This window comes from Paenibacillus jilunlii, from assembly GCF_900102965.1.
Classification (GTDB): Bacteria; Bacillota; Bacilli; order Paenibacillales; family Paenibacillaceae; genus Paenibacillus_AQ; species Paenibacillus_AQ jilunlii.
The window spans coordinates 1-57,671 of record NZ_FNGM01000003.1; the positions used below are offsets into that span (position 1 = coordinate 1).

A 57,671-nucleotide genomic window follows, 5' to 3' on the forward strand; every position below is an offset into this window, starting at 1 on the left:
CGAACGCTGTAAACTTCTTTTGTTCCATAAAAATGCTCCCCATACAGTAACAGGTTTTTATTATTTCACCTGTCTACTATATGGGGAGCATATCAAAATAGGGTGCAAGGGCAACTAAATCACCCTTTTTCCACTTGGGGTTGCGGTAGGGTTTGTGGGGGCGTTCTCCAAACAACGCTAGATATGCAGAATATAAGAAGTGTGGCAAGACCATCAGGTTAGATTCTTAAGTTCACTTTATACAGATGGAAATCCAAGACGGCATACTGTCCAGGGAAAGACGGCACAGTCGGTTTTTTATGGATAAATATGGAATAACTAATTTGCTTTTGACCGCTGCAAAAGGCATAATATACTTACTTAAAGTAATTATATTGTGAAATGGAGGCTGTATATGAACACCGATAAATTGTTTGCCCCTTTTCAGGCAGGAAGCCTGACCCTTGCCAACCGTATCGTGATGGCCCCTATGACCCGTGTGTATTCGCCCAATGGTGTTCCGGGTGAGGATGTTGCTGCTTATTACCGCCGCCGGGCCGAAGGTGGAGTGGGATTGATTGTAACGGAAGGGACAGCAATCAATCATCCGTCAGCCGTCAGCCACCAGAATATCCCGAATATCCACGGTGAAGCCTCTTTGAAGGGATGGGCAAAAGTGGTGGATGAGGTTCATGCTGCAGGGGGCAAAATCGTTCCCCAGCTCTGGCATGTCGGCATGGCCCGTACTATTGGCGAGCTGCCGAATGTGGACGCGCTGCCGATCGGTCCTTCCGGGCTGAACCTGGCCGGTGAGAAGATTACGGAACCGATGACCAAGCAGGAAATCGGCGGGATTGTCTCTGCTTTTGCGCAGGCGGCCGCGGATGCGAAGGCTGTGGGCTTTGACGGCATTGAGCTGCACGGGGCGCATGGATATCTGATCGATCAATTTTTCTGGGAGAAAACCAACAAGCGCACCGATGAGTACGGCGGCGACTTGGAGGCACGGACAACGTTTGCCGTTGAGATCATCGACGCTTGCCGCCGTGCGGTAGGGCCGGATTTCCCGATTATTCTCCGTTTCTCGCAGTGGAAGGCCGGCGACTATGCGGCCAAGCTGGCGCAGACGCCGGATGAACTGGCCCGGTTCCTGACTCCGCTAAGCAATGCAGGTGTGGATATTTTCCACTGCTCCACGCGCCGTTTCTGGCTGCCGGAATTCGAAGGCTCCGAGCTGAATCTGGCCGGATGGACGAAGAAAATCACCGGCAAACCCACGATTACCGTGGGTTCGGTAGGGCTGAACAGTGAGTTCGGTTCCGCAGTAACAGAGCAAAATGAAGAAGACAATCTGGACCGGCTGATGGAGAAGCTGGAGAAGGCAGAGTTCGATCTTGTAGCTGTTGGCAGAGCACTCATTAGTGATCCAGCATGGCCAGCCAAGGTGCAGAGCGGCAGAAAAGACGAAATTATTGCGTTTACTCCCGAGTCGACGAGAACACTTAATTAATAAGCATAGTTAGGTTTACAGCATCCACTGCAATCGGTTTTTTTGGCCGTGCAGAGGATGCTTTTTATTATAAGGCGGGTAGAGAGTTCGGGAGCAGCAGCGGAGTAAAGTGGAATTAGTGAAATTCAATCAGCTCTGAAACGCTCAGCAGAAGGGATTAGTTGGAAATCGTAGAGTTATTTTAAGTGAATTCACCGTAAAGGGGACGAATGGGGCTAATTAAGTCTACTTTTTCCAATTAGCATTTCTCAGGGGAGTGGAGGGGGAGGGATAAAAGGACTTTTTCCACTTGGGTGTACTTCGGGACCATAGAAGGCTGCAAGAAATGGGGAATTATATTTCAGCATATATGAGGGTCTGCTACCCACCGATTACCGGAATGGATGATTTATGCTATAATTTTTACTTGAGTATTACAAAATTAGCCTTGCATCTGCTGCAGAGCTTCATGAATAAAGGACGTGAAACCATGACGACGGGGAATAACTCACCGGACTTAAAATCCGGCAAGGGTGGTTCGAAGGATTACTCCAAGTATTTTGATTTCTCTGATGCAAAAGTCATCAGTGAGGTAGAGGGCAAAACGACCTACCGGATCAAGGGCAGGACGGTTCAGATCAACTCCAATCCGGACTACAAGGAAGGCAAGCGCCGGGGCAAGCAGGATATAGAGGTTATTGATTTCGACAATGCGGAAACGAATAAGATTATGGAAGAGTTCAGAGAGATCAACCGCCACAAGCAGCATTATTACTCGATTGCCACCTACGGCTGCCAGATGAATGAGCATGATACCGAGACCATGAAGGGGCTTCTGGAGCAGATGGGCTACCAGGGGACCGAGGACCGCAACATGGCGGATATTATTCTGCTGAACACCTGTGCCATCCGCGAGAATGCCGAAGACAAGGTGTTCGGGGAGCTTGGCCACCTCAAAAATCTGAAGCTGGAGAAGCCGGGCCTGTTGCTTGGGGTCTGCGGCTGCATGTCCCAGGAGGAAGGCGTGGTCAACCGGATTATGTCCAAGCACGGCTTCGTGGATATGATCTTCGGCACCCACAATATTCACCGCCTGCCGCAGCTGGTCAAGGAAGCGTATTTCAGCAAAGAGCTGGTCGTGGAAGTCTGGTCCAAGGAAGGCGACATTATTGAGAACCTGCCGAAGAAACGGGAGGGGATGCGTGCCTGGGTGAACATCATGTACGGCTGCGATAAGTTCTGCACGTACTGCATTGTGCCGTTCACACGGGGCAAGGAGCGCAGCCGCCGGCCTGAAGACGTCATTGCCGAGATGCGGGAGCTGGCCCGCCAGGGCTTCAAGGAGGTCACCCTGCTGGGGCAGAATGTAAATGCCTACGGCAAGGATTTTACGGATATTGACTATACATTTGGGGACCTGATGGACGATATGCGGAAGATCGATATTCCCCGTATCCGCTTCATGACCTCGCACCCCCGTGATTTTGATGATAGATTGATTGAAGTGCTCGGCAAAGGCGGCAACCTGACAGAGCATATCCACCTGCCGGTGCAGTCGGGAAGCACAGCCGTGCTGAAGAAAATGAGCCGTAAGTACAGCCGCGAGACGTATCTGGAGCTTGTCCGGAAGATCAAGGCCAATGTCCCGGACGCCGTGCTGACTACCGATATTATTGTCGGGTTCCCTGGCGAAACCGAAGAGCAGTTCGAAGAGACATTGTCGCTGGTGCGCGAAGTGGGCTATGATATGGCATATACCTTCATTTATTCACCGCGCGAAGGGACGCCCGCAGCCTCGATGGAGGATAATGTGCCGCCAGAGGTGAAGAGTGAACGCCTGCAGCGCTTGAATGATCTGATTAAAGAGCAGAGCCGGGTAAGCAATGACCGGATGCTTGGCGAGATCGTCGAGGTGCTCGTGGAAGGCGAGAGCAAAAACAATTCAAATGTGCTGTCCGGCCGCAGCCGGGCCAACAAGCTGGTGCATTTTGAAGGGCCGAAGGAACTGATCGGTACCTTTGTGCAGGTTAGAATTACGGATACGAAAACATGGTACATCAAGGGGGATTGCGTGGCGGAGGCCGTGTCAATTCTATAATCATAGAGGAATGGGGCGATAGCAGTGAGCCAGGAAGAACCGCGTCTGAACAATTACGGCATGCAGACCTACAATACCCGTGACCTGATTGTGCGGGAGGATATTATGGGCAAAGCCAAGGAGCTTGCTTCACTCATTTCCACCAGCGAGGAAGTGAAACACTTCCAGCAGGCTGAACTTAAGATACAGAATCATGAGCGGGTGCAGAGCCTCATTGCAGCCATCAAGAAGAAGCAGAAAGAGATTGTGGCGTTCGAAAGCTTCAAGAACAAGGAAATGGTCGCCAAAATCGAACGTGAAATTGAAGTGCTGCAGGATGAAATCGACGGGATACCGGTCGTGAATGAGTTCCAGCAGAGTCAGAGCGATATCAACTATCTGCTGCAGCTGGTGATCTCTGTGATCCGGGACACCGTCTCCGAGAAAATCAATGTAGAAGCGGGTACGGAAGCTCCTCCTTCAACCTGTGGCGATTAAATCAAGGATGCAATCACTTATTAAATAAGCAGCGGCAAAGGATGATTCATTGTGAGCGAGAACGGAGAACAAACCTATAACGTCAAAAAATACCGCACACCGGATGGGGTTCCGGCCGATATAGTCATGTTTACGCTGACCAAACGCGAGCGGAAGACCGTCACCAAGACACTTCCGCTGCGCGAACTGAAGGTGATGCTGGTCAAACGCAAAAAATGGCCGTGTGCCGGGATGTGGGCGCTGCCGGGGGGCTTTTGCCAGGAAGATGAATCCATCTACGATGCCGCAACCCGTGAGCTGAAGGAAGAAACAGGTGTGGACGGCGGTCATCTGGAATACCTCGGTGTCTACAGTACGCCCGGACGCGATCCGCGCGGGTGGATTATCAGCCATGCATTCTTTGCGCTGGTGGAGGAGTGGATGCTCGAACACAGACAAGCGTCCGATGATGCGGGTGAGGTGGGGCTGTTCACGCTGCAAGAAGCGCTTGAGGAGCTTGAGCTCGCTTTTGACCACCATGACATTATTACCGATGCCTACTTGCGGATTCAGCAGCAGATGCTGCAGACGACGATTGCCCGGCAGTTTCTGCCGCACCACTTCACGCTCAGCGAGCTGTATCAGGTGATCCAGACTGTCGTGCCTGAATTTAAGGAGCCTAATTTTATCCGCAAAATCACTTCAACCCGCAGCCGGCAGGGTATATTAAAAGAAGTACGTGATGAAGCCGGCAATCCGGTCAGCTCCAACCAGTACTCACAGCGTCCGGCACAGCTCTATATGTTCACGGATCATGAGCCATTGTTATCCATCTATACTTAGGAGGTAACCGGAATGAGAGCCTTGATCGTAATTGACTTCACCAATGATTTTGTGGACGGCAGCCTGCCGGTGGGACAGCCCGGTATTGATATCGCACCACGGATCAGTGAACTGACACAGGCGTTCGTTGACAGCGGCGACTATGTTGTGATGGCGGTGGATCTGCATGAGGAGAATGATCCTTACCATCCGGAGGCCAAGCTGTTTCCGCCCCATAATCTGCGGGGCACTGCAGGCCGCGAGCTATACGGCAGCCTCAAAGACATTTACGAACAGAACCGTAAATCCATCTGTTGGATGGACAAAACGCGCTACAGTGCCTTCTGCGGCACAGATCTGGAACTTAAGCTGCGTGAACGGGGCATTACTGAACTGCACCTGACCGGAGTCTGCACGGATATCTGTGTCCTGCATACGGCAGTGGATGCCTATAACAAGGGCTTCAGCATTGTCGTTCACAAGGATGCCGTAGCCAGCTTCAATCCGGAAGGGCATCTCTGGGCGCTGGGACATTTCAGCGGAAGTCTCGGAGCGACGGTAGTGAGAGAAGAATAGCTAGGAGATGAGGATTTGAGGAGAGAACTTGCTCTACATACAGACAAATATCAGATCAATATGATGTACGCCCACTGGATGAATGGAAGCCATAAGCGGAGAGCGGTGTTCGAAGCCTATTTCCGCAAGCTTCCGTTCGGCAACGGCTTTGCCGTATTCGCCGGGCTGGAGCGTATCACCCAATATATCTCTGAGCTGCGGTTTACAGAAGAGGATATCCGCTACCTGTCGGAGCAGGAAGAGAACTATGCGCCTGCTTTTCTGGAAGAACTGCTGCAGTTCCATTTCCAGGGCAGTATCTATTCCATGAAAGAGGGGGCGCTGGTTTTCCCGGATGAACCGCTGGTCCGGGTCGAGGGCACCATCATGGAGGCGCAGCTGGTGGAGACAGCAATCCTGAACTTCATGAACTACCAGACCCTGATCGCCACCAAGGCATCCCGGATTAAGCAGGTGGCTCCGAAGGATACGCTGCTTGAGTTCGGCACCCGGCGCGCGCAGGAAGCAGATGCGGCTGTCTGGGGCGCCCGCGCGGCTTATGTCGGCGGCTTTCATGCCACCTCGAACATGCTGGCCGGTAAGAAATTCGGCATTCCCACCAAGGGAACCCATGCCCATTCCTGGGTGCAGAGCTTTGCCAGCGAGCAGGAGGCCTTCGATGCGTATGCCAAGGTGATGCCGGATGGCGTTACCCTGCTGGTGGATACCTTCGATACTCTCCGCAGCGGTGTGCCGCATGCGATTAATACTGCGAAGAAGCTGGAAGCGGCGGGCAAGCGGATGAACGGAATCCGGCTGGACAGCGGCGACTTGGCTTATTTATCCATTCAGGCGCGCAAAATGCTGGATGAGGCAGGTTTGGACTATGTGAAGATCGTAGCCTCCAATGATCTGGATGAAAATACAATCATGAACCTGAAGTCACAAGGAGCGGCAATTGACACATGGGGTGTGGGTACACAGCTCATCACTGCCTCAGACCAGCCTTCCTTGGGCGGTGTGTACAAGCTTGTCGAAATAGAATCGCCTACCGGTGAAATGGTGCCGACAATCAAGATATCCTCCAACCCGGAGAAGGTATCTACACCCGGCAAAAAGGAAGTCTTCCGGATCGTCGGTCCCAAAGGCAAGGCCTTGGCCGACTATATCAGCTTCCCTGATGAGCAGGAACCGCGCAGCGGCGCCCGTTTGAAGCTGTTCAATCCACTGCATCCGTATCTGCAGAAATATGTGGAGAAATACGAGGCGGTATCCATGCTGGAGCCGATTTTTGTGAACGGGTTCCAGGTCTACAAGCTGCCGGTTCTCGATGAAATCCGCCGTTATCATCAGGAGCAGATTGATTTGTTCTGGCCGGAGTATTTGCGCAAGCTGAATCCCGAAGTGTACCGTGTTAATCTGAGCGAGCTGGTTTGGACCCGGAAGCAGCAGCTGATTGCCGAGCATATGATGCCGGATCTGAACGATGAGCTGAACTCTGAAATCTAATCTAAGCTAGCTGGGACATGAGGGCTGTCACTGTAGTAGAATTTCTATATAGGGACAGCCTTTTTGCAACGTAAACACACGGTTACCGGCAGCGCCGCTATCTATAGAATGAACCGGGAATTTCTCTCGTAGGACAATAAAGTTATTGACACTGATAGATTGGAATAATATATTAATTATGTACTTATTTACAATTTCATTGCCGTGAGGGACTATTTGTTTTTTTACCACAAAAGTTAAAGCGCTTTAACTTTTGTGGGCCGTAAGCCGCCAAGCTGATGCTGCCGGGGAGGTGAGGAACCAGACTGCATTACCGATTATCCGAAATGTTACTAACAAGGGTATGCTTCCAAGGCGAGTTTTGCACAAAGCTTTTTGAAGCCGATGTCTACAAAACTTTGAGGAGTGATTGATGATGAAAAATCAAGGGAAGCGTATGTGGCACTGGAAATCTTTCGTATTGTTATGTCTGGCTATCTTTATCCTCCCTGCGGGCTCAGCTTTTGCAGCGGTGAACAAACCTTTTCCCCAGCATACCACGTATACCAGCGGGACGATCAAACCGAATAATGTGTCTCAAACGGCGATGGACAATGCCGTGAAGACCAAATGGGATGCATGGAAAGCGGCATATCTCAAGCCTGCCGGCACCGGCAAATATTATGTCAAATATAACTCGGCCGGGGAAACGGTATCGGAAGCTCATGGCTATGGCATGCTGTTCACGGTGCTGATGGCCGGCTACGACAGCAACGCCCAGACGTATTACAACGGTTTATATAACTATTACATTGCGCATCCCAGCTCCATTAACCCTTATCTAATGTCCTGGAAGCAAAACAGCAGCTTTCAGAACATTGAAGGCGAGGATTCCGCGACCGACGGAGACATGGACATCGCTTTCTCGCTCCTTCTGGCCGACAAACAATGGGGAAGCAGCGGTACGGTCAACTATCTGCAGGCAGCCAATAATATCATTAACGCCATTATGGATAACGAAATTAACCAGAGCCAGTGGACGATCCGGCTCGGGGATTGGGCTAACAGCGGCGCGTATAATACGGCTACACGCCCTTCGGACTTCATGCTGAATCATCTCAAAGCCTTCCAGGCGGCGACGGGAGATTCCCGCTGGCAGAACGTAACGGACAAAACCTACACCCTTATTAACAGCCTCTACAGCGGATACAGCTCCAGCACCGGACTGCTGCCTGACTTTGTCGTGTATTCGGGGGGCGTCTACAAACCGGCGGCAGCTAACTTCCTGGAAGACCCAAATGACGGAAATTACAACTATAACTCCTGCCGGACGCCTTGGCGCATTACAACGGATTACCTGCTAACCGGAGATAACAGAGCCTTGAACCAGTTGAACCAGATGAACAGCTGGATCCAATCGAAAGTCAACAGCGCTCCGGGCAGTATCAAGGACGGCTACAAGCTGAATGGCTCAACATTCGGAAGCTACAACAGCGGCGCTTTTTACGCTCCTTTTGGCGTCAGTGCAATGACTTCCGCATCCAATCAGGCTTGGCTGAATTCACTCTGGAGCCATACCTCCGGCAGTGCAGCGGAAGACTATTATGAAGACAGCATCAAGCTGTTCTCGATGATCGTAATGTCCGGTAACTGGTGGACTTACTAATTCGATGAAGAGTTGGCGATGAATCACAGGCCCATCCAGCGGATGGGCTTTTTTGAAGTTGGGCGGACATGTTTCAAGCCTGTGATATTTATCATGTTTTATGTGACAAATTTAACATCTTAATTTTTAATTTTATTGCTAAATTAAGGGTGACATTTGTTCCACCTTTGACTTGGGAAATTCCAGATCGACACACAATGTTCACTCTTTGTCGTTTTTATGGAAGATTATCTTCTATTAAAGTAACGCAGCGCTGTCGCGTATAAAGAAATCGATTGAAATCCATAAATTATTGTGATTCCCCAAGCGTGGAAAATGCAAGATTTGTCACTTCGCGGCCTGCGAAATCAAGTTACAATCGTTGAAAAAGTCATAAGGATGTTATTCTACTTGACACTTAGAAAGGGGATATGTCGGTGGTACAATTACCAATCGTTAACGATCTTGGATTTTTCGAGATTCGTCTGGAATCTATTGGAGGCTTGGGTGCGAACCTGGCGGGCAAGATGCTCGCGGAAGCGGGAGTGGTCGGTGCAGGGCTGAACGGTGTCAGTTTCTCGTCTTACGGCTCGGAGAAGAAGGGGTCTGCGGTTAAGGCGCATATCCGTTTCTGTGATCTGAACACGCATATCCGCGATACCTCGCCGGTAGAACGTCCCCATGTTGTGGGCGTGTTCCATGAAGCGTTGGCTAAGACAGTCAACGTGACCAGCGGTATCCTTGAGCACAGCACTGTGCTGGTGAATTCGGCCAAGTCGCCCGGGGAGCTGAAAGAGCTGCTGAAGATGAAGGCCGGAACCATTGCCGTGATCGATGCAACCAGCATTGCCCTGAAAGAGAAGAATCGTGTAAATATGGCGATGCTGGGCGCATTGTTCCGGCTCTGTCCATTTCTTGATACCGAAATCATGAAGGGCGTTATTGAGAAGTCCCTCGGCAAAAAATATCCGCAGGCCGTCCAGTCGGCCATTTCGACGTTTGAGCGCGGCTATAATGAAGTGGAATTTATGCAGTTTGAGCTGGCTGCCGGTGACAGCATGCCTGAATATGTCCGTTCCGATATTGGCATTCTGGGTTATGAGACTCAGCCGATCGGCGGCTCGATTATTAATCCGGGCAGCACCTTCCTGAAGAATCTCAGCATTTCTCGCTCCGGTATGCTCCCGGCGTATGATAACGAAGCTTGCATTCACTGCGCCCAGTGCGATACTGTATGTCCGGATCAGTGCTTTGTATGGGAAGAACGGATTGACCGCAAGGGCCGTTCGCAAATGTTCCTGACAGGCATCGATTATCAATATTGCAAGGGCTGCCTGAAATGTGTGGGCGCATGCCCAACCTCGGCGCTGTCAAGCCAGCGTGAGAAGGAAGGATATGCGGACAGCCACACGGTGCACCATCAATTTAATCTGGTAACCCAGGCTTAATATTCGGAAGAAAGGTGGAATGAATAATGGCTATCGATTATGAAAAAGAAGTAGGCTCTGCCAAAGTGGAGCAGAAATTCCTATATGAATCCGGCAACGAAATGGCTGCTTATGCCGCCCATCAGATCAACTATCATGTGATGGGTTATTTCCCCATCTCGCCATCCACTGAGGTTGCCCAGTTCCTGGACACCATGAAAGCCAGCGGACAGCATGACATCATGCTTGTTCCTTCGGATGGTGAGCATAGCTCCGCGGGAATCTGTTACGGCGCATCGACTGCGGGCGGACGTGTGTTCAACGCAACCAGCGCCCAGGGCTATATGTTCATGCTGGAGCAAATGCCTGTACAAGCAGGTACGCGTATGCCTATGGTCATGAACCTGATCTGCCGCTCGATCTCAGGTCCGCTCAACATACACGGCGACCACTCTGACTTATATTTTGCCCTGAATACCGGCTGGCCGATTCTGATGTGCCGGGACCCGCAGTCTGTCTACGACATGAACCTGATGGCCCTGAAGCTGGCTGAGCACGCGAAGGTCCGCCTTCCGGTCATGGTCGCTTCCGACGGCTACTTCACGTCCCACCAAAAACGCCGTGTCCAGGCTTTTGCCCACCGTGAAGATGTTCATAAGTTCGTAGGCGAGCAGCCCCCTGCAGGCTTTACAGATACACTGGACCGCAATAATCCGGTAACCGTTGGCCCGTACATGAACGAACCTGATTATATCAATAACCGTTACCAGCAATCCGTTGCCATGTACAATGCCGGGGAAGTATTCGAAGAGATTGCCCAAGAGTTTGCCGAGCTGACCGGACGCCACTATCCGATGATCGAGCAGTACCGGATGGAGGACGCCGATGTTGCCGTGTTCCTGATGAACTCCGCATCGGAGATCATCAAGGATGTGGTCGACCAGCTCCGCCTGCAAGGAATCAAAGCCGGTGCCATCTCCCCGAACATGATCCGTCCATTCCCGCAGAAGCAAATTGCTGAAGCGCTGAAGAATGTGAAGGCTATTACGGTTGGGGACCGTGCGGATTCGGTCGGCGGACACGGCGGCAATATGGTCAACGAAATCAAGGCAGCGCTGTTCACATATGGCAATACCACTACTAAGGTAATCAGCCGTATTTATGGCCTGGGCGGCAAAGACTTCTACGCCGAAGACGGACATCATTTCTTCCAATTGGCAATGGATGCTGTAGCTGCTGACCGGGTGGACATTCCGTTTGATTACTACGGCCACAATCCGGGAACGCCGGAGAATGCGCCTAAGCGTCTGCTGAAGCCGATGGATTTTGAATCCCTCAAGACAGGTCTCATCACCGTGAAGCAGAATGAAGAGACCGGCAAGCTTAGTGTGAAGGTTCCGCCCGTCCGCAGCCTGATGAAGAAACCGAGACGCTTGTCCCCGGGACATGGCGCATGTCCTGGCTGCGGTATTTTTTCCGGCCTGGAGCTCTTCTTCAAGGGTATCGAAGGGGATATTGTGGCCCTGTACCACACTGGCTGCGCGATGGTTACGACTACCGGCTACCCTTATTCGGCACATAAATCGACGTTCATCCATAACCTGTTCCAGAACGGTGCAGCTACGCTGTCCGGTGTCGTGGAAATGTTCTGGGAACGCAAACGCCGCGGTGAACTGGATGGACTTGGCCTGAAGGAAGACTTTACCTTTGTCATGGTTACTGGTGACGGCGGAATGGATATTGGTATGGGCCCGGCCATCGGCGCAGCACTGCGCGGCCACAAGATGATTATTGTAGAGTACGACAACGAAGGATATATGAATACAGGGGCTCAGCAGTCATACTCCACACCGCTCGGCCACCGTACTTCAACCTCAAGCATCGGCAAAACACAGCAGGGTAAGGTCACCCAGCATAAGGATACGGCGCAGATCATGGCCGCGACCAATATCCCTTACGTGTTCACCGGCTGTGAGGCTTATCCGCAGGATTTGCTCAAAAAGGCCGCCAAAGCCCAGTGGTATGCCCAAAATGAAGGACTGGTCTACGGCAAGATTCTCATTGCATGCCCGCTTAACTGGATGAGCGAAGACAAAGACGGTACGGATATTGTATCGCTGGCGGTAGAATCCTGTTTCTTCCCGCTGTATGAAGTAGAGCAGGGGACGACAACGATTACGTACAACCCTGAAGACAAGGACAAACGTGTAGAAGTTTCTGCATGGCTGAAAACGATGGGCAAAACCCGCCATCTGCTCAAGCCGGAGAACGAACCTGCACTGCGTGCTTTCGAAAGTGAAGTACAGCGCCGCTGGACCCGTCTCAAAGCCAAACACGAGCATCCGGATTTGTAGGACTTATAATATCTGCACTTATTTATAAATATGATGCCTGGCAGGATTCACCTGCCGGGCTTATTTATATCCTCAGGGAATAAAAAAACCATTTATTAAAATGCTTTTATAAAGTAATATAATAAATGAGGTGAGAGCAGATGAAGAACATCGGAGGCAATGCTCTGGTGATCAAGGAAGTGAATATCAACCTGGTGCGGCGCATCCTGAAGGAACGCAAACAGGCTACCAAACGGCAGATCGCCGAGGACACGGGACTCAGCGTTGTTACCGCCGGCTCGGTGCTTGAGGTGCTGGTCCGGCAGAATGAGGTGCTGGCGGCGGGGCAGATTTCATCCAGCGGGGGAAGACCTGCCCAGCAATACATATACAATGATGAGCATGCTTTGGCGCTGATCCTGTTCCCTTTTGAAGAGGGCGGGGGCATCTGTATCCACTGTACGGTGGTTACCCTATTTGGGCGCTGTCTGTATGAAGCTAACCGGCCTGTAGAGCAGGTGGATTTGGTCTGCTTCGAAGTCATTATTGATGAATTGCTTAACCGGTATCCTGCTATACAGGCGATCGGCTTCGGATTGCCCGGCGCAGAAGCGGGGGGGAGGCTGGTGTTATCTGATTATGAGGCCCTGCGCGGTATTCCTGTGGCGGAGCATTTCAGGGAACGCTGCCGGAAGCGGGTCATTATCGAAAATGATGTGAATGCGGCAGCGATTGGCTACTATAGCCGAACGGGGAGGGCAGCGGCGGCTTCGGCGGTGTATTTATATTTTCCTGACCGTTTTCCTCCAGGGGCCGGGATTATTATTAACGGCAAGCTTCATAGAGGGAGAAGCGGTTTTGCCGGTGAGGTAGCCAATATCCCTTTGGGTATTTCCTGGAGCGGCAGCGAGTGGCAGTCTTCACCAGCGGGGATGATGGAAGCAATCGCCAGACTGACGGCTACAGTCAGCAGCGTGCTGAACCCGGACGCTGTTGTGCTGTACGGCAGCTTTTTGCAAGTGGACCATCTTAGCGGCATTAAGGAGCAATGTGCGGGGCTGCTGCCGCCCGGTGCGGCTCCGCAGATTGTGCTAAGCACGGATTTTGCCGCGGATTATTTGGATGGCATGATTGTTTCAACGCTCGCAACCCTGGAAACGGGGCTGCAATTGACCAAATTTGAAGCATAGGTGGTAGACATTTATGGCTACGGTTTTTCTGATTATTATTTATTTGGCTTTTATCAGCCTTGGGTTGCCGGATTCCATGATTGGAGCGGCCTGGCCGATGATGCGCCCTGATTTCGGGGCACCGGTGGATGCGGCGGGGCTGCTCTCCATGATTGTGGTTGCAGGTACAATCGTCTCCAGCCTGGCTAGCAGTGCGGTGCTGAATAAGCTGGGGACGGGGAAGGTTACTTTTATCAGCGTTGCCGTTACGGCAGTTGCTTTGCTGGGCTTTTCATATTCGCCTTCGATTCTCTGGCTGGCCGTGCTCAGCTTTCCGCTCGGACTCGGTGCAGGCTCTATTGATGCCGGGTTGAACAACTATGTGGCTACTCACTACAAAGCCCACCATATGAGCTGGCTTCACTGCTTCTGGGGGGTAGGCGCTATGCTGGGCCCGATAATTATGTCACGTTATATTGCTGCAGGTGAATCCTGGCGGCACGGTTTTTTGACAGTCAGTCTGATTCAGTTCGCTCTGGTTGTACTGTTGTTCATTGCGCTGCCGCTCTGGAAGCGGGCCGAACCTGCAGATCAGGCGCCGGACGGGCAAATTCAGCAGGAGATTATTTCGCCGCAGGTTCCGGGGACAGGGGTGCTGCGTATGAAGGGCGTGAAGCTGGCCTTGACTACCTTTCTTTTTTATTGCGGGGTAGAGGCAACGCTTGGGCTCTGGGGCAGCAGCTTTCTGGTCAATGTAAAAGAGCTGTCTGCGGCAACCGCTGCCGGCTGGGTATCGCTCTATTACGGGGGGATTACCTTAGGGCGATTTGTCACCGGTTTTGTCACCTTCCGTTTTAATAACCGCCAGCTGATCCGTACCGGCATATTAGTCTCTCTATTGGGGGCGCTGCTGCTGGTCCTGCCGCTGCCGGCTATATTCTCTTTATTCGGGTTTATTCTTGTAGGCCTTGGCTCTGCCCCCATCTTTCCGTGTATGCTGCATGAGACGCCCGCCCGCTTCGGCAAAGAGCATTCCCAGAAAATCATGGGCTATCAGATGGCTATGGCCTATACCGGAGGTGCTTTTCTGCCTCCTATGCTAGGATGGATTGCTGCGCGCAGCTCGTTTATGATTCTTCCGTATATGCTGGTGGGATATATAATTGTAATGCTGATAAGCTCTGAGAAAATTAACGCGGTAATGAAGAAGCGGAAAGAAGAGGTGTCCATGTGATGAAAACTGTGGATTGGCAAAGTGGAGTCTGGAGCAATGAGCCGGTCTCCGCAAAGGTTCGGGATGGAGCCTTCATTGTAGAAGCGGCGGAAGGCAGCGATTATTGGGAACAAACGATGTACGGCTTCCAGCATGACAACGGGCACGCACTGCTGGCATCCTGGGAGGACAGTGACGCAGTGGAGGTTAGCTTTTCGCTGCAGGGGTTCACAGAGCTGTATGACCAGGCGGGGATTATGCTGTGGCATAGCAGCACGGAATGGATCAAAGCCGGTATTGAGCTGAATGACGGTGTACCGCATATCGGTGCAGTGGTAACAGACGGATATTCCGACTGGTCGCTGTCACCTGTACCGGAATGGTCGGGCGGGGTGGTCACCATCCGGGCTTCCCGGTTGAATGATGCAGTGGTGATCAGAGCCAGAACGGAGAATCATCCATGGCGTACGATCCGGGTGGCGCGGTTTCCGTATGAGACAGGGAAAAAGGCAGGTCCGTTCGTCTGCGCACCTACCCGTGCCGGACTGCAGGTCACGTTCACACGCTGGGTAAATACGGCACCTGATAAGGACATCCATGTTGATCCTCCAATGGTCTGAGCTTGTCCGGCGTATACATCCCTGACCTGGTCACCCGGCTGATCACAAAACCTTAGCCAGCTCAAGGATTGATCTTTGCGCCTTCCTTAGGTATATTTTTGTTAATTTAGCCAAGCGGTTAACCGCAGGCCGGTATCAGCATCCGCAGGAAGGGAGCTGTTCCGGCCTTTTTTTAAAATAAAGTCCAATTTCCTTTTTTTCGGGCGTGTTTTTCAGCACGTGAGAGCAGATAACGTGTGCAGAAGACAAGCAAGATACTGCCTGCCAGCAGGATAAGGAATGCCCGCCACCAGCCGGCGCCGATATGGCCGTATAAGGCTCCGCGCACCAGAATCAGGCTGTAGGTGACCGGAAACAGCGCGGACAGCCCGGTCGCCCAGACCGGGAATACGGCAGGAGGAATGCGAACCCCGCCGAACAGCTCCATGGGTGTCTGGAATATGTAGTATAGAAACGAAGACTCCCGCGAGAACAGCGAAACTGCGCACAGCAGCGCGCCCCAGATGACTGCCGCTGCCATAATCAGCAGCAGGGCAGGAATCAGGGCGGCCCAATTCACGGTAGAAGCATCAGAGACGAACAGGAAGGTCAGCAGCGAAAAGACTGCAAACATCCAGATTCCATGAAACAGTGAATATAGGGAACGTCCGTACAGAAAAGCCATTTTGGGCGCAGGTGTCAGAAAGACAGCTTCCACCGTGCCGCCCTTGCGTTCCAGCTCGAACAGCCAGGCCGCCTCGACTACTGTCCAGAACAGCTGAAATACCAGATAGCCGCTCAGCAGAAACAGAGGGATTCGCTCATCGGGAATGATCCGGGAGAGGACAGAGCCGGCTCCGCTGCGGTACGGCTTCATGGTGAAATAGGAGGTCAGGAAGCCGAGCGCGGGCCACAGCAGCAGAGAAAAGAAAACAAACTTGCCCCTGGAGCGGTTACGGTGCTGTTTGGAGAGCTCTGCTAAAGTGGTGGACCATAACCTTTCTATATTCATGATACCCTTCCTTCCGAGAGCAGAATAATCGCATCCTCCAGATTGGGCTTGTCGCAAGTGAAGCCGTTAATCCGAAGTCCGTATTGCATCGTCCAGGGAAGAAGCTCAGTAATCAGCATGTCGGCAGAAGTGGACCGCACAGAGATCCGGTAAGATTCTTCTGACCGGCTGGCGGAATTTCCATCACTGTCCTTGACACCGCCGATCAGCTCTGCAGGATGCCCCAGCTTGCCAAGGTGCTCCTGCAGCAGCGGCCGCAGTGCCTCATCCCATCCGCTAACCTGCAGATGGGCAGTCTGCAGCCCTGCAACCTGCCTGACGATCGCGTCAGGCTTGTCACACAGCAGCAGCCTGCCGCGGTTCAGCACGTAGACCCGGTCACACAGCTCTTCAACCTCCTGAAGATAATGGCTGGTCAGCAGGATGCCTTTCCCATGCTCTTTGGCGAGGCTGCGCACAGTGCTGCGAAGCTGTCTGGCAATCGGTGCATCCAGACCCAGTGTAGGTTCATCCAAAAATAAATACTCCGGATCATTGATCAGGCCGCGGGCAATTTGCAGGCGCTGCTTCATTCCTTTGGAATATTGCTCCACAGGCTGATCTGCCGCTGCCGTGAGTCCCACTTCAGCCAGCAGCAAGTCGCTCAGGCTGCGGATCTTTGCAGTATTCAGCCCGTAGAGCCGGCCGAAATACTGCAGATTTTCCCGGCCGGTGAGCCTCCAGTACAGCATGCGCTCGCCACCGGCAATCATGTTGACTTTTTGCTGCACAGAGCGGCGGTTGTCTGCCATGGGCATTCCGTCGATCTCAATGCTCCCTGAGGTGGGGTCAAGCAGAGTGGACAGCATGCGGATGGTTGTGGTTTTGCCGGCGCCGTTCAGGCCCAGCAGACCCACAATCTCACCTTTGGCGATGCTCAGTGTCAGGGATTGGACGGCGGTCACGGTCCGGGTCTCCGCACGGAAGAGTCCGAGCCTGTTTTTGGTTTCATATATTTTGGTCACTTCATTCATTTGGATCATGTTTCTCATTCCTTTCATGCTTGATACTTCTCAAATAATCCCCGTTCTACCAGACGGTTGCTCCACATCCCCACAGCTATGTATACCAGACTAAGCAGAAGTGCCGGCAGTGTGTCACGCAGCGGGATCGCTTCACCCGTAAGGAGAGTTCTCCGCAGAAGCTGGAGGGAAGAGGTCAGCGGGAACACCCCGCCGGCCGCCTGCAGAAATCCGGGCAAATATTGCCGCGGGAACTGAAAGCCGCACAGCAGCGTGGTCACCGCGAACAATGTGTTTTGAACGATATAGGTATCCCGTGTATATAGCATGATGCTCCCCAGCACCAGAGCCATGGCATAACAGGAAAGTATAAAAAGCCCACCGCTTACCCCTACCGAAAGCAGATGTGGTGCAGAGAGACGCATTCCCGCTAAAATTCCGAATACGAGTACAGCAAGCAGCACCATTCCGCTGCGGTAAAACTGCTGAAGGGCCGTGCCCAGAAAATAGCCGTTCCGGCTGGAGGGGGAGAGCAGCAGCGCCTCCAGCGTGCCTTCACGCCATTCGGTAATAAGTGCTCTGGACACATTCATCATCATGCTGACGGAGAATACATTCAGTGCCCCGCCTATGATGGCGTAAGCCAGATAATTGCCGCTGCCGGCATAAAGTGCGAATCTGTCATCCAAATCCCCCTGGATAAGATAGACGTAGGAGAAATAGGAGACGAGGACCAGATACCCGCCTTCAATTATATGACCCAGGGTAAAAGCCCAGGGAAAGGCTCTGAGATTTGCTCTCTGGTTTCTGGCTGCTGTTGCAAAAACGGTGTGCCACACGGGCGGACAACTCCTTTATGATGATCGGGTCTTATTGTTCAAAGTACTGCCTCTGCATCACAATCAAGCTGTCGAAGGCCTCTTTCCGGCTGGTGTAAAATAAATAGTTCCCCTTGCGCTCGGCTCCTGCCAGCCCCGCTTCACTGAGCAGCTTCAGCTGCTTGGATACAGCAGCCTCCGAGATTCCCAGAAGGGGGGCGAGCTGCTTCGTGCAATGCGGGCCCTGCCAGAGCAGCCTGAGAATCCGCAGCCGTGTGGCATCGCCAAGGGCTTTGAACTGGCGAAGCAGATCCTCCGGCGGCGCTTCACTGCAGGGCAATCCGGGAATATCCACGGCAAGCGGCAGCACGAGGCTGTCTGCTGTCCAATCGATCAGCAGGTGAGGGAAGATGAAGGTGGAGGGAAGGACATACACATTCTGCAGATCTTCATAGGCAAAATAGTACGTCTCCGCCTTCTGTGCAGTAATCCTCCCTTCCGCAGCCCGAAGACGGGGATGAAGGGTATTCAGCGCTTTTTCCGCCGAACGGGAGAGGGCTTCTTGAAACTGGGCGGCAGCCGTGCTGATCCAAGGCATCACATAGTCCCATTCCTTGCGGAAGTAATCCCGCTCATACGTCTCCAGAGTCTTGAGCAACAGGTTGCGGACAGATGCTGTATGCTGAAGCAGGTACTGGCTGGCTTCATCGGGTCCGCCACCCGGCTTGCGGCCGGTCCTGCTGTTACCTTGCTGCCATTCTAGTATGGTCCCCAGAGAAATTTTGTTGTTCAGCAGCAGATGAATGAATTCAGCGTCGGGCAATTCTTTTAGCAGGTTAATTCCACCGGTTACCGGCAGGGGTGTACCGCTGCGGCCGGGAAGCATTAATCCCATCCATTGATCCGATAATCGTCCCAAGGTGTCTATAGCTTCCAGCAGGTCGGGGGGCATTTGGCGCTTGATATCCTTAGCCCATTGCAGACGTTTCGGGTGATGCTCCGGCTGGTATAGCACATGCAGGCTGCACAGCAGCTCGTGAAAGGGACTAACGACAGTTTTGACTTTGCGTTGCAATTGTTGGAGTGAGCTCATCTCTTTCCTTTCCGATTAACCATTCAGTTAATCAAAAACCACTTTCGCGAAAAGTGTTCAACAGTATAAGGACAACAGCCCAGAATGTCAATTAAATCTCTAACTCTAGCAAAAAAGGCGAAAGAACCAAGTGCAGCTCACTGAGCACACCTGGTTCTTTCGCCTTAGATTGGGGTTTCTAATTGTGATCATAGATTGGCCTTCAAATCTGAGATAACAATTATGTGCCCTTGTAGATCTCCCGCATAACATGCCTAAGCTCCGGGATAATCAGCCGCTCCATAGCAAGCTTGACCGCACCGGTAGAGCCGGGCATGGAGAAAACCGCCGTGCTGCCGATGGTGCCGGCAATCGCCCGGCTGAGAATCGCAGCGGAGCCAATATCCTCGGTGAAGCTGAGCAGCCGGAAGATTTCTCCGAAGCCGGGAAGTGTTTTGTCCAATAGAGAGGCTACCGCCTCATATGTGGTATCCCGGGGCGATATCCCCGTCCCGCCTGTCAGAAGCACGGCTTCGATGCCGGAATGGACCGAGCTTTTATAGACCAGCTCGCGGATATCTTCATAGTCGTCCTTGACAATTGTACTGCCGGCAACTACATATCCGGCTTCTTCAAGCATGGTTCGGATCAGCGCGCCCCCGGTGTCGGTTTCCGGTGTACGGGTGTCCGAAACCGTGATCACATAACAGGCCACACTCTGGGGCGCTTCGCGCCGGTGTTCATCTACGGATGACAAGCGGACCAACTCCTTTTTGCATCAATGTATTTCTCATGATAGGGGATGGCTGGCGCAAAGACAAGCCGGGAGAGCAGAGGGAAGGCTAACTGTGCATCTCAAAATATAATTTATATGCTTCGCGCTCTAAATTATCCTTCTATTTCCCGCTGGTGCGCGAATTCAGCCGGATTCGATTGCCTTTTTCCAACTGGTGCTTGCGAAAAAGCAGGTGAGCAGTACTAGTTGGAAAAAGGGAACTTATTTCTCCCACAAATCAACAATTGTAAGAATGAAGTGGAAAAAGGAAACTTAATTAGGCGATATTACTCCGTTAGGAGCAAAACCGGCAGAATTAGTTAACCTTTTTCCACTTAGCCAGTGGGGAACAGATGGTGCCCGAGCCATTAGTTAATCTTTTTCCACTTGAAATTTTCGAGGAATACCAAAGGTCTTCCAGGCAACGCTAAACTGAAATCTATTCAGACAAGGATGGCGTAGCCGTTTCTACTTGTCCGGTGCCTTGCACCGCAAAGGTACTTGTAGTACACTCGCTACCATAACGGAATTTTGTGCAGGGAGAGATGAAACATGGAACAGGCTATGCCGGTTTATATATTGTCAGGATTTCTTGGAAGCGGCAAAACCACCTTGCTGCAGCGCCTTTTGGATCACTGGAAAGCTCAAGGGCTAAAGCCGGCGGTCGTCATGAATGAGCTGGGAGAAGTGAATCTGGACGGGCTGCTGGTCGGGCAGTCGGTGCCAATGGCCGAAATGCTCGGGGGCTGCATCTGCTGCTCGATCCGCGGTGATCTCAGCACAGAGCTGGCTACGCTGATTAAAAAAGAGTCGCCCGATGTTGTCGTCATTGAGGCCACCGGAGCCGCTAATCCGCTGGAGATTGTCGATGCGGTAACAGAAATCTCATTGTATCAGCTGGTGGAGCTGAAAGGTCTGATCACGGTCGTGGATGCCGCACATCTTATTGAGCTGTACCGGTCCCAGCAGGGATCGACCTACCGGCTGATGCAGGAGCAGATCCGCTGCGCATCGGTGCTGATCCTGAACAAAACCGACCGCGTAACTCCACAGGAAGCGGAAGAGATTACCGTGATCCTGCGCAAGTGGAATGCCTATGCGGAAATCCTGCCTGCGGTGCGTTGTGACTTGGAGCCGGAAGCGCTGCTTGAAGGGATGGGGGGCATTCATGCCGAAGCCTGCTTCCAGGCAGACGAAGAGATGCAGGCCGCACATGCCGGCGAAGCCAGTGAAGCGGGGGCTGAGGTGCATGGTTCCCATGATCATGTAATGGCCTATACCCACTACTTCACACGTCCTGTGAACAGTGAGGAATTTGAACAGTTTGTGAAGGAGCTGCCAAGGGATGTATACCGCGCGAAGGGGATTGTCACGTTCAGCGATACCTCCAGCCGCTTTCTCTTCCAGTACGCCTACAGAGAGGCGGATTTCATGAAAATCACCCCCCAGGGCGATGTGCCGGATGTGGCGGTTTTTATCGGAGAGCACTTTTCTTCCCGTGAGCTGCGGACCCGGCTTCTCCAACTGGAGAAGCGTATTCTGGCCAGACCGGCTGTTGTAAAACGAAGTTTGTAGCAGTGCTCCCCGCCCGAGGGGAGTGGTTCGTTCCTTTTCTTGCAGGTTAATACATAGGCATACCCTATAAAAATTGCAGGAGGTTAAAGGCTATGACCCGAATTCAATATCAGGAGTGCATCGACGCTTGTATCCAAACTATGAACGCCTGTAACTATAGCTACGTCTCAAGCCTGAAACAATATGATCTTGCGTCGCTTCGAGAAAGTATCAGACTGGACCGGGAATGTGCGGATATTTGCTCCTTCGCTGTACAGGCCATGACCCGTCAAAGTCCGTTCGTTGCAGAAATTCTCCGCCTGTGCGCAGAAATCTGCGAACGCTGTGCCGATGAGAGCAGCAAACACATACACACACATTGCCAGGAATGCATTAACGCCTGCCGTGCCGCAGCGAGAGCCTGCCGTTTGATCAGCGATACGGTAGAAGTATACGCTTAATTTGTTACCCAACCCTTTTATATATTGCAAAAAAGCATGATTCCAAAACCAGAGGCTCCGGCAGTTTATACTGCTGGCATCTGGTTTTTTTGCTTTATTAGCTTTAATAGCATTCAATCTGTTCATCTGAAAAGGAAATTGGAGCCGCCCCGGCGAATTAAGTGAAGGAAGAACGTTAAGGGGATGATAAAGGAATGACCCTTGCAGGTATCAGTACGCAGAGGCGCGCTGAGGGTAATGCTTCACCACTTATTGAGCTTACCCGTGCCACGAAATTTTATGGCCGCCGTCCTGTGCTGAGCGAAGTATCCTTGCTTGTGGAATCCGGAACGGCTACGGCTCTGATCGGAAGGAACGGTTCCGGCAAAAGCACACTGCTCTCCATCCTTGCCGGATTGACGAAAATTTCGTCGGGCACACTGGTGCGGTATGAGCGCAGGCTAACCGTAGGATATGCCCCCGAAGCTTTTCCGGGGCTGAAATTGCCGGCCGAGCAATATTTGCTCTGCATGGGCAAGCTCGCAGGCCTTACATCTGCTGCAGCAGAAGCCAGAGTGACAGAATTGCTGGAGGTTTTTCACCTGGAAGAGTTCCGCAGGCAGAGTATGGCCGGATTCTCCAAAGGAATGCTGCAAAAAGTGAATTTGATTCAAAGTCTGCTTACACAGCCGCAGCTGCTGCTGCTGGACGAGCCGATGTCAGGTCTGGATCTTCCTGCCCAGCATACAGTGATTAGGCTGCTGCAGGAGTTGAAACGCAGGGGGACCGCGCTGGTGTTCTCCATACATGAGCCAGAGACAGTAGAAGCCTTGGCAGACAACGTCCATGTGCTGCAGGCCGGCAGAACCGTCAAGATTATTTATGGCCAAGAAAATATGCGGGTTGCACCCGCTGCTTACATAGTTTGTAATAACATTCCAGAGCAATGTAAAGAGGACATTTTGGCGATGCCCGGGATTATTTTCATACATAATGAACCGGAGGGTGCTTCCGGGGACGATTTAAAAGTGACTATAGAGGCTGCAGCGGCAGATAGCTATCTTCTCCGGGTGCTCACGGCAGGGGGATCAGTAGTATCTGTAGAGCCCTGTGGCGGTTTGAGTACAGGTGGCCTGGAGCAATGGATGGACCCCAAGCCAGCCAAAGGGGGAGCTGCGGAATGAGGGCGCTTATGGTTTATCTGCTTCGCAGCTATACGGCTTCCCAGCGGTACTTCGGGCCTGTTGCCGGTACAATTATTGCGGTACTGATCCTTTATTCTTATACCCCTAATCCTGTGATGAACAGCTACGCAGCCACTGCCATTATTCTTTTTGCCGGTTCTGCCTGGATGGGGCTAAGCTTCTTGAATCACGAGCATCCGGTACAGCGGCAGGTAACGATAGTTCAGGCAAAGAGCAAGTGGAGATATAACCTGGGTACATTGCTTACTTTGGTTCTGTTTATAATGCTGCTTGACCTGCTAATTGTAATCTATCCGGTGCTTACCGGACATTTTGATGAACCGGCAGGTCTATACAGAATGACACTCGCCTTCGCCGGCCATTTCCTGCTGGGTCTGTTAGGTATGGCTGTCTCTCTATACCTTCAGGCTTCCTGGGTACCCAAAACCAGCTACGCTGCCGGTCTTTTGCTTACGGTTCTTATAATCTCCATAGGTGCGAACAAAATGAGCGCACTCATCCCAGGTCCATTTGTACATCTCCTGCTTCCTCCGGCAGCTCCGGTGATGGATGTCCTGATGAATGCCGATAGCTTGCCCTTGATGCGGGTAATGGGGGCCTTCCTGCATGCACTGGTCTATATAATGCTGTTAACCGGATTTTATTTATACCGCTCCAGCCGGATGGATGACCGCAAAAGCTTGTGAGGAGACTAATTCATAGATAGAAGGAGGAACGGGAGGAACGATGAAGGATACACAAGTACCGGAGAGTGAACAATCCAAGGAGCTATTTGCTTATTTCGGCCTGGCCGTCTATTACTGCCAGGCATTGGAGCAGCAGTTGACCAACCTGCTGCTGCTTACGAAGCTGTCTCAGGGGGAAACGCCAACAGAAGCGGATCTTGCGGAACTGTATCAGCGCAAGCTGAGCAATTCACTCGGCCAGCTCATCAAAGAAATCCAGCATCACTTCCCTTTTTCGGAAGAGGAAACCAACCAGCTGCAGGCCGTATGGAAGCAGCGTAATCATATTGTACATGATTATTTCAAGGAACGGATTCAGGAAACCTTCACGCCGGCCGGCAGAGCACATATGATCCGTGAACTGAAGCGGTTCAAGAATAAAGCCCGCAGGCTAGAGATTAAGCTCCAGGGCTACTGTACCGAGCTGTACAGCAAATTGGGACTTGAAGAAGAGAATTTGATCTGAGCCGATCCCTATTTACGCCCTTCCACTGATAAAAGGCAGCCCCGAAAATCTTTTCGGGGCTGCCTTTTATTTGCTGTTTGTTGCTATCCCCTCAATCGTTTCATCGAACAACGCCTGGCAACTCATCTTATTAAGTGGGAGTCGGCGCTATATCGCAGAACATTCGCCGAAATGGTAGACTTGCTGTGTAAACCAATCCGATATACCTTAACTTCCAGAACTGCGGGGTTATGTTCATATTGAGTTCATACAGTTGCCGTAAAATGTGGCGGCATAGGCCGAAAGGGGGAAGCAGATGCCCAAAGTGCTGGTTGTAGACGATGATGCAAATATCCGCGAACTGGTGCGGCTCTACCTCGAAGATGAAGGGATTGAAGTCGTACAGAAGGGAAACGGCGCCGAAGCGCTGGAATACACCGAGAACCAACCGCCGGATCTGGTTGTCCTGGATATCATGATGCCGGGAATGGACGGTTGGGCCTTATGTGCCAGGCTCCGCGAGCTTGGAGACATGCCGGTGCTCATGATTACCGCGAAAGGCGAGCCGGCGGACCGCATCAAAGGCTTCAAGCTGGGTACCGATGATTATCTCGTTAAGCCGTTCGACCCGATGGAGCTTGCGCTTCGGGTCAAGGCGCTGTTGAAACGTTACCGGATCGCCTATTCCCAAACGGTACGCCTTGGCGATCTGCGGTTGGACCGCAAAAGCTACCACGTGGTGAACAAGGACGGTCTAGAGCTCACCCTGCCCATGAAAGAATTTGAACTGCTCTACAAGCTCGGGAGTTATCCGGGGCAGTTGTTCACCCGGAATCATCTGATCGCGGAGATTTGGGGCATCGATTACGAAGGAGATGAGCGGACCGTGGACGTACACATTAAGCGGCTCCGGGAGCGCTTCGCCGGACACGATTCGGATTTCCGCATTGTAACGCTGCGCGGTCTCGGCTACCGTCTGGAGGTGTACCGGGATTAAATCGCTGTATACCCGCATCGTTCTCACCTTCATCGGTGTCATTGTTGCCAGTCTCATCATCGCTTCTATCGCGTCTGCGCTCCTGTTCCGTGAACCGTTTGCCCACACGTTGGAGAACAGCTTGCTGTCGAACGGCAAGCAGATCATTCAGACCTACCGTTCGTCCGCTGGAACGGAATTGATTCCTTTCATGAACAACGTTTCCAGCATATCCATTTATACGGTTCAACTGTTCGACGCCTCCGGCAATCCGCTGCTGGAAGACAGGTCAGAGCCTGTCGTTCCCGGCGCGGAACGGGTTCGTCACGTGCTGTCCGGCGGCGTGACCAGGAACATCGAGCACGAAGGCCGGTATCCGATGGTCGGACTTCCATTCCCGGTTGACGGTCAGTCGTATGCCTTATTCGTCATGCTGAAGAGCAACGAATTGTGGCTGCAGTCGAGCAAAGAAGTCAACACGGAGCTGTTCACCGTCTTCCTGATCGGAAGTTTCCTCGTACTAGCTGCTGCCCGGTCAATTGTGAAGCCGCTTCTTCGGCTGAGAGATGCGGCCGGGCAAATGGCTCAAGGGCATTTTGACATGCAGCTCCGGACGAACCGCAAGGATGAGATCGGACAGCTAAACACGAGCTTTAACGAGATGGCGCAGGAGCTTGCCAAGCTGGACCGGATGAGGCGGGAATTCGTGGCGAATGTATCGCATGAGATCCAGTCGCCGCTGACGTCCATCTCCGGCTTCGCCAAGGCGTTGAAGCAGAAACGGATGAGCGAGGAAAGCCGGATGCATTATCTGACAATTATTGAGGAAGAAAGTGAGAGGTTGTCCAGGATCAGCCAAAACCTGCTGCGGCTTTCTTCCTTACAGCACGATCGCCATCCCGTACAACCGGCGGCTTTCCGGCTTGACGAACAGCTCCGCAAGGTCGTCATCGCGCTCGAGCCGCAATGGTCCGGTAAAGGGATCACCGTCGAATTGGACCTGGAGCCGGTAACCGTCCATGCAGACGAGGATCAACTCAGCCAGGTATGGACGAATCTGCTGGGCAACAGCATTAAATTCACTCCTGTCCGCGGAAGGGTTTGCATCCGCGTCTATGCCGGCGGCCGGTTGGCGGTCGTCCGCATAACGGACAACGGCATCGGAATACCGGAGGATCAGCGGACGGATATTTTCAAGCCGTTTCACAAAGTGGACAAAGCCCGCGACCGCTCCGTCAGCGGAAACGGACTGGGTTTGTCCATCGTCAAACTTATTGTGGAGCTGCATGAAGGGGAAATCCGGGCGGATGAAGAGCCCGGCGGAGGTTCGGTTTTCACGGTGAAGCTGCCGCTCAGGAAGGGCCAATAACAACCGTATAGCTGCTTATGTTATCTGATTTAATCACAATCGGAGGCCCGCCGGCCTCCGATTGTTTTTTTGTAACGTTCCGTTCATCTTCATTTCAAATAAGACGGGTATAGTGTCTCTGGATGAATGAATAGGAGAGAGCTTGCATGATTCAGCTAACCGGTTCCTCCACCCCTGGCCATAGTCTACGTGCATCGCGGCTGGACCGGGGTCATTCGGAGAGTAAGCAGGAGAAACATTACTTTTACAGTGGGAGGAAAGATTATGCGTTTATCTATTCGAAGTTGGGTAAAGCGTGTGACCATCACCGGCTCTATCCTTGCAATCTCTCTAGTCTCGATCGGCTGCTTTTATGAACAGGCGGCCCGCAGCCGGGCTATTAAGGATTTCCCGGCGCCCGGAAAGCTTGTGGACATAGGCGGCCGCCAGATCCATCTGAATTGCCAGGGTCGCGGCACACCGCTTGTCGTGCTTGAAGCCGGTGCAGATACAAGCGGCTCTGCACTATGGCAACCCGTCCAGGAACAGGTCGCCCGGTTCACGCGGGTTTGCTCCTATGACCGGGCCGGCATTATGTGGAGCGATCCGGCCAAGGGTCAGCGGAACAGTCACGCGATTGCCGAAGATCTTCACAAAGTCCTGCGTGCTGCAAATGAACAACCGCCATATATTTTAGCCGGTGCGTCCATGGGTGGCCCGTACGTCATGACGTTCACCAAATACTACAGAAAAGAGGTCGCCGGGATGGTTCTGGTCGACGCCTCGCACCCTGACCAGACCGCGCGTCTCGCCCAGGCCACCGGTGAGCCGGCGAGCAATCCGATTCCAATGGCTTTTCGCGCCCTCGCCGCAGTAGCGTGGACCGGTTTGCCGAGGCTAGTGCTGCCCGATGCTGAGGTTCCGGAGTTGCCGTCCCAGACGGCTAAGGCCATCACGGCTTATCAGCCGACATCGCTTGCAGCCGCCTTCGCGGAGGCAGCCGTATTCGAAGATTCGCTGCGTGAGGCCGGCACGTTCCGCACCCTCGGTCATCTGCCCCTCGCCGTGCTCTCCAGGGGAAAGCCTTGGAGCGCTTTCAGCGAAGCCGAACGGGCCGCAGGCGGCCTCACGCGCGAACAGTTCAATCGCGCAGAAGCAGCTTGGGCTAACATGCAAGCCGAGGAAGCCGGTTGGTCCTCCAACAGCACGCACCAAGTCCTCGCGGACTCCAGCCACGTTATGCAGCTGGAGCGCCCGGACGCGGTCATTGCTGCGATCAGGGACGTTGTTGTAAGGGCAACGCGCGCAAATGCAACTCCCTAGAGGCAGCAGCGGCCGGGATCAGTCAGTCTGCCGTAGAGCTTGGTAAATACACTTGAGATAATTGATAGAATTGTAATTCATAGATTTTTGTTAAGGTTGAAGGCGGGCTTCCAGTCCTTGAAGCCCATTGCTCTCTGCAACTCCGGGAGCGAACCTAACGGTCGATGCCCGCGTACACTTCGCGAGCGAACCAAGAGCTGCTGCAAGCGCGGGGATCATCTTCGCGCTTAATTCCGTGTCCGGCTCCCACCACCAACGGAGAATATTCAGTACTCCGTTCTTCTTATCCATTACCGGTTCAAACCGGGCGATGAAACGGTCTCCGAAGAGCAGCGGCAGCACATAATAGCCGTACTCCCGTTCAGCAACCGGCTTATAGACCTCCCAGCGGTAGGTGAAGCCGAATAATTGCCGGATCAGCTCCCTGTCCCAGAGCAGATTGTCGAGCGGGGCCAGTGCAGCTGCGAACTCAGCACCTGTTTCTGCTCCGTCTGCATCAGCGCTATCCCCGCGCAGCAGGATCTTTTCCAACCCGGGGGCATCTGCTGTGCGCATAAAGAGCGGGAGCTTTACCCCTTCAACACGAACCTCACGGAGTAAGCCGTTTAGCAGCAGACGCTCAATTGCGGCGGTCCGCTCCTTGCTCTTCAGACCTGCGATGCCAAGCCATCCGTCTCCGGATTTGTTCCACTGCAGGCCGATGCTGCCGATTCTCCGCAGCACATACCAGTCGAAGTGCTGTTCAGGCGTCACATTAGGGTCCTCAGCCTCAAGCAGTTGCTCAGGCAGCAGCTTTGCACTGAAATCATAATAGCGGCGTGTATGGACCCTATGATGTACAGAGAGCTCGCCCCAAAAGTACATACTCTCCATGGCTGCACGGGATAAGCGTGCCGGGGCCCAGGCCCAATCAATCTTGTCTGTGCTCTCCAGATCCAGCGAAGAGAGGGGACCCCGACGGGTCAGTTCTTCCCGGACATGATGCACCATGGCTCCGAGTGCCTCGTTCCCTTGATAGCGTTCTGCCGCCATCGCTCTGCGCCGCTGAAAGTACGGCCAGTCCTCCGTGCAGTAGATCGACATATTCTTGTCCCAGCCATCGATCAGCAGCCTGTCCTTGTAGAGCAGCTCCGAGGCCAGCTCCGGGACGAAGCCCGGAATCCGCGCCTGCAGCACAAGCTCATGATTATGCCCGGCAATGCTGAGCGGATCATATTGTATGCAGCCCACATGGCGGACGAAGTCGTAAATGGCTGCTTTGCCAGGGGGCAGGCCTCCGGATATGAGCCGTTGATGCTGAAGCAGGAAAAGCCGGGCTTGCCGCTTGCTGAGAGAATAAGTGGTCACGCATTCCACCCCGATCTAATGATTTATTTCCATTATACGGAACAAATGTTCCCAGCACAAGCAAGTAAAAACCCCTGATGCCATTTTTTACAGCATCAGGGGTTAATTCAGCTTCCGGTAATCTCCCGCACATTCCCGGACCTGCCGGGGCGGCTTCCTTAGCTTACAGAAAGATCTTCACGGGTGAAAATCAGGATGCGAACGGGTTAGCAGTGTTACATTATACTTGTTTGACCGATGGCTGCAAGACTCCGGACAGCTGAACCGCTCCAGGAGCCGGAAGCTCAGAGCCGCCGCCTGCTCCAGCGCCAAGCTGCAGCTGATACATGCGGAAGTATCTTCCGCCGAGGGCCATCAGCTCATCATGGCTGCCGCGTTCCACAATCTCTCCGTGGTGCAGCACCAGGATCTGGTCGGCACTGCGGATGGTGGAGAGGCGGTGGGCGATGATGAAGGTGGTGCGGCCCTTCTTGAGCACCTCCAGCGCATCCTGAATCAGGCTCTCCGTTTCGGTGTCGATATTGGAGGTGGCTTCATCCAATATCAGAATCGCCGGATCAAAGGACAACGCTCTGGCAAAGGAAATCAATTGGCGCTGTCCAGCCGACAGCGTGCTGCCCTTCTCCACAACAGGCTCATCAAAGCCATGGGGGAGATGGGCGAGCAGCTTGTCGGCGCCAACCTCGCGCAGCGCCCGCTCCACGCGTTCACGGGAGATCCGCTCGTCTCCCAGGCTTACATTGGAAGCGATAGTGCCCGTGAAGAGGTAAGGGTCCTGCAGGACGATGCCCATGTGGCTGCGCAGCCACTGCTTCGGTATGCCTTTGACCTCCTGGCCGTCAATCGTGATGGTTCCGCGCTGCGGATCGTAGAAGCGGAACAGCAGATTGATGATCGAGCTTTTGCCGGAGCCGGTATGGCCGACGAGGGCAACGGTCTCGCCAGGGCGCGCTTCGAAGGAGATGCCCTTCAGGACGAAGTCTTTTTTATAAGCAAAAGAGACATCCTTGAATACTACATTCCCCTTGTAACGCGGCATGGTTCCATCGGTAACCGGTTCGCCCGGTTCATCCATCAGTGTAAACACCCGTCCTGCTGAAACCATGGAGCTGTCGAGGTTAGCAAGCTGGTTGACCATTCCCGTAATCGGCTGGAACATCCGTCCCAGCACATCAACGAACGCATACAGCACACCCAGTGACACAAAGGTGGAGCCGCCCAGACTGCCAAAGCCGAAATACCACAGCACCAGTACAAAAGAAAGGCTGCGCAGCGAGTTCACCAGATTGTGGGACGTGAAGGCGTTCAAATTCAGCATTTTGTTCTGATATTTCAAATAATCATCGTTGAGTTTCTCGAACTCTTCCGTACTCTGCTTCTGGCGGCGGAAAATACGGATGATCGACATCCCCTGAATCGATTCATTGATAATCGCATTGATCTCACTGAGACGCGAGCGGATAATCGTGTTGTATTTGGTGGCAATTTTGCGGTACAGCACGATCCAGACAATCACAATCGGCACGATGAACAGACTGACCAGGCCGAGCCGGATATCCAGCAGGAACAGGGCGACGTAGACGCCTGCGATATTGATAATGCCTGTGCTGAAATTGGACAATACGGCGATGAACAGATCTTTTACCGCTTCCGTATCATTCGTCACCCGGGACACTACCTTGCCCGCAGGCAAATTGTCAAAAAAGTATACCGGCAGCCGCTGGATATGCGCGTACACATCGGTCCGCAGCTTGCGGATGACCTGATTGGCCGAGGATTGCAGCCAATAGGTTTTGCCGAACTCGGCAAAGATCGAGATGACCAGGAATAAAGCGTACAAGCCTACAAGCTCGTAGATTCCGGGAAGCTCCGGTTTATAAAAGGAAAACAGCTCATCCGCCGACAGCTTCACCGCCGGGTAGACGGCTTCGGTGTCTCCGCGCTGGATATGCAGCTGTCCATCACGGAAGCTCCGCTCCCCATCGGGCTGGGCCACAGGCATATTGATGAAATAAAAGCTTCTTCCGGCCTGAAGCAGGCGGATCTCCTGGCCTTTGGCTTCATCCGGTGCAAAGCGGTCACCGCGTTTGTAATAGGTATTCTTATACTCAGCTGCTTCCTCGGAGGAGGAGGTTTGAAAGTATGGTTTTTCGATGGCCAGCATGTGATTGTCGATCATGCTCTTGGCGATAAAAGGGCCTGCAAGCTCGGCCGCCACTCCGATGGTAAGCAGCAAAAGGGCTGCGATAAACGTCTTTTTGGCAGTTAAAGCATACTGCAGCAGGCGTTTGCCTGTACTCTGTGTCAACGGTGACACCTCCTGAAAATGTTGTATGCATAACTTCTGGGGCCACTTCGTACCGGACCGGTATCGTTGGGCATAAGTTACACGTAATGGTTAAGATAGATGAATAAGATTATTCGTTGGTCAGGTTGTTCTCCACCTGCTGGCGGTCGAACTGTTCACGGTACCAGCCGTTCATGTCCAGCAGCTCCTGATGGGTGCCGCGTTCGGTAATTTTCCCGTTATCCAGCACAACAATCAGGTCGGCATGCTCAATAGCGGATAGGCGGTGGGTGGAGATTAATGTTGTTTTGCCTGCCCGTTCCTCACGGATATTCTCAATAATTCTGGCTTCGGTCCGTGCGTCAACGGCGGAAAGGGCATCATCCAGAATCAGAATATCGGGATTGGCAATGAAAGCTCTCGAGATGGAGACACGCTGCTTCTGTCCCCCGGAAAGGGAGACGCCGCGTTCACCCACCAGGGTATCCAAACCGTCGGACAGGGTGCCGAGATCGTTCTGGAATGCCGCAGCTGTGATTGCATTCATAATCCGCTCATCGCTGGCGCCATGGTGGCCGAACTGGATATTTTCGCGCACAGATTTGGAGAACAGGATCTGTTCCTGCGGCACATAGCCCATCCAGCTGTGAAGCTGGTCAAGTGCAATCTTGTCAATCGGAACATCCGAGATCAGGATTTCGCCCTGTCCGGTCGGATATTCGTGCAGGAGCTGCTTAAGCAGTGTAGATTTACCGCTGCCGGTGCGGCCGACCACGCCGAGAGTCTGGCCCTGGGTGAGCGTGAAGCTGACCCCGGTAAGGTTATCTATCGTTGAGGTCGGATAACGGAATGTGACATCCTTCAGCTCGATGGAGGTCGGCTGCGCCACTGGTACCGGCAGAGCCGCATCCTGCACATCAGGCTTCGAGTTCAGCGTTTCATCAATCCGCTCCAGTGAAGCGCCGCCGCGCTGCATAATGTTGATCAGCTCGCCGATGGCGAACATCGGCCAGACGATCATCCCAAGATACATATTGAAGGAGACCAGGTCGCCCAGAGTAATCTGATTGCGGAAGACCAGATAAATACCGAATGTTAGAGCAATGATATAGCTGAGTCCCACACAGAGCCGGATGGTTGGCTCGAAGAACGAATCGACCTTGGCTACGGCCATGTTCTTGCGGTACACATCATCCGTAATCTCCCCAAAACGCTTTTCATCAAGGCGTTCCTGCACATAGGCACGGATGACACGAATCCCCGATACCGATTCCAGCACCTGATCGTTCATATCACCGAAGGCATCCTGTGCCAGACTATAGCGGTCATGAATGGCTTTGCCGTAGAAGATCATTGCGATTGCGATGAGAGGCAGCGGGAGGACGGCGGCAAGCGTCAGCTTCCAGCTGACCAGGAAACCCATGGCCAGCAGCACTACTGTAAGAAAAATTGTCGAATCGACAAGGGTAAGCATCCCGAAACCCACGGTTGCGGAGACAGCCCGGATATCGTTGGTGGCACGGGCCATCAAGTCACCGGTCCGGTTGCGTTCAAAGAACGAAGGGGTCATGGTCATCAGATGATTCATGAAGCGGGAGCGCAGCAGACGCTCTACCAGGTTGGACCCTCCGAACAGCTTGTGCATCCATATGTAGGTGATCCAATAGATTATCAGCAGCATGAGCACAATTAAGCCGATATACTTCATAAGCGAGCCTGCGGTTATTGAACCGCTGACAATGTCATCAATGGCATTGCCCAGCAGACGGGGAGGCAGAAGCTCAAGTACCCCTGCGACAATCAGTAAAATAAGTCCAATAGCATAGCGTTTCTTTTCGCGGCGGAAAAACCAGCCGAGATTGCGGAGAACGGAGAACAAGGGAAATCCCTTCCTTTCGTGTTGAAATGTTGTCGGCTTGTCGGTAAATCATTTTGACGGTTAGATTAATGAAAGTGTTAATTAATACCAGCATGCAAAAAGGCATACCATCCGGTAACGGATGATATGCCTGTAATTAACATCAGCTATCATGTCCACGGTGCTGTATTGCAGCACAGAGACATGGGGGAGAGTTGCCTGGCCTGAGTTCAAAACGGTACGCGTAACACGCTAGAGTCTCAGGAGGTTTCCACTGCCGGGGCTGCTTCGGTATTCTGTTGTGTATTGCTGCCGACAATGGTTAGGAAATATACAGGTACAAGGTTAAACACCGCGCTCACCCCTTTCATTAATTTTGGTAATAACTTGAAGACGCTTCGTTATGTTCCGAGTTTATCACCCGGCCTAAAGAATTGTCAAATGTAATTTTGGATAGACTGCGAATCAGCCGTTGAATGAGTTCGACCTAAATCATTTGGAATATTGCCATAATTTCAGTATGATTAGACCATACGGGAGGTGCTTAAAAAGATGAAGATGTTAATCAGCAATGAGGCCGCCGCCTGGTTCAAGCGGGAACTTTCGCTGCAGGACGGGGCATATATCCGTTTATTTCCCCGCTACAGCTCAGGAGGGGGACTGCATCCGGGCTTCTCGCTGGGGATTGCGAATGAGCCCCCTGGCCGTCCTTCTGTGCAGACGGAGCAGGAGGGAATTGTTTTTTATATGGAGGAGCAGGATCTTTGGTATATGGAGGGTTATAGCCTGTCCATCGTGTATTCGGAAGCCGAGGATGATATTGAGTATGTCTATGAGCCTGAGGCGGCCGCAGGGGTTCTACAGGAATAAAGCTGTGTTCTTACATGCTGTTTCAGCGAGAAATATAAGGAACATTTATTGCGTAAAGCATACAAATTCCTATATTTACAAAAAGCCCTTGCCACAAGGCAGGGCTTTTTGTATGGCGCTCCCGCGTGATGAACTGCAGAAGCATTAGTGCGAGCTGCGGAAGGTTTCTTCCTCCATCGCGAAGTCAAAATCATCAATATCATACACCTGGACAGGGACACCGCCTTCAATGATGCGCTGGATCAGCTCGAACTGATCGGTCAGAATCGGCACCTTCTCCCGCTGGGAGGTCAGCAGCAGCTCCGTTTCGATGGGATCGAATGCTTCTCCATACGTTGCATTATCAACACTGTTGATGATGGTGATCTGTGCGTGGCTGCCCAGCAGAATGCCTGAGCTTTTGGCCCAGGGGATGTTCAGGCAGCGGTTGATTTTCTTGGAATTCAGCGGCTCCTCGAAGTACGCTATAAGTTCACGGATTTTGAGCTTCACATGCTGGTCATCCTCTGCATGGCTCATCAGAGGCTCATCGCTGTCCCGCAGTTCGTATAATTCCATCACGGTAGTGTAAGGCACTATATATTCTACGGGGCTCCGCGGAACGAGAAGCTGGCCGTAAATCGCCATCATGACGGCTTCGGTCACAAATTGTCTGGACATCGTTATCCTCCTGAATTTCGGGTACTGCTATTGTACTGGAACGCCTGCAAACTTTATATTGTTGGTAGTCAGCAGCGTATTTATCGGCAGTATGGTGATATATAACGCACTTGTAGAGCAGAACGCTTACCTGTGGACTTAAAATTATAAAAACACTGTGGAGCGCAAATGTCAACAGTACCCAATCAACACGGTAAAGAGAAAGGATATCACATACTGTGAAGCAATGGAAATCTTATTATACTTTTGTACGGCCTTATATGAAATGGATTGTGCTTACTCTGTTCATTGGCATGATCAAATTCAGCATTCCGCTGACGCTGCCGCTCATCCTGAAGTATGTGGTCGATGACCTGCTGAACAATCAAGCGCTCACTGTTGCAGCACGGGTATCGAAGCTGATGACGGTGCTCGGCGGCTCCCTTGTGCTGTTCGTAATCATCAGGGGCCCTGTGGAGTATTACCGCCAGTATTTTGCCCAATTGATTACCAGCAAAGTGCTGTTTGACATGCGCAACAGGCTGTATGGTCATCTGCAGCGGCTCTCACTCCGCTATTATCAGAATACCAAGGTCGGTGAAGCGATCTCCAGATTTATCAATGACGTCGAACAGAGCAAAAACCTCGTAGAAGTCGGGATGATGAACGTCTGGCTGGATATGTTCACATTGGTGTTCGCCCTGGCCTTTATGTTCTATCTGAATCCGGTGCTGGCCCTCGTGTCCATTGCTGTTCTGCCGCTGTACGGCATTGCGGTGAATACTCTTTATAAGCGGCTCAAACTGCTGACCAAAGACCGTTCCCAGGCCCTGGCCGCGATCCAAGGGTATTTGCATGAGCGGATACAGGGAATTGCGATCATCCGCAGCTTCACGATGGAGCGGGTGGACAAGAAGCAGTTCAAGGACATCAACGGCAGATTTCTGGAAAAAGCGATGGCCCAGACGCGCTGGAACGCTTTTACGTTCGCCATCATCAATACGCTGACGGACATTGCGCCGCTCTTGGTCATCGGGTATGGGGGATATCAGGTCATTCACGGAAATTTGTCGCTGGGAACCTTTGTGGCCTTTTTCGGCTACCTGGACCGGATGTATGCACCGCTCCGGCGGCTGATCAATTCCTCGACGGTGCTGACCCAGGCTTCCGCTTCGCTGGAACGGGTGATGGAACTCCTGGACGAGCCGTATGATATCACCGATGAGCCTGGTGCAAAGCCGCTGGTGGCTCCGGCTGGAGCCATAGAGTTTCAGAAGGTGTGGTTCAAATACAACGATGAAAATGACTGGGTACTCAAAAATATCTCGCTCAGCATTGAGCCGGGACAGACAGTGGCTTTTGTCGGGATGAGCGGGGGAGGGAAGTCCTCACTGATCAGCCTCATCCCGCGTTTCTATGATATTAACGAAGGCAGCCTGCGCATGGACGGTCATGACGTCAGGACCCTGACGCAGGAGAGTCTGCGGCGGGCCGTTGGGATGGTGCTGCAGGACAACTTCCTGTTCAGCGGCTCGGTGCGGGACAATATTCTGTTCGGCAATCCTGAAGCGGGGGAACCGGAGATTATCGCAGCAGCCCGGGCGGCGAATGCCCATGATTTCATCATGCAGCTGCCGGACGGGTATGACACCGAGGTCGGCGAACGGGGAGTGAAGCTGTCGGGAGGACAGAAGCAGCGTGTCGCCATCGCCCGGGTCTTCCTGAAGGACCCCAAGGTGCTCATTCTCGACGAAGCCACCTCAGCGCTCGATCTGGAATCAGAGCACCTGATTCAGCAGGCCTTGCAATCTCTGGCTTCGGAGCGCACCACATTAATCGTGGCCCACAGGCTGTCGACAATTACTCATGCGGACCAGATCGTCGTACTGGAGCACGGGGAGATAACCGAGCGTGGAACCCATGAGGAGCTTATGGCTCTGGAGGGCAGTTATGCCCGGCTGTTCAATGTGCAGCGGCTGGATGCCTGACGTTGTGTAGTGCACGGGTTATTTATTCTGTTCCAATTTGATCTTCTCAGCAAGGATATTGCATTTCAGCATTGGTTACAGTATACTGTAACCGATACATTTATGTGTAACTTGCGGTGAAAACTCAAATCTAACAGGAGATGGACCTGATGAATGTATATACAGGCAAGCAACTAGCTGATATCCTCCAGCAGGAGGATGCAGACATGAATTTGCGAACCGTCCGGTATTATACGCAGATAGGCATGCTGCCGCCTCTGGAGCTAGTGGGGAATAAAAGAGTATATACCGACAGGCATTTGGAATGTCTGCGGGCTATCCTGACCTTATCCAAAAGCGGTAAGAGCCTGGCTGATATACAAGTGAAGCTGGCAGCACTCTCCCCTGAGGAAATTGCCAGCCTTGGCGCACGGCTCAGGTTCTACCAGCCGCAGCACATTCTGCAGCACGAGACGCTGGTAATAAATGACGATGTGATGCTCACGGTAAGCCCGCAGATCACGCCGGAACAGAGGTCAGAGATGATTGAGGCGGTCACCCGGCTGCTGAGAGGAGAGAAGGAGCTATGATTAGAGAACCATTTCAGGTGGAATTCCGCTTCGCCAAGTCCTACCTTGAGCACGAGGAAGGAATCAATCATCTGTGGATCAGGCTCCCGCCGCTTATTGGTATGAAGCGTGCTGCAGTCGGGATGCAGCTTCCCGTGGGGATTTATTGGACTGAAGATGCGGGAGCATACCCTATGGATGCAGACGGTCAGATTAGACTTGAGCCCTCAAATTCGCCAAGCGAGCTATTGCTGGAGATTTATACGCTGCAGCCGATTAGCCCCGGACTGACAGAACTTATCTTTACTGTGTCATGTATAGAGGGGAGTGGCGAGGAATGGGCCCATTCATTTGCTGTGCCGCTGATGATCGTCGACGAAGAAGAGGCGGAGCCGCCCGTTATGGATCATGAAATCGTCAGAAAAGTCAAGGGACGGCAATGGCATAACTCTCAGCATCCAGTTGATCAGGGGAACAGAGAACCGCTTGACTGCACTCCGCGAAAGCAAATCCGGTACGATCCCCATTACCGGTCGGAGCTGGAGAAGCAGTACAGCATCGAGGGATAATCATTAGATTGTACACAGATTAAAAGGCTGCCTGGCGCTTTTTGGAAGCGTCCAGGCAGCCTTTTATAGTCAGCAGCAACCTTTATCCTCTGCCGATCAGCAGAGATAGAATCCCGGCGGCGATCAGCGGCCCGACCGGAACCCCCTTGAATAAAGCGACACCCAGTACGGTGCCGATCAGCAGCCCGGCGACAACGGTGGGCTGGCTGCCCATCAGCAGAGCGCCCCGGCCCCCGAGATAGGCGACCAGCATGCCGATGCCGATCGCTGCGAGCGACTTCCAGTGCAGGAAGGAATGCCAGATGGTGTCCAGTGATATTTTTCCGCTGGCCAGAGGTGTCATTACGCCGATGGTCAAGATAATGATTCCGGCTGTCAGGCCGTACTTTTCCAGCCAGGGAAATGTCTGATGAAGTCCAAGCACACGCAGCAGCAGCAGTACGACCATTGCTATCGTGATCGGTGAATTTTTGCTGATGATGCCCAGTGCCGCAAAACCGAGCAGCAGTAAAGAGGTAATATCCATGGAGGCGGTACACTCCTTTTCTAAGATACACAATGCTTATAATATGGACCGGACACGGAGTTTATGAGACCCTGGATGCTAGTCGTCCAGACGCTTGGAATTAATGTGGTCCGCGATCAGCTTGCCGTGTCCGCGTCCGGTTTCGATGAAAACCTCATTGGCGTTGCGCCCGGAGGCAATGACACCTGCGATATAAAGTCCGGGCACATTGCTCTCCATGGTGGCGGGATTGAAAGCCGGCTTCTCTTGAGTCTCATCCATGCTTACTCCGGCAGAGGACAGCAGCGTTCGGCTCGGTCTGAATCCTGTTAACGCCAGTACAAAATCGTTGTCCAGCTCCTTAACCTCGCCGTTCCGCCCTGTGATATGCACCGAGCCCGGTGTGATTTCAGTTACTCGTGACTCCAGATGCAGAACAATCTTGTCCTTCACCACCATACTCTCGAAGATCGGACGCACCCAAGGCTTGATGTTCTCCGAAATACTGGCCCCCCGGTATACCATATCCACTTCGGCACCGACCCTGAGCAGCTCCAGAGCCGCATCGACAGCGGAATTGCTGCCCCCGATGACGGTAACCTTCATCCCTGTGTACGGATGGGCTTCCCCAAAATAATGGGAGACCTTGGGAAGCTCCTCTCCCGGAATGCCGATCAGATTCGGCTGATCGAAATAGCCGGTGGAAATAATTACGTTGGCTGCCGCGCGGGTATAAGTTTCCCCGCGTTTATTGCGGGTATGTACAGCAAAGGTCCCATCCTCCAGCGGCTCCACAGAGAGGGCTTCCTCGTAAGCGGCAATGTCCAGCCCATGCTGCTCCGCAGCTCGGCGGTAGTAGACCAATGCTTCATGGCGGAAAGGCTTGTCGTTCGGTGAAGTGAAGGGCACATCCCCGATTTCCAGCAGCGCGGTTGTGCTGAAAAACTGCATGTTGGTCGGATAGAGATAAATGGAATGGACAATAAAATTCTTTTCGATGATCAGGCTGGACAACCCGCGGCGCTGGCATTCAATGGCCGCAGATAGTCCGCAAGGGCCTGCCCCGATAATGATGACATCCTTCATAAAACGATGAACCTCCCGGAGAATAAGTTGCGTTTACTATAAAGCGTACCCTAAATATTAAATTTTCGCCATTCTTCCCGGCAATTCCGGTGAATTTGCTTGCTCCGGTTCATTGGATGGTATATAATTAGATATATATCTAAATTATTGATTTTATAAAATTTGCCTGTATTTATAGGAGAGTGACCCTATTGCAGCTTGAGAAAATTGTCAATTACCACAAAGCCTTGTCCGACCCTACGCGTCTGCGGATTCTGCTCCTGCTGTCCAAGGGGGAAGTTCACGGGCAGGCCCTGGCCGAGAAGCTGAATCTGTCGCAGCCTACGGTTACCCATCATGCCGCCAAGCTGCGGGAAGCTGCGCTCATCAAAGAGCGGAGGGACAAGAACACGGTTTATTTTGCGCTGAACCCCGAGTTTATCCAGGCGGGATCAGAGGCTTCGCTGAAATTTATTTTTGCCAAGGGGGTGGAAGAGTTGGAGGAAGTGTCTCCAGACGCAAGGTTGAAGGAATCCGTGCTGCGCAATTTCTTCGCCAAAGACGGCCGTTTGCGGCAGATTCCCTCACAATACAAGAAGAAGCTGATCGCTTTGCAATACATGATCGAGAAGCTGGAACCGGGTGTTGTCTACACGGAAAAAGAAATCAACGATTTCATCAAGCCGTTTCATGAGGATTATGCTACCATCCGCCGTGAATTCATTATGCATCAGTTCATGTACCGCGAGAAGGATCACTATGAGCTGAATCCGCCGGAGTTGTGGACGCATTGGGAAAATGTCAAATAATGATCTAAAATTTGGGTATTTTCTGTGACAAAAGGCTGGCAAGCTGATTAATTGTCTGAATAACGAATAAAATGGAATTGTAAGCGTTATCTGACATATACTTCGAAAGGAGACTTTCAGTATGATATTCAAGCGCGCCAAAAAGAATACGCCAACTGTCCCGCTCACTGTTACCCTGCCGCAGATCAAACAGGCTGTAAGGCAATTTGAAGAAGATATGCCCGCTCCCATCAACCGCACAGCCCTGATTATGGAGGATAAAAGCATTGACTTAAGCCGGCTCAAACGTTACTTAGGCGGAGTACCTGAGCAAAAGTTCTATATGTCACGCGAAACCTTTGAGATTTTTGAGGAGTCCGACAAGCTCGTGCCTTATTATCTCGACCTGGTTCAATCGGCTGTCGATAACTACATCAGCGATACCGGCAAGCTTCCGCTTGTTGAGGATGCCTGGCTGCCCGAGGTTCATTACCGGCTGCTGGCTACGGAACGGTATTTGAAGGAAACACCGCCTTTTCCATTGTATATTACCGAGGAAGAAATGATGCTTACGCACAGGCCGGAGCATTTTGAGTCTTGATTTCTGAATACGCAGACTGTTCAGCTGGAGGTGCCAGACCTCTTTTGCGGAATGGTCTTTTCTTTGCGCGTTCCCCCATAGTACAATGGATTTCTGACTGGCTGAGAACGAAATTCAAGGAATAAGGGGAACTTGGAATGAAAGAAGTACAAGCTTTGCTGTTTGATCTGGATAACACATTAATGGACCGCGACCACACTTTCCGCAGCTTCACCAGGAAGTTCGTACAGGATTTTCTCGGGCACATGGACCCGGAAGAGGCGGAGCGCACTGTGGAAGATATCATCGTCAGAGATGCGGACGGATACCGTAACAAGGATGGCTTTTTTGCCGAGCTCAGCGAGGTGCTGCCCTGGAAGAAGAAAGTAACTGCTGCGGATATCCGGGCATATTATGACAGAACGTATATCACCCATGGAGCGCTTATGAAGCATGCCGTAGAGATGCTGGAATACTGCCGGGAGCGCGGCTACACGCTTGGGCTGGTCACGAACGGCCAGAAGGATATTCAGGATGGCAAAATCGATCTGCTTAAGCTACGGGATTACTTCAAGGCCATCGTCATCTCCGGGGAGGCCGGGATCAGCAAGCCAAATCCGGAGATTTACCGTCTTGCCCTTGAGCGTCTGGAGACAACTGCAGAGAAAACATTATTCATCGGGGATCATCCGGTGAATGATATCTGGGGTGCAGCCAAGGCAGGGATGGAGACGATATGGCTGAAGCGCAACCATCCGTGGGATGAGAAGCTGGATGCACATCCGTGGAAAACCATTCATGAGCTGGATGAGCTGAAGTCTATATTATAGACGGATGAGATTTGCAGGTTGACAAAATAATGCAGCTCCGTTTATCATTACACCATATTAGTTCGGAAGGAGACGATGTTATATGTCAGTTTATACGGTTATTTCGTTATCGTTGAATACTGCTTGTGATACGTGTCTTCCGGGAACAGCGGCTGCAGTGTAAGAATTGCAGCTTAGCGGGCCAGCTCTATGATGCCTTTTAGAGCCGCCGGGAACCGTATCGGTTCCGGCGGCTTTTTTGCGTGTGCATATAGCACTAAGGTATGGCTTACCTGTGCACGCACGGAAATTATTGGCCCGTCCCCCGATGGGGGAGTCCGTACTTTTCGTATATGCTTTTGCAAGCTGATCTTCTGCCCGCGGCAGAAGACTAGCTATGCAGGAGATGCCGCCGGAATGGATTTCCGGCGGCTTTTTGTGTTCCGGGAAATGCATGAAGCAGGATCAGGTTCAGAATCAGACAGGTTGTAATGCGGAAATTTCAAAAAGTTAAATCATTCAGGAGGCAATAATGACAATAGAACAATATGGCTGGAATAAGAATTGGCAAAGCAAGTGGAACGAAAGGCTTATAGGGAATGAAGGGAAGGAATATGTCCCGGGAAGAATCGTGGGCGACTTTGGCAGCAAGTACCGGGTCATGGCGGAGAATGGGGAGACATGGGGGGAATTGGCCGGCAAACTCAGACATTCATTGACAGGCTCCGGAGAATACCCGGCCGTCGGGGACTGGGTGGTTCTGGCGATGCAGGATGGCGGGGAGCATGCCGTCATTCACGGTGTCCTGCCCCGGCACAGCGTGATTTCACGAAAGGTTGCAGGAAATACACTGGAGGAACAGATCGTTGCCTCCAATGTAGACACTTTGTTTCTGGTTAGTGCCCTAAATGATGATTTTAATGTCCGGCGGATGGAGCGATACCTGATCATGGCGTGGAACAGCGGGGCGAACCCGGTGATTCTGTTAACCAAATCCGACTTATGCCCGGATGCAGAGCGTAAAATTGCCGAAATGGAGCGGGTGGCACCCGGTGTAGCCATCCATGCGGTCAGCGCTCTCCAAGGCGACGGGCGGGATGAGCTGCTGCCGTATATCAGCGAAGGGCAGACCGTGGCCCTTACCGGTTCCTCGGGCTGCGGCAAATCGACGATGGTCAATTGGCTCAGCGGCCGGAATCTTCAGCTTACCCAGGATGTAAGAGAGGATGACAGCCGGGGAAGGCACACGACAACCCACCGGGAACTGTTTGTTCTGCCGGATGGCGGCATCATTGTGGACACTCCGGGAATGCGCGAGCTGCAGTTATGGGAAGATGAAGGCGGACTTGATCTTGCTTTTGGCGACATCACCAGGCTGGCAGCCGAATGCCGTTTCGGGGATTGCAGGCATGAACATGAAGAAGGCTGCGCTGTACTTGAGGCTGTGGCCAGCGGAGAGCTGGAGGAGAAACGGCTCTTGAACTACCGGAAAACCCAGCGGGAACTAAAGTATCAGAGCAGCAAAGAGGTGAAGCAAAAGCGGAAAACTGCTGCTGCGACAAAGGCCGGGAGCTCCCGCACCCGGAACTCAAGCTGGCGGTATGAGCTGGACGAATACTGAGGAAATACAAAGGGGCACCCTGCAGTCTATAATGGCTGCAGGGTGTCCCTTATCTTTTGTCCGGCGAAGCTTCTTGAAGAAGCACGCTGCCAAACTATATATAAATAAAAGTCCGGCTGATGTAAAAAGGAGAAGTCTGTAAAAAGTGCGGATGTCTAAATAAGAGCCGGACTTTTAACGCTACTGGCCATTTAGAACGAAGCAGCGGCAGTTTTAGCCAGTTCCAGGCCTTTGGCGATAATGTCTGCAGATTGCTGCGGATTCTGGTTGTGCCCTTCGATAATAACCTGAGTCGTTTCTTTGAAGCCCCAGAAGCCCAAGATGCCTGACACAAAGTTAACAGCCATTTCTGCACTGGCAGCTGGACCTTCGGAGTAAACGCCGCCTCTGGCATTCAGAATCGCTGCTTTTTTGTCAGTTATCAGTCCAACCGGACCTTCAGCAGTGTACTTAAATGTAACACCAGCTTGGCTCAAGTAATCGATGTAAGTATGCAGCACAGCAGGAACGGTCATGTTCCACAGCGGGAAGGCAAAAACTACTTTGTCAGCGGCCAGGAATTGATCCACATATTTCTTCACAGTAGCAGCGCCTGCAGCTTCTTCTGGAGTAGCTTCATACCCTTGAGCGGCTTTGTAGATCCCTGTAATCAGGGTGTTGTCATAGTAAGGAAGCTGTTCAGCGAACAAATCAAGTTCAGTGATTTGATCTTGAGGATGAGTTTCCTTGTAGCTTGCCAGGAAGGTGTTGTAAAGTTGAACACTCACTGCTTGATCTGCCGGACGGTTGTTTGCCTTAATAAAGAGTACTTTTGACATTATGATTTCTCCTTAAGTATCTAATATTTATTAACTATATTTAATATAGCATTTAAATATTTGTTTGTAAATATCCGCCGGATAAAAAAATTATTTCTTTGCACAGCTACCACATCTCAGGGCAGACGGCAGCTTTTTTACTGTGATAGATCAAGATGTAGTACCGCAGGTTTCGCACGGTTTTTTTTGTGTTTTTAGCCCTGGTTTAAGGGCTCTGGGACCCGGTTATATAGGTGTTACAAGGAATAAGGAAAGGATTTCCTCTCCATTCCGGCTGTAACAGAATCCAACAATAAAAGGAGCGAGTGACATGTCCATTGACCGGTTCATCATTAAAAAATTGGACAGCTGTCAGGAAGAGCATACCCGGCGAAATCTGGTGAAGCTGTTCAAGCTGCGGATTCAAAAGGCGGAAAAGCAAGAGAACAAATACCCTGAGCGAATCAGCTGACCAACCAGTTAGTCATGTGGGCATTCGGCAATATATATAATGGAGCATTATCCTTATGTAAGGGAGATGCTCTTTTTCTGTGCAAAAAAATACCCCTCTATTAATAGAGGGATAACGCCAATGAATCATTTTCACTGTAACTGTGCAATATAGCTTCAGAGCCTTTAATTTCGATACTGATCAGAGAATTCAAACATTTCTGCAGGGCGCTTTTGCCCTTTTGAATTTTAAGTTCCAGCGTGCTGTTTAGCAATCGAAGTACCTTTTGAGTGGGCTGTTTATTTTCTGTAGTGAAGTACACAGGTACAATCTTGTTCTGAAATGTGATGAGCATTCTCATTGAAATCACCTCGCTACAAGTATTTCATGTTATAGATCATACCTTTACTTTCTTAATTTTACCTTAAAATTAGCTTATGATAACATAAAGATTACAAGTTTTATAGCTTGAAGCCTTTCCGGGAAGGAAACCTTGATGTGAATAACAATGATATGATACATTTAGCGCATTTTCTGTTCCCTGAAACATCAGGTAATCAAGAAGTTGAAGGAGTGCTGCAAAAGGCAGCCTCTGCGGACAGGATCTGCAGGTTGAAATTCAGCGAAGGGGAATATACGCAGGATTTATGTCTGCAGGTATTTAAGGATACAGTACTGTTATCCCACCTGAAAGATACGGATGTCTTCAACCGTGAACTGAAGACTCCGGAAGAGATCAAGCGTGCGTCCTTTTATCTGCTGAATTGCTTTCAGCTTACATACAGCTCCCCTTCGGATTCACCTGCATTGCTGATGTCCAGACGCAAGTATGAAGAGCTCCAGGAGCAAACGGACGCTTATACTTTGTACTTGTTGACTGAACGGCTGACAGCTGAGACGGGAGATGTGGTAAATTCCCCGCAGCTGGCCAATGTGATGAAGTGCCCGACTGCAGAGGGAGAGCTTAAGCTCTGTTCATTGCATGAGGGTACCTGGTCTTTTCAGCGCGCCTCGTATATGGAGAATAGTTCCGGAGGCTGGCTGGTGCGCGTCAGCGGCGAGGCAGCGGAAGACTGGATGATTGCGGTGCCGCTGACAAGACCTCAGCTGTGCTCCATATTTTATAGATGGCTGCTGCAGCGCTCAGAGGCGTCTAATCCAGAATAACTGTTGAAAATAGAGTGGAGCAAGAAAGGTCATTACGATTATCTTCATTCCTCAGCTTGCGACGTGGAATCACCGGTTTTCTTACAAGTATTGTATTCGAACGAAAATACATAAAAACGCCAGAAAAGCAAAAAGGATGCCCCCAAAAACGATATCGTATATACCGGGACCAGCTAAGATCCAGCCTCCGAAGGCGGTCCCCAGTGTGACCCCCATATTTGAAAAAGAGACATACAGGGTGTTTGAAAATTCAGGGGCTTCAGGAGACTCGGAAGTAAGCCATACTTGACTGACAATCAGTCCACTGGTATGAGCAGCTCCCCATAAAATAATAATGACACCAATCAAGAGAATAGAAGGATGGGTGACCTGCAGGAGCAGATAGGACAACCCCAAAACGATAGGATAAAAGAGGACGGTTCTTTTCAATCTAGCAGATAACAGTTTCCCGGCGTACCAGTTGCCTAATACTCCACTGGCTCCAAACATAACAAGCAAAATACTGATCGTAGCTCCAGTCAAGTTAAAACGCTGGGTCATGTATTCTGAAAAGTAGCTGTATACGGAAAACATAGAAGCGAAGATCAAGCTGGCGGCTCCAATGTTTAACCATAAGGAAGGTTTTCGCAATTTGCCAAGCTGGCTGCGGAACGAAAGCGTATTTTTGGGTAATGTATCAGGGACCATCAGGGCGATTCCTAGACAAGCAGCGCTGCTAACAATGGCGCTAAAAATAAATGAACTGCTTAAGGACGACTGTGAAGCGATATAAGAGGTAAGAGGAATCCCTAATACCATGCCAATACTGACCCCCAAGAACACCTTGGCACTAGCCTTTGCAGCAGTTTCTTTCCCGGAAAGAGAAGCAGCCGCTGAAAAAGCGAGCGAAAAATATACCGGATGGAAAAAGGCAGGAACCACACGAAATAGTAAAAGAAGTTGGAAGCTTGGTGCAGCAGCAGAGGCTAAATTGGATAAAGCGAATAAGGCCATAATGCCAATCATGACTTATCTTTGATTAATTTTGGAGAACAACAGGGTCATCCATGGTCCGAAGAGCGCAATGATGGATGCGAAGGATCTAACCAGCATTCCTGCGACTGTAGCGGAGATCTTATATTTGTCCATAATCATGGGTAAAATGCCCACTACCCCTAACTCCGTATTGATAATGCCAAATATGCCGAGCGTGATAAAAAAGAGAGGATACTTGAGCCTCAAATTGTTCACTACAATATAAATATCTATATATCTAGATATGATAAACGGATGTATAGACAACTCCCTAAAGATCGAGTTGTCTATAGCTGAGTTTTAACATATTCAGCGAAAGCTTTGATTTTCTCTTCATCTCTGCGATAGTAAGTCCATTGTCCAAAGCGTTTTGATTCCAGAAGTCCTACATTTTTCATCAGTGTTAAATAACTGGAGATGACGGATTGGGCAAGACCTGCTTTTTCCTGTATGCTTCCTACACATATTCCTCCTCTAAAATCAGAGTCGGGTGGCAAAAAAATTTGAGGACCAAAATTCTCGTCAGGTTCTTTAAGCCATTCCAAAATCTGGGCACGGACTTCATTGGACAGCGCCTTGAATATTAGATTAGTATTCATAAGATCATTATATCTAATTATCTCGATTTATCAATATTTAATCTTCCGAAGGGCAAAATTATTGTCCAAACGCGCACTTCATGTCAGTTAACCAATCTATAGACAGGAGCATATGCTTTAAGCAAGGGCGAAGACCCGTTAAGAAAGGAGAATGAAGGATGAAGCTCAGGAAAAAAATCTCACTGCCGCTCATGATCCTCACCCTGTCTTTGTCTGTCCTTGCTGGCTGTGGCAGTGACTCGGCTGGGGTGAAGGTGAAGATCGGTGAAGTTACCCGTTCGGTCTTTTATGCGCCTGAATATGTGGCATTATCCCAGAATTTTTTCAAGGATGAGGGGCTGGAGGTAGAACTGCAGACGATTCCAGGCGGGGACAAAACAATGACGGCCCTGCTCTCCGGGGCCATTGATGTAGCGCTTGTTGGATCGGAAACATCGATTTACGTGTACCAGCAGGGAGCTGATGATCCTGTAATCAATTTCGCCCAGCTGACCCAGCGTGACGGGACATTCCTGTTCGCGAGGGAGGCGGATGCGAATTTCAACTGGGACAAATTGAAGGGGAGTACCTTCCTTGGGCAAAGAAAGGGGGGGATGCCGCAGATGGCCGGCGCTTTTACGCTGCTGCAGAAAGGCATCGATGCCGGAAAGGATCTTACGCTGATTCAGAATATTGATTTCGCCAACATTGCCGGTGCTTTTGCCTCCGGGACGGGGGATTATGTACAGCTCTTTGAACCCACAGCCTCCATCTTTGAGCGTGAACAGCGCGGCAGAGTTGTAGCGTCATTTGGAGTGGAAAGCGGCTATCTGCCTTATACAGTCTTTATGTCCAAACAGAGCTATATCAGCAAAAACGGGGATACGGTACAGAAATTCACCAATGCCGTCCGGCGCGCCCAGGTTTGGGTGAAGGAGCATAGCCCGGAGGAGATTGCCGATGCAATCCTGCCTTATTTTGAGAATACCGACCGGGATATTGTGATCTCCTCGGTTAAGCGCTACAAAGAGCAGGACACCTATGCAGTAAATCCGGTCATCGACGGCAAAGAATGGAACAATCTGCTGGATGTGATGGATAACGCCGGTGAATTAAAGGAACGTATTCCGGAAGCTAAAATCGTCGACAACAGCTTTGCCGAGAAAGCAGAAGCCGGCGTGAAATGAGCCGATACCTGTTGTAGAGCAGAAGCTTACAAAACTTAAGCGAAGCTTCCGAAGTGAGTTTTGTACGAAGCGATTCACCGAAGCAGAAGCTTACAAAACTTAAGCGGATGCTTCCGAAGCAAGTTTTATTGCGAAGAGAAACAAGAAGTTATGCTCCATAAAACTTTTAGGAGGGGCGATATGCTTCCCATTGTGCAGCTAAAGGAAGTGACGCATGCCTATCTGGGGGACCGCGAGGCGTCGCTTGCCATCGAGAATTTCAGCCTCTATGTGGAAGCCGGAGAGTTCGTCAGTCTGGTCGGCCCCAGCGGCTGTGGCAAAACCACACTCCTGTCGATCATCGCCGGACTTTTGCAGCCCTCGCGCGGAGAGGTGTTCGTGAGCGGACACATGGTCAGCGGCCCTTCGCCTGAGGTGGGCTATATGCTGCAGCAGGATTATCTTTTTCCGTGGCGGACGATTCTGGACAATGCCCTGCTCGGACTGGAGCTCACTGGCCGTCTGAACGAAAACTCGCGGCAGCAAACAATCGGGCTGCTGGGTGAGATGGGGCTGGGCGGCAAAGAGCATGCCTACCCGGCCCAGTTGTCCGGGGGTATGCGCCAGAGGGTGGCACTGGTGCGGACACTATCCACTGATCCGGGCCTGCTGCTGCTGGATGAGCCTTTCTCTGCGCTGGATTACCAAATCAAACTTCAGCTTGAGGATCTGGTGTCCGAAACGCTGCGCAGACGCGGCACAACGGCTATTCTTGTGACCCATGATCTGTCCGAGGCTATTGCTGTCAGCAACCGGGTGATTTTACTGCAGCCGAATCCCGGAAAGATCCGCAAAATATTTACCGTGCCCGAAGCGATCCGGAGCACACCTCCGCTATACGCGCGGGACCTGCCGGGGTTTGCAGAGCTTTTTCATGAAGTATGGAAGGAAATGGAGCTGGCAGGGAGGGATGAGTTGTGAAGCCGGTTGAACAAATTGAAATCGCAGCCTCCCGTGCGCTGTGGCTGGAAGAGAAGCAGGAAGAACACCAGAAGAAAAAGCGGAGCTGGCACCACCGGGTGATGGCTGTCCGCGGCAGTTTGCTGGTACTGTTCTTTGCACTCTGGGAGGCCGGAGCCCGGCTGGGGTGGATCGATAAGCTGCTGTTCAGCTATCCCACCAAGGTCTTCGGGCAAATTTGGGGCGATATGGCCAGCGGCAGTCTGTGGCCGCATCTGGGCATGACGGTTGGCGAAACGGTTGTGGGTTTTCTGCTCGGGACGCTGCTTGGGACACTTCTTGCCATTGTCATCTGGTGGTCGCCTTTTTTGTCTGCAGTGCTTGATCCGTACATGGTCGTCTTCAATAGTATGCCGAAGGTGGCGCTGGGCCCGATTTTTATTGTGATGTTCGGTGCGGGCTTTACGGCGATTGTGGTGACGACGCTGTCTATCACGGTAATTATAACCACCCTGGTAGTGTACAACAGCTTTTGCAGTGTTGATCCGAATTTGGTGAAGGTGGCAAGGTCGTTCGGAGCTTCAAGGGTGCAGGTATTCAACAAAGTAATTCTGCCTTCTTCTTTTCCCACTGTCGTTTCCACACTGAAGGTCAATGTAGGCATGTCATGGGTGGGTGTGATTGTAGGCGAATTTTTGGTGGCTAAAACGGGGCTTGGATATCTGATCATTTACGGCTTTCAGGTGTTCAACTTCACACTGGTGATGTCCAGCTTGCTGATTATTGCGGCTGTGGCTACAGCCATGTATCAGCTGGTAGTTTATGTGGAAAAGCTGATTTTGTCGCGGCGGTGAGAATTATGTCATATTGTGCCGCCCCGCAAAATCTTGTACCATGTCTATATCTTTACCTGAAAAGTTATAGCCAACATTGTAAGCCGGTGTTTCCGGTTGACGTTTCGGATGAAGCTCAATCAGGGGAGACTGGACTTATCAAGCTCGCAAGGAGAGGTATTACATGGGATTTCGAATTATCAAAACAGCGGCTGCGACTCTGTTGTCGATCCTGCTGGCAGCCGCTGTGGGCATTCCCAACGCGCAAAGTGCGGGTCTGCTCGCGATTCTGGGGGTGGAAACCACACGAAAAAGGAGTCTGCGCACCATCACGGCGCGTTTCCTGGCCTCCCTTGTGGGACTCTTTTTCGGCTGTATTTTGTTTTTCTTCCTTGGATTTCATTATTGGGTGCTGGGGCTGTATGTGCTGGTCGGATTCCCAATGATCGTAAAATCAGGCTATAAGGAAGGAATCGTGACCAGTTCCGTTATTGTTTTCCGGGTTTTTGGACAAGCCGAGCTGTCTGTACATGTTCTGCTGCAGCAGATAGAGCTGTTGTTCGTAGGCCTGGGATCGGCCGGACTGGTCAATCTGATCTATATGCCGCAGACCGGCGGCGTTATTGCTGGAATCCGTAAAGAAGTGGACGGTTATTTTTCGGTGATATTTACGCAAATGGCGCGTACGCTGCGTGATCCCGGGTATCTCTGGGACGGCAAGGAACTGATTGGCGCAGGTGAGGCGGTCCAGCGGGGACTTACGGCAGCCTCCAGGGAAATGGAGAACCATGTCATTCATCCGGATGAGGCATGGAATGTGTATTTTTACATGCGCAAGGAACAGCTGGAATCGATCCAGAATATGATGCAGCTCCTCTCGCAGGTCTACCGTCAGCTCCCTCACGGGGACATGGTTGCGGATTTGTTCGATCAGCTGAGCAATGATGTGCTGGCTGAGGAATATACCGGCCGGACTGAAAAACTGCTTGATGGGCTGGAAAAGGAATTTCAGGGGATGGAGCTGCCGGAAACCCGCGAGGAATTCGAGGTCCGTTCAGCTATTTTACAGCTATGCCGCGAGCTATCGTTATATCTCAACATAGCCAAGAGGTATAAGATGCCGGTCGATATCAAACCGGTAAAACGGCCTGTGCCGGCAAAAGGAAACTCCCGTGTCTAGAAAGAATTTTAGGGTACGAAGGCAAGAAGGAAGAATTAGGTATTCATCTTTTGGTGTGAAATTACGATAAGAGTTATATGAACAAAATGTGAGTGTTTGTTTTGTGCTGCATTCATATAGGCTTAAGAAAACCAGGATATACTATATTATCATAATGAATGGATCGGCACATATTCCAATTACAGCAGCTAATTCACGGGGTGTGAATTCTGCACTGGCAGGTGACGAAGGTGAACAACAGCAACGAACAATATATCGGCAAACAGCTGGTAGACAACCTCTTTAATCACAACGGCGTATTTGTACTGCCCGCAATGACGCTTCTCAGCTCGGAGCATGTCCGGTTAATCACCCAGCACCGGATTATCCTTCAGCCCCATGATGTCATTCAATTGGACAGCGAAGCATTCTATCAACTGGCCGTGGATGATTGTACGGCAGCTATGGAGAATATTTTTGATCAGCTGCGTTATACCAAGAGCAAGCGGCTGCCGATGCTTGAGCTCAAAAATGAAGTTATTCCTTTTATCCAACAAGTAAGCGAGAAGAATGACTTCTTCGGAATCCTGGCTGCACTGCAGACCAAAGATGATTATACATACAGGCATAACGTTGCTGTAGGCATATTATCAACACTTCTGGGCAAGTGGCTTAAGCTGGACCCGGAGGAGCTGGGCATGCTGACCATTGCTGCGACCCTTCATGATATCGGGAAAATTATGATTCCGGCCGAAATTTTAACCAAGCCTGGGCCGCTAACGGATGAGGAATTTGATATCATGAAAAAACACACGACACATGGCTACGAGCTGGTCAGAGATACACCGGGCACGACGCATATGCAGGCGCTAGTTGCGCTGCAGCATCATGAAAGAATGGACGGGAGCGGTTATCCGTTCGGAGTAATGGGACACCGGATTACGGACTTCAGCAAAATAGTAGCGGTTACGGATATTTTTCATGCGATGACTTCAGACCGGTTCTACAGCGAGGCGGCACCGCTCTATGAAGTTCTGACGCAGATGGAGGACTACTCCTTCGGGAAGCTTGATCCTTATATTTGCGGTGTTTTTATTAGAAAGCTTATGCAGTCAATGATAGGCAACGAGGTGCTGTTAACAGACGGACGGATGGGCAAAATCATCATGATTCTGGCGCATGATCCGCTTCGTCCTTTGGTGAACATCGGGGAGGACTTCATCGATCTCAGCAAGAACAGACATCTTGGGATTGTGCGTGTAATCCCGCAATAGCCCGGAACAGCAGCAGCCCCTGTAGAGGATCTACAGGGTTTTTTTTTGCGACAGGATGAACTGATCTATTCATATCCGGGGAAATTTCACAATAAAATGAACTATGACTCTTGTTAAAAAGCTCCTCTGAGGGCTTACCCAAATTTATTTCTACTCTAACAATCAACAAATGCCCAGAACGTGCATACACTTGATAGTGAATGATTGTATGGAGGAGGTTCAAAGATGTCATTAAGCCATAAACGTCAAACAAGGGAGATCATTACGAAGGCAATTTGCGGCAAAGGTCGTAAGTTCTCTACAGCAACCCATACCGTGACTCCGCCACACCATCCGACGAGTATTCTGGGGGCTTGGATTATTAACCACCAGTACGAAGCGGTTGCCGCGGGGAACGGAATCGAAGTAATCGGTACTTACGATGTAAACATCTGGTACTCGTACGACAAAAACAAGCAGACTGAGGTAGCCAAGGAAACGGTCTCCTATGTGGAGCTCATTCCGCTGTCGTACCTGGACCCGAGACACCGTGCAGCCACGGTAGAGGTCTCTGCGGAGGCAACGCAGGAACCTAACTGTGTGGAAGCAGGCGTCTCTCCGGGCGGCGGCAGTGTGACGCTTCGGGTAGAACGGGAATTCGAGGCGGAATTGGTGGCTGAGACCAAGGTCCGCGTGTATGTCACTGATCAAAGCGACGATCCGGAAGACAAGGATTATGACTTTGATGGCGAAAGCTTCGATTATGATGATCTCGACCCTGACGCCCTGGATGATGAGCTGTAGGAAGAGAATCGCCGCCGCCAACTGATATCGGGTGGGTTTTAATCCATTATATGTAGTGGGGGCGGCGGCGAAGAGGGCGAATGCCCTCCTTTTTTATTTTTTTTTATTTTTCGCCAGAGGGGCAGCGGGACAATGAAAAGGACGGTGCTGCCCTGCCCGCGGCAGAATCCAGGAGGAGAAGGAGTTATGAATGAGGGGCTTCCTACATACCTGCTATGGTCTGATGCCCAGCGGGAAGACAGGCTTCGGCGCAACGGATTGGAAACTTTGCTGGCGCCGGCAGAAGGTTCGGGACCGGGGAAGGGGATAACCGGATTGTCTGTGGCGGCCCGTTCGTACAAGCAGTATTACCGGGTCCGTGTATTTAACCTGGAGGTGCTGGAAATCCGGCCGCTCGGAACGGGGGCGGCGATGAAGCCGGCCGCTTTGCCTCCTGTCATCCGGGCGGGTGTGGCGCGGGGAAATGCAGCGGATGAGGGAACTGCCTTGGCGGATATCGCCTTGCACGATCCAGAGTGGATGCCAAGACTCTTTGGCGAAGGGGGAGCCGCAGGGGAGCATAGCCGGTCCGCTACCCCGGCATCTTCCGGCCGCCAGCGCGGAGCGGCGGGGAAAATACGCGATACAGCGGTACGGGCGCTGTACACCCTTGGTCTGGACAGCGGCGAGGTGCTGCTGAAGACCCTGGGCGGCCGCCGCTACAGGGTCGACAAGGTCACGCCGCTTCGGGCAGGCTCCGGCGGGGTACTGCCGGAGCCATACCGCGCGGCCTCGCTGGCGCTGGCCCGCTCCCTGGCTCTGGAGCCGCCCGGCCGTCCCGGGCTGCTGATGGGCATGGACCCGGAGTTCCTCCTGCTCCGGGAATCCACAGGCCGCGCCGTGCCGGCGTCGCGGTACCTGCCCATGGACGGCGTCGCGGGCTGCGACGCCGGGCCTCCGGGAACGCGCGGCGCGTTCCCGGTCGCCGAGCTGCGCCCTGCGCCGCGCGGGGAACCGCGCGCGCTGCTGGCGCAGCTGATGTCCGCCGCGCGCACGGCGGACCGGCTCATCCCGGACCGCTCGCTGCGCTGGCGGGCGGGAGGCATGCCGCTGCCGGGCTGGGCCCTCGGCGGCCATCTGCATTTCAGCGGCGTGACGCTGTGCGCGCCGCTTCTGCGCGCGCTCGACAACTATCTCGCGCTGCCGCTGCTGCTGCTGGAGGACGCCTGTGCGGCAGCACGGCGTCCGAGGTACGGGGTGCTCGGCGATTTCCGGCTTCAGCCGCATGGCGGCTTTGAATACCGGACCCTGCCGAGCTTCCTGGTGTCCCCGGTCATCGCTAAAGGGGTAGTCTTCCTGGCTCACCTGATTGTGAGCCGCTATGAAGACCTAACCCTGCGCCCGCTCGACCGGGAAGACCTGCATGCCGCCTACTACAGCGGCGACAAACCCCCGCTGCGCGCCGCGTTCCCTCCGCTTGCGGCGCAGCTCCGCGCGCTGCCTGGCTATGCGCAGGCAGCGCGTTATATCGAGCCGTTGTTCAGCTGTATTGCCGCTGAACAGACCTGGGATGAGTCCCGCGACATCCGCGGGCTGTGGTGCGGCAAATTGCGCACCAGTGAGCGGGATATGGCGAAATAAGGCGCCCCGGCGCCCTGGGTGCGGAGGGATCAAAGGTATTTTTACCTTTGATTGCGCCCCCATACCCCGGGACCAGTTGAATCAAAGGTATTTTACCTTTGATTGGTGCCCCAACACCCCGGCGCAGTCAAATCAAAGGTATTTTACCTTTGAATGGTGCCCCAATGGTAGTGTCAAGAAGGTTGTGTAAAGAGAATAGTTACTTCCCGACACTTCGTTTGCTGGTTAGGTGGAAAAAGTATCACTAATTTGTCTGAGTATCAAGCAACCCGGGCAGCTAAGTGGAAAAAGGTACACTAATTCAGCCCACTTCGCTCCATATAAGGGAATATTACCGAATTAAGTGCCCTTTTTCCACTTAAACCTCACGATTGTTTATTTCTGAGGATATTAAGCTCCCTTTTTCCACTTGGCCATCCCCATTGCCGAAACCAAAGGTATTTTTACCTTTGAATGCGCCCCAACGCCCCGGGTCAGTCAAATCAAAGGTACTTTTACCTTTGAATGCGCCCCAACTCCCCGGCGCAGCCAAATCAAAGGTATTTTTACCTTTGATTACGCCCCAACGCCCCGGCGCAGCCAAATCAAAGGTATTTTTACCTTTGAATGTGCTCTAACACCCCGGCGCAGCCAATTCAAAGGTATTTTTACCTTTGATTAGTGCCCCAACGCCCCGGCGCAGCCAAATCAAAGGTATTTTTACCTTTGATTACGCCCCAACGCCCCGGCGCAGCCAAATCAAAGGTATTTTTACCTTTGAATGTGCTCCAACACCCCGGCGCAGCCAATTCAAAGGTATTTTTACCTTTGATTAGTGCCCCAACGCCCCGGGTCAGTCAAACCAAAGGTATTTTTACCTTTGAATGTGCCCCAACGCCCCGGCGCAGCCAAATCAAAGGTATTTTTACCTTTGACGCGCCTCTTCCAAACTATGGTAAGGGTTGAGGATACTCGTCATAGGATGCCATTTGAAAACAGCCCCATTTTTTACAACCAGATTTTACCGGAAATCATACATAGAGCATCGTCCAGAACCCGATATCCTGATATCCAAGCTTGCGGTAGATCAGGGCGGCCTGCGGATCGTTGTAGAAGAGGCAGGGAGTTCTGCCTTCATGCAGCATATCGGCACTTAGACGGGCAACCAGCCGGCTGGCTAATCCCTGCCCTCTGAATGCAGGGTGAGTGGCAACGGCTACGACCATAGCCGACATCGAGCTTTCTGCTGCAGTAGAGGCTGTAGCGATCACTTTTCCATCCTGTTCCATAAAGTAGGTCCGGCCCGTGCCGGTCTCCAGTGTTTTCCGCAGGCTGCTGCGCGAATCCTCCGGGTTGTTGTCGAACTCCTCAATCTGGTCGGTGAGCAAACAGATGGCATCCACATCGTCTGTGGTTGCTTGGCGGATGGCATGTGCGGATGCTGCGGTTGTGTTCAGTGTGCTGTTCAGCTTCCGCAGCTCGGCGAACCGCATTTGCTTTTCCTTGCGGATGTTCAAATGTTCCGCCACGGCCTGAACTGTTTCTGCTGAACCGGATACCATCTCAAATTTCGGGCCCGCCTGCATCAGCTCCGCGAATCCCGCCGCATCAAAAGGTCCGTCGGCGTAAGGAAGAAAGTTTCCATAAAAGCGCAGCAATACAGCAATTAACTGGCCATCCTCCTCACGGAAGTCGCCCCACAGTTCCATAAATTCCTGTTCAAACCCAAAATTCTCCACATCTCCGATGATAAACAAATTCAATGCGGGGTCCTTGCTAACCAGCGTCATGAGCGGCCCAAGGTCCGCATCCCCAAGCTTCCGGATCATTTTATCTCCCCCTTGTTTTTGCTGAATCCATCCTAGTTCAGCTAAACTTTAAAATTGCACCGGCTCTGACCAGTCCGCTGTACTGCGCGATATGCTTACAGCAATTCAGCACAGCACGTCCCAGCAGAAGCCAGAATATGAAGTCTGGCGGCTCGCAGTTCTTCATTATGGCTGCAGCTTATCCGAGCCTGGACGGCCAATATGCCGATTAAGCCTGTTACGAAAATCCCTACTGCATCCTACTGCCATGATTTTATACACTATATTGATTGAACTTGTGATTTTTCTTTTTCAGGGTGGGTCGTGACTACAAGGAAAGTTTGGACCTTCTGCCGCAGCTTATCTGCAGATTTCTTGTTTTATACCGCCGTTGGCGGTGAAAATCCGCAGACTGCCGATGCTTTCGATGCGAGCTTTCCTGCCGATGTCTTTCAGATGGACGCTAACGCTCCGTAAGTATCCAAACTTCCTCTCCGCACATCTCCCCTTTTTATGAATTTCTCATGTTCAACTTAAATGGATAGGTTAGATTTGTGATTTCTATTTAGGGTTTAGTCGTGACTACAGAGAAAGTTTGGACCTTCAGCCGCTGCCTATCTGCAGCTTTCTTGTTTATACCG

55 protein-coding genes are annotated in these 57,671 nt (G+C 51.9%); 38 read left to right on the plus strand and 17 right to left on the minus strand.

Annotated elements, in window-relative coordinates:
• Positions 1-394 precede the first annotated feature (394 nt).
• The 12 genes from BLQ82_RS07130 (at position 395) to BLQ82_RS07185 (ending at position 15,294) form a co-directional block, all read left to right on the plus strand.
• The gene (locus tag BLQ82_RS07130) at positions 395-1,489 is read left to right on the plus strand and encodes an NADH:flavin oxidoreductase (protein ID WP_062528541.1); all 1,095 of its coding nucleotides are present in this window, start codon (positions 395-397) and stop codon (positions 1,487-1,489) included.
• Positions 1,490-1,958: 469 nt separating this feature from the next.
• A complete protein-coding gene (miaB, locus tag BLQ82_RS07135; protein WP_062528592.1) occupies positions 1,959-3,566 on the plus strand; it encodes a tRNA (N6-isopentenyl adenosine(37)-C2)-methylthiotransferase MiaB in 1,608 nt (535 codons plus the stop codon).
• A gap of 60 nt (positions 3,567-3,626) precedes the next feature.
• A complete protein-coding gene (locus BLQ82_RS07140; RefSeq protein WP_425281140.1) occupies positions 3,627-4,043 on the plus strand; it encodes a YlbF/YmcA family competence regulator in 417 nt (138 codons plus the stop codon).
• Between the two features lie 51 nt (positions 4,044-4,094).
• Positions 4,095-4,865 (plus strand): NUDIX domain-containing protein, encoded by a 771-nt coding sequence (locus BLQ82_RS07145; protein ID WP_425281074.1) that lies wholly within the window; start codon positions 4,095-4,097, stop codon positions 4,863-4,865.
• A gap of 12 nt (positions 4,866-4,877) precedes the next feature.
• Complete coding sequence (locus tag BLQ82_RS07150) at positions 4,878-5,420, plus strand: cysteine hydrolase family protein (RefSeq protein WP_062528538.1); 543 nt, start codon at positions 4,878-4,880, stop codon at positions 5,418-5,420.
• 15 nt (positions 5,421-5,435) lie between these two features.
• Positions 5,436-6,908 carry a nicotinate phosphoribosyltransferase gene (locus tag BLQ82_RS07155; RefSeq protein WP_074647998.1) on the plus strand — a complete coding sequence of 491 codons (1,473 nt, stop codon included), beginning with the start codon at positions 5,436-5,438 and terminating at the stop codon, positions 6,906-6,908.
• A 412-nt stretch (positions 6,909-7,320) separates the two neighbouring features.
• Positions 7,321-8,553, plus strand: coding sequence for a family 8 glycosyl hydrolase (locus tag BLQ82_RS07160; protein WP_244280719.1), 1,233 nt, complete (start codon positions 7,321-7,323; stop codon positions 8,551-8,553).
• Positions 8,554-8,969: 416 nt separating this feature from the next.
• Positions 8,970-9,980, plus strand: a complete 1,011-nt coding sequence (locus tag BLQ82_RS07165; protein ID WP_425281073.1) for a 2-oxoacid:acceptor oxidoreductase family protein — start codon at positions 8,970-8,972, stop codon at positions 9,978-9,980.
• Between the two features lie 26 nt (positions 9,981-10,006).
• The gene (locus tag BLQ82_RS07170) at positions 10,007-12,313 is read left to right on the plus strand and encodes a thiamine pyrophosphate-dependent enzyme (RefSeq protein WP_062528535.1); all 2,307 of its coding nucleotides are present in this window, start codon (positions 10,007-10,009) and stop codon (positions 12,311-12,313) included.
• 140 nt (positions 12,314-12,453) lie between these two features.
• Positions 12,454-13,482, plus strand: coding sequence for an ROK family protein (locus BLQ82_RS07175; protein ID WP_062528534.1), 1,029 nt, complete (start codon positions 12,454-12,456; stop codon positions 13,480-13,482).
• A 13-nt stretch (positions 13,483-13,495) separates the two neighbouring features.
• Positions 13,496-14,695, plus strand: coding sequence for an MFS transporter (locus BLQ82_RS07180; protein ID WP_062528533.1), 1,200 nt, complete (start codon positions 13,496-13,498; stop codon positions 14,693-14,695).
• Positions 14,695-15,294 carry a DUF1349 domain-containing protein gene (locus tag BLQ82_RS07185; RefSeq protein ID WP_062528532.1) on the plus strand — a complete coding sequence of 200 codons (600 nt, stop codon included), beginning with the start codon at positions 14,695-14,697 and terminating at the stop codon, positions 15,292-15,294. Before BLQ82_RS07180 ends, BLQ82_RS07185 begins: the two co-directional genes overlap by 1 nt.
• Positions 15,295-15,466: 172 nt before the next feature.
• Here BLQ82_RS07185 and BLQ82_RS07190 read toward each other — a convergent pair whose 3' ends face one another.
• The 5 genes from BLQ82_RS07190 to BLQ82_RS07210 all read right to left on the minus strand — a co-directional run bounded on the left by BLQ82_RS07190 (position 15,467) and on the right by BLQ82_RS07210 (position 19,933).
• Positions 15,467-16,285: an ABC transporter permease gene (locus BLQ82_RS07190; protein ID WP_062528531.1), complete on the minus strand. Its 819-nt coding sequence runs from the start codon at positions 16,283-16,285 to the stop codon at positions 15,467-15,469.
• A complete protein-coding gene (locus tag BLQ82_RS07195) occupies positions 16,282-17,325 on the minus strand; it encodes an ABC transporter ATP-binding protein (RefSeq protein WP_244280720.1) in 1,044 nt (347 codons plus the stop codon). The genes BLQ82_RS07190 and BLQ82_RS07195 overlap by 4 nt, the downstream gene beginning before the upstream one ends.
• Positions 17,322-18,125 (minus strand): ABC transporter permease, encoded by an 804-nt coding sequence (locus BLQ82_RS07200; protein ID WP_062528530.1) that lies wholly within the window; start codon positions 18,123-18,125, stop codon positions 17,322-17,324. The genes BLQ82_RS07195 and BLQ82_RS07200 overlap by 4 nt, the downstream gene beginning before the upstream one ends.
• A gap of 31 nt (positions 18,126-18,156) precedes the next feature.
• A complete protein-coding gene (locus tag BLQ82_RS07205) occupies positions 18,157-19,197 on the minus strand; it encodes an ArsR/SmtB family transcription factor (protein WP_062528529.1) in 1,041 nt (346 codons plus the stop codon).
• A gap of 220 nt (positions 19,198-19,417) precedes the next feature.
• Positions 19,418-19,933 (minus strand): MogA/MoaB family molybdenum cofactor biosynthesis protein, encoded by a 516-nt coding sequence (locus BLQ82_RS07210; protein ID WP_062528528.1) that lies wholly within the window; start codon positions 19,931-19,933, stop codon positions 19,418-19,420.
• A gap of 570 nt (positions 19,934-20,503) precedes the next feature.
• Between BLQ82_RS07210 and BLQ82_RS07215 the strand changes: the two genes are divergently transcribed.
• From BLQ82_RS07215 to BLQ82_RS07250, 8 genes are all read left to right on the plus strand, one after another.
• Positions 20,504-21,526 (plus strand): CobW family GTP-binding protein, encoded by a 1,023-nt coding sequence (locus BLQ82_RS07215; protein ID WP_062528527.1) that lies wholly within the window; start codon positions 20,504-20,506, stop codon positions 21,524-21,526.
• A gap of 92 nt (positions 21,527-21,618) precedes the next feature.
• Positions 21,619-21,966: a four-helix bundle copper-binding protein gene (locus BLQ82_RS07220; protein WP_039834980.1), complete on the plus strand. Its 348-nt coding sequence runs from the start codon at positions 21,619-21,621 to the stop codon at positions 21,964-21,966.
• 194 nt (positions 21,967-22,160) lie between these two features.
• Positions 22,161-23,129, plus strand: a complete 969-nt coding sequence (locus BLQ82_RS07225; protein ID WP_062528525.1) for an ATP-binding cassette domain-containing protein — start codon at positions 22,161-22,163, stop codon at positions 23,127-23,129.
• Positions 23,126-23,836 (plus strand): hypothetical protein, encoded by a 711-nt coding sequence (locus BLQ82_RS07230; RefSeq protein WP_062528524.1) that lies wholly within the window; start codon positions 23,126-23,128, stop codon positions 23,834-23,836. The genes BLQ82_RS07225 and BLQ82_RS07230 overlap by 4 nt, the downstream gene beginning before the upstream one ends.
• Positions 23,837-23,876: 40 nt before the next feature.
• On the plus strand, positions 23,877-24,341 hold the full coding sequence (locus BLQ82_RS07235) for a hypothetical protein (RefSeq protein ID WP_039834981.1): 465 nt from the start codon (positions 23,877-23,879) through the stop codon (positions 24,339-24,341).
• A gap of 295 nt (positions 24,342-24,636) precedes the next feature.
• Positions 24,637-25,317 carry a response regulator transcription factor gene (locus BLQ82_RS07240; protein WP_062528523.1) on the plus strand — a complete coding sequence of 227 codons (681 nt, stop codon included), beginning with the start codon at positions 24,637-24,639 and terminating at the stop codon, positions 25,315-25,317.
• Between the two features lie 121 nt (positions 25,318-25,438).
• Positions 25,439-26,665 (plus strand): sensor histidine kinase, encoded by a 1,227-nt coding sequence (locus BLQ82_RS07245; protein ID WP_244280721.1) that lies wholly within the window; start codon positions 25,439-25,441, stop codon positions 26,663-26,665.
• Between the two features lie 264 nt (positions 26,666-26,929).
• The gene (locus BLQ82_RS07250; protein WP_062528521.1) at positions 26,930-27,967 is read left to right on the plus strand and encodes an alpha/beta fold hydrolase; all 1,038 of its coding nucleotides are present in this window, start codon (positions 26,930-26,932) and stop codon (positions 27,965-27,967) included.
• A 90-nt stretch (positions 27,968-28,057) separates the two neighbouring features.
• Here BLQ82_RS07250 and BLQ82_RS07255 read toward each other — a convergent pair whose 3' ends face one another.
• The 3 genes from BLQ82_RS07255 to BLQ82_RS07265 form a co-directional block, all read right to left on the minus strand.
• Positions 28,058-29,314, minus strand: coding sequence for a DNA glycosylase AlkZ-like family protein (locus BLQ82_RS07255; protein ID WP_062528520.1), 1,257 nt, complete (start codon positions 29,312-29,314; stop codon positions 28,058-28,060).
• Between the two features lie 220 nt (positions 29,315-29,534).
• The gene (locus BLQ82_RS07260; protein WP_143013366.1) at positions 29,535-31,622 is read right to left on the minus strand and encodes an ABC transporter ATP-binding protein; all 2,088 of its coding nucleotides are present in this window, start codon (positions 31,620-31,622) and stop codon (positions 29,535-29,537) included.
• A 109-nt stretch (positions 31,623-31,731) separates the two neighbouring features.
• Entirely contained in the window at positions 31,732-33,480 is a 1,749-nt protein-coding gene (locus tag BLQ82_RS07265; protein WP_074648001.1) for an ABC transporter ATP-binding protein, read from the minus strand.
• Positions 33,481-34,011: 531 nt separating this feature from the next.
• Here BLQ82_RS07265 and BLQ82_RS07270 point away from each other — a divergent pair.
• Positions 34,012-34,329 (plus strand): HesB/YadR/YfhF family protein, encoded by a 318-nt coding sequence (locus BLQ82_RS07270; protein WP_062528517.1) that lies wholly within the window; start codon positions 34,012-34,014, stop codon positions 34,327-34,329.
• Between the two features lie 144 nt (positions 34,330-34,473).
• On the opposite strand, the gene BLQ82_RS07275 is transcribed toward BLQ82_RS07270, so the two are convergent.
• A complete protein-coding gene (locus BLQ82_RS07275) occupies positions 34,474-34,989 on the minus strand; it encodes a hypothetical protein (RefSeq protein ID WP_062528516.1) in 516 nt (171 codons plus the stop codon).
• A 218-nt stretch (positions 34,990-35,207) separates the two neighbouring features.
• Between BLQ82_RS07275 and BLQ82_RS07280 the strand changes: the two genes are divergently transcribed.
• The 3 genes from BLQ82_RS07280 (at position 35,208) to BLQ82_RS07290 (ending at position 38,073) form a co-directional block, all read left to right on the plus strand.
• Positions 35,208-36,956 (plus strand): ABC transporter ATP-binding protein, encoded by a 1,749-nt coding sequence (locus BLQ82_RS07280; protein WP_062528515.1) that lies wholly within the window; start codon positions 35,208-35,210, stop codon positions 36,954-36,956.
• Positions 36,957-37,105: 149 nt separating this feature from the next.
• Positions 37,106-37,525, plus strand: coding sequence for a MerR family transcriptional regulator (locus tag BLQ82_RS07285; RefSeq protein WP_062528514.1), 420 nt, complete (start codon positions 37,106-37,108; stop codon positions 37,523-37,525).
• Positions 37,522-38,073: a hypothetical protein gene (locus BLQ82_RS07290; RefSeq protein WP_062528513.1), complete on the plus strand. Its 552-nt coding sequence runs from the start codon at positions 37,522-37,524 to the stop codon at positions 38,071-38,073. Before BLQ82_RS07285 ends, BLQ82_RS07290 begins: the two co-directional genes overlap by 4 nt.
• A gap of 82 nt (positions 38,074-38,155) precedes the next feature.
• On the opposite strand, the gene BLQ82_RS07295 is transcribed toward BLQ82_RS07290, so the two are convergent.
• The gene (locus tag BLQ82_RS07295; RefSeq protein WP_074648004.1) at positions 38,156-38,599 is read right to left on the minus strand and encodes a DUF441 domain-containing protein; all 444 of its coding nucleotides are present in this window, start codon (positions 38,597-38,599) and stop codon (positions 38,156-38,158) included.
• A gap of 78 nt (positions 38,600-38,677) precedes the next feature.
• Positions 38,678-39,664, minus strand: a complete 987-nt coding sequence (locus tag BLQ82_RS07300; protein ID WP_062528511.1) for a YpdA family putative bacillithiol disulfide reductase — start codon at positions 39,662-39,664, stop codon at positions 38,678-38,680.
• 191 nt (positions 39,665-39,855) lie between these two features.
• On the opposite strand from BLQ82_RS07300, the gene BLQ82_RS07305 reads away from it, so the two are divergent.
• The 4 genes from BLQ82_RS07305 to rsgA all read left to right on the plus strand — a co-directional run bounded on the left by BLQ82_RS07305 (position 39,856) and on the right by rsgA (position 43,441).
• The gene (locus tag BLQ82_RS07305) at positions 39,856-40,452 is read left to right on the plus strand and encodes a DUF2087 domain-containing protein (protein WP_062528510.1); all 597 of its coding nucleotides are present in this window, start codon (positions 39,856-39,858) and stop codon (positions 40,450-40,452) included.
• Positions 40,453-40,573: 121 nt separating this feature from the next.
• Positions 40,574-41,032: a DUF3939 domain-containing protein gene (locus BLQ82_RS07310; protein WP_062528509.1), complete on the plus strand. Its 459-nt coding sequence runs from the start codon at positions 40,574-40,576 to the stop codon at positions 41,030-41,032.
• A 137-nt stretch (positions 41,033-41,169) separates the two neighbouring features.
• Entirely contained in the window at positions 41,170-41,841 is a 672-nt protein-coding gene (locus BLQ82_RS07315; RefSeq protein WP_062528508.1) for an HAD family hydrolase, read from the plus strand.
• Between the two features lie 511 nt (positions 41,842-42,352).
• The gene (rsgA, locus tag BLQ82_RS07325) at positions 42,353-43,441 is read left to right on the plus strand and encodes a ribosome small subunit-dependent GTPase A (protein WP_062528506.1); all 1,089 of its coding nucleotides are present in this window, start codon (positions 42,353-42,355) and stop codon (positions 43,439-43,441) included.
• A 191-nt stretch (positions 43,442-43,632) separates the two neighbouring features.
• On the opposite strand, the gene BLQ82_RS07330 is transcribed toward rsgA, so the two are convergent.
• Entirely contained in the window at positions 43,633-44,259 is a 627-nt protein-coding gene (locus BLQ82_RS07330; protein WP_062528505.1) for an FMN-dependent NADH-azoreductase, read from the minus strand.
• A gap of 310 nt (positions 44,260-44,569) precedes the next feature.
• Between BLQ82_RS07330 and BLQ82_RS31835 the strand changes: the two genes are divergently transcribed.
• Positions 44,570-44,710: a hypothetical protein gene (locus BLQ82_RS31835; RefSeq protein ID WP_167523072.1), complete on the plus strand. Its 141-nt coding sequence runs from the start codon at positions 44,570-44,572 to the stop codon at positions 44,708-44,710.
• A 100-nt stretch (positions 44,711-44,810) separates the two neighbouring features.
• Here BLQ82_RS31835 and BLQ82_RS32570 read toward each other — a convergent pair whose 3' ends face one another.
• Complete coding sequence (locus tag BLQ82_RS32570; RefSeq protein WP_025704561.1) at positions 44,811-45,050, minus strand: hypothetical protein; 240 nt, start codon at positions 45,048-45,050, stop codon at positions 44,811-44,813.
• A gap of 137 nt (positions 45,051-45,187) precedes the next feature.
• On the opposite strand from BLQ82_RS32570, the gene BLQ82_RS07340 reads away from it, so the two are divergent.
• The gene (locus BLQ82_RS07340) at positions 45,188-45,856 is read left to right on the plus strand and encodes a hypothetical protein (RefSeq protein WP_062528504.1); all 669 of its coding nucleotides are present in this window, start codon (positions 45,188-45,190) and stop codon (positions 45,854-45,856) included.
• 81 nt (positions 45,857-45,937) lie between these two features.
• Here BLQ82_RS07340 and BLQ82_RS07345 read toward each other — a convergent pair whose 3' ends face one another.
• Entirely contained in the window at positions 45,938-46,861 is a 924-nt protein-coding gene (locus tag BLQ82_RS07345) for an MFS transporter (RefSeq protein WP_244280722.1), read from the minus strand.
• Between the two features lie 296 nt (positions 46,862-47,157).
• A complete protein-coding gene (locus BLQ82_RS07350) occupies positions 47,158-47,469 on the minus strand; it encodes an ArsR/SmtB family transcription factor (RefSeq protein WP_062528503.1) in 312 nt (103 codons plus the stop codon).
• 158 nt (positions 47,470-47,627) lie between these two features.
• Here BLQ82_RS07350 and BLQ82_RS07355 point away from each other — a divergent pair, with 158 nt between their 5' ends.
• The 7 genes from BLQ82_RS07355 to BLQ82_RS07385 all read left to right on the plus strand — a co-directional run bounded on the left by BLQ82_RS07355 (position 47,628) and on the right by BLQ82_RS07385 (position 55,243).
• Positions 47,628-48,635 (plus strand): ABC transporter substrate-binding protein, encoded by a 1,008-nt coding sequence (locus BLQ82_RS07355; protein WP_062528502.1) that lies wholly within the window; start codon positions 47,628-47,630, stop codon positions 48,633-48,635.
• 180 nt (positions 48,636-48,815) lie between these two features.
• Entirely contained in the window at positions 48,816-49,595 is a 780-nt protein-coding gene (locus tag BLQ82_RS07360; RefSeq protein WP_062528501.1) for an ABC transporter ATP-binding protein, read from the plus strand.
• Positions 49,592-50,428 (plus strand): ABC transporter permease, encoded by an 837-nt coding sequence (locus BLQ82_RS07365; RefSeq protein WP_062528500.1) that lies wholly within the window; start codon positions 49,592-49,594, stop codon positions 50,426-50,428. The genes BLQ82_RS07360 and BLQ82_RS07365 overlap by 4 nt, the downstream gene beginning before the upstream one ends.
• A gap of 163 nt (positions 50,429-50,591) precedes the next feature.
• A complete protein-coding gene (locus BLQ82_RS07370; RefSeq protein ID WP_062528499.1) occupies positions 50,592-51,587 on the plus strand; it encodes an aromatic acid exporter family protein in 996 nt (331 codons plus the stop codon).
• A 230-nt stretch (positions 51,588-51,817) separates the two neighbouring features.
• Positions 51,818-52,840, plus strand: coding sequence for an HD-GYP domain-containing protein (locus BLQ82_RS07375; protein WP_062528498.1), 1,023 nt, complete (start codon positions 51,818-51,820; stop codon positions 52,838-52,840).
• Between the two features lie 225 nt (positions 52,841-53,065).
• On the plus strand, positions 53,066-53,623 hold the full coding sequence (locus tag BLQ82_RS07380) for an outer spore coat protein CotE (RefSeq protein ID WP_020430772.1): 558 nt from the start codon (positions 53,066-53,068) through the stop codon (positions 53,621-53,623).
• A gap of 186 nt (positions 53,624-53,809) precedes the next feature.
• Entirely contained in the window at positions 53,810-55,243 is a 1,434-nt protein-coding gene (locus tag BLQ82_RS07385; protein WP_074648009.1) for a putative amidoligase domain-containing protein, read from the plus strand.
• A 358-nt stretch (positions 55,244-55,601) separates the two neighbouring features.
• Here BLQ82_RS07385 and BLQ82_RS32350 read toward each other — a convergent pair whose 3' ends face one another.
• On the minus strand, positions 55,602-55,826 hold the full coding sequence (locus BLQ82_RS32350; RefSeq protein WP_143013368.1) for a hypothetical protein: 225 nt from the start codon (positions 55,824-55,826) through the stop codon (positions 55,602-55,604).
• Positions 55,827-56,253: 427 nt separating this feature from the next.
• Positions 56,254-57,051: a GNAT family N-acetyltransferase gene (locus BLQ82_RS07390; RefSeq protein ID WP_062528496.1), complete on the minus strand. Its 798-nt coding sequence runs from the start codon at positions 57,049-57,051 to the stop codon at positions 56,254-56,256.
• A gap of 303 nt (positions 57,052-57,354) precedes the next feature.
• Here BLQ82_RS07390 and BLQ82_RS31845 point away from each other — a divergent pair, with 303 nt between their 5' ends.
• The gene (locus BLQ82_RS31845) at positions 57,355-57,507 is read left to right on the plus strand and encodes a hypothetical protein (protein WP_157243870.1); all 153 of its coding nucleotides are present in this window, start codon (positions 57,355-57,357) and stop codon (positions 57,505-57,507) included.
• The last annotated feature ends 164 nt before the right edge of the window (positions 57,508-57,671 follow it).

Coding starts and splice junctions, on each gene's coding strand:
- BLQ82_RS07220 (WP_039834980.1), top strand. CDS start 21,619: ATGACCCGAATTCAATATCAGGAGTGCATCGACGCTTGTATCCAAACT.
- BLQ82_RS07235 (WP_039834981.1), top strand. CDS start 23,877: ATGAAGGATACACAAGTACCGGAGAGTGAACAATCCAAGGAGCTATTT.
- BLQ82_RS07390 (WP_062528496.1), bottom strand. CDS start 57,051: ATGATCCGGAAGCTTGGGGATGCGGACCTTGGGCCGCTCATGACGCTG.
- BLQ82_RS07300 (WP_062528511.1), bottom strand. CDS start 39,664: ATGAAGGATGTCATCATTATCGGGGCAGGCCCTTGCGGACTATCTGCG.
- BLQ82_RS07240 (WP_062528523.1), top strand. CDS start 24,637: ATGCCCAAAGTGCTGGTTGTAGACGATGATGCAAATATCCGCGAACTG.
- BLQ82_RS07290 (WP_062528513.1), top strand. CDS start 37,522: ATGATTAGAGAACCATTTCAGGTGGAATTCCGCTTCGCCAAGTCCTAC.
- BLQ82_RS07380 (WP_020430772.1), top strand. CDS start 53,066: ATGTCATTAAGCCATAAACGTCAAACAAGGGAGATCATTACGAAGGCA.
- BLQ82_RS07160 (WP_244280719.1), top strand. CDS start 7,321: ATGATGAAAAATCAAGGGAAGCGTATGTGGCACTGGAAATCTTTCGTA.
- BLQ82_RS07275 (WP_062528516.1), bottom strand. CDS start 34,989: ATGTCCAGACAATTTGTGACCGAAGCCGTCATGATGGCGATTTACGGC.
- BLQ82_RS07215 (WP_062528527.1), top strand. CDS start 20,504: ATGGAACAGGCTATGCCGGTTTATATATTGTCAGGATTTCTTGGAAGC.
- BLQ82_RS07195 (WP_244280720.1), bottom strand. CDS start 17,325: ATGAAAGGAATGAGAAACATGATCCAAATGAATGAAGTGACCAAAATA.
- rsgA (WP_062528506.1), top strand. CDS start 42,353: ATGACAATAGAACAATATGGCTGGAATAAGAATTGGCAAAGCAAGTGG.
- BLQ82_RS07250 (WP_062528521.1), top strand. CDS start 26,930: ATGCGTTTATCTATTCGAAGTTGGGTAAAGCGTGTGACCATCACCGGC.
- BLQ82_RS07230 (WP_062528524.1), top strand. CDS start 23,126: ATGAGGGCGCTTATGGTTTATCTGCTTCGCAGCTATACGGCTTCCCAG.
- BLQ82_RS07225 (WP_062528525.1), top strand. CDS start 22,161: ATGACCCTTGCAGGTATCAGTACGCAGAGGCGCGCTGAGGGTAATGCT.
- BLQ82_RS07310 (WP_062528509.1), top strand. CDS start 40,574: ATGATATTCAAGCGCGCCAAAAAGAATACGCCAACTGTCCCGCTCACT.
- BLQ82_RS07180 (WP_062528533.1), top strand. CDS start 13,496: ATGGCTACGGTTTTTCTGATTATTATTTATTTGGCTTTTATCAGCCTT.
- BLQ82_RS07130 (WP_062528541.1), top strand. CDS start 395: ATGAACACCGATAAATTGTTTGCCCCTTTTCAGGCAGGAAGCCTGACC.
- BLQ82_RS07370 (WP_062528499.1), top strand. CDS start 50,592: ATGGGATTTCGAATTATCAAAACAGCGGCTGCGACTCTGTTGTCGATC.
- BLQ82_RS07270 (WP_062528517.1), top strand. CDS start 34,012: ATGAAGATGTTAATCAGCAATGAGGCCGCCGCCTGGTTCAAGCGGGAA.
- BLQ82_RS07140 (WP_425281140.1), top strand. CDS start 3,627: ATGCAGACCTACAATACCCGTGACCTGATTGTGCGGGAGGATATTATG.
- BLQ82_RS07330 (WP_062528505.1), bottom strand. CDS start 44,259: ATGTCAAAAGTACTCTTTATTAAGGCAAACAACCGTCCGGCAGATCAA.
- BLQ82_RS07150 (WP_062528538.1), top strand. CDS start 4,878: ATGAGAGCCTTGATCGTAATTGACTTCACCAATGATTTTGTGGACGGC.
- BLQ82_RS07360 (WP_062528501.1), top strand. CDS start 48,816: ATGCTTCCCATTGTGCAGCTAAAGGAAGTGACGCATGCCTATCTGGGG.
- BLQ82_RS07315 (WP_062528508.1), top strand. CDS start 41,170: ATGAAAGAAGTACAAGCTTTGCTGTTTGATCTGGATAACACATTAATG.
- BLQ82_RS07190 (WP_062528531.1), bottom strand. CDS start 16,285: ATGAATATAGAAAGGTTATGGTCCACCACTTTAGCAGAGCTCTCCAAA.
- BLQ82_RS32570 (WP_025704561.1), bottom strand. CDS start 45,050: ATGAGAATGCTCATCACATTTCAGAACAAGATTGTACCTGTGTACTTC.
- BLQ82_RS31835 (WP_167523072.1), top strand. CDS start 44,570: ATGTCCATTGACCGGTTCATCATTAAAAAATTGGACAGCTGTCAGGAA.
- BLQ82_RS07355 (WP_062528502.1), top strand. CDS start 47,628: ATGAAGCTCAGGAAAAAAATCTCACTGCCGCTCATGATCCTCACCCTG.
- BLQ82_RS07285 (WP_062528514.1), top strand. CDS start 37,106: ATGAATGTATATACAGGCAAGCAACTAGCTGATATCCTCCAGCAGGAG.
- miaB (WP_062528592.1), top strand. CDS start 1,959: ATGACGACGGGGAATAACTCACCGGACTTAAAATCCGGCAAGGGTGGT.
- BLQ82_RS07350 (WP_062528503.1), bottom strand. CDS start 47,469: ATGAATACTAATCTAATATTCAAGGCGCTGTCCAATGAAGTCCGTGCC.
- BLQ82_RS07185 (WP_062528532.1), top strand. CDS start 14,695: ATGAAAACTGTGGATTGGCAAAGTGGAGTCTGGAGCAATGAGCCGGTC.
- BLQ82_RS07205 (WP_062528529.1), bottom strand. CDS start 19,197: ATGAGCTCACTCCAACAATTGCAACGCAAAGTCAAAACTGTCGTTAGT.
- BLQ82_RS07345 (WP_244280722.1), bottom strand. CDS start 46,861: ATGATTGGCATTATGGCCTTATTCGCTTTATCCAATTTAGCCTCTGCT.
- BLQ82_RS07170 (WP_062528535.1), top strand. CDS start 10,007: ATGGCTATCGATTATGAAAAAGAAGTAGGCTCTGCCAAAGTGGAGCAG.
- BLQ82_RS07175 (WP_062528534.1), top strand. CDS start 12,454: ATGAAGAACATCGGAGGCAATGCTCTGGTGATCAAGGAAGTGAATATC.
- BLQ82_RS07295 (WP_074648004.1), bottom strand. CDS start 38,599: ATGGATATTACCTCTTTACTGCTGCTCGGTTTTGCGGCACTGGGCATC.
- BLQ82_RS07385 (WP_074648009.1), top strand. CDS start 53,810: ATGAATGAGGGGCTTCCTACATACCTGCTATGGTCTGATGCCCAGCGG.